Origin of the sequence: Corynebacterium suranareeae, from assembly GCF_002355155.1 — a bacterium.
GTDB lineage: Bacteria > Actinomycetota > Actinomycetes > Mycobacteriales > Mycobacteriaceae > Corynebacterium > Corynebacterium suranareeae.
In genome coordinates, this window is sequence record NZ_AP017369.1 from 979,152 (window position 1) to 1,036,822 (window position 57,671).

Here is a 57,671-nt window from a genome sequence, read left to right on the forward strand (position 1 = left end):
CTTCGGCGTGGATAAATTCGACGGCCTCAAGCATCGCTTTATTCAAGGCTTGGGGGCTAAAAATGGAATCGTTCATTATTTTTTCCTTTTGTGAACATACTTGTTGGCCTTTATAGGTGATTAAACCGTAGAGTAGGGGAGAAACGCAGAATCACGTAAAAAATAAGGATATTGTCTTGTCGACTGGTCTCACACCTCCGCCCCAACCGATCAAGCGACCTCCAAAGGCGGTGACGTGGACCTTCGCCATCGTGGCGTTGATCATTCTCATCGCCCCCATGAGCGTTGGCTTCTATACCGACTGGCTCTGGTTCGGTGAAGTAGATTTCCGGGGTGTTTTCACCAAGGTTATTATCACCCGCATCGTCCTATTCGTGGTCTTTGCTCTAGTCGCTGGATTTATCACCTGGCTTGCTGGCTACTTTGTCACAAAACTTCGCCCGGATGCGATGGCGGCTTTTGACGCGGAATCACCAGTATTCCAATACCGTCAGATGATTGAAAACAGCCTGCGCCGCATCATGGTGATCGTGCCGGTTTTCGTTGCTTTGCTCGCTGGACTCATCGGCCAGCGATCCTGGCGTACCGTCCAGTTGTGGATGAATGGACAAAGCTTCGGCGTTTCGGATCAACAATTCGGACATGATTATGGGTTCTATGCCTTCGATCTGCCGATGCTGCGTCTGATCGCTGATTCTTTGTCGATGCTGTTTATCGTCGCTTTCCTCATCGCACTTGTCGGCCACTACCTCATGGGTGGAATCCGCGCTGGAAACCAGATGACTGGACAGAAGTCTTATGTTTCCCGTGGTGCACGCGCTCAGCTCGCTGTCACGGCCGGTTTGTGGATGTTGGTTAAAGTCGCTGGTTACTGGCTTGATCGCTATGACCTGTTGACCAAGGAAAATTCCACCTTCACTGGTGCTAGCTACACTGATATCAATGCGCAGCTACCTGCAAAGATTATTCTTTTGGTGATCGCGCTATTTGTGGCAATTGCATTCTTTTCTTCCATTTTCTTGAAAGACCTTCGAATTCCAGGTCTAGCTGTCGTGCTGATGCTGTTGAGCTCGGTTATTATCGGCGCTGCTTGGCCACTGATGCTCGAGCGTTTCTCTGTACAGCCAAACCGTGCAGAAAAAGAAGCAGAGTATATTTCTCGAAACATCGATTCCACGAGGTATGCCTACGGCATTACCGATGATGATGTCACCTACGAGGAAAACTGGGGAGCAGGGGAGACCACCAACGAAGAGGTGGCCGCTGATTCCGCCACGATTTCTAACATTCGTTTGCTTGATCCTCAGATCCTGTCACCTACCTTCACCCAGCAACAGCAGCTGCGAAACTTCTATGGTTTCCCAGACCAGCTGGCGATGGACCGCTTTGAAGTAGACGGTGAGCTCCGCGACTTCGTTGTTGCCGCCCGCGAGCTTGATCCAAACGCTTTGCAGCAAAACCAGCAGGACTGGATCAACCGCCACACGGTATACACCCACGGCAACGGCTTTATTGCAGCCCAAGCGAACCAGGTCGATGAGGTTGCTCGCGACGTTGGATCCACCCGTGGTGGCTATCCTGTCTACACCGTTTCAGATCTGCAATCCAATGCACGTGCAGCAGAAAGCGAAGATGCTGAAGAGCTCGGTATCAAAGTTGACGAGCCTCGCGTGTACTACGGACCGTTGATCGCATCTGCAGCAGATGGTGCGGATTATGCAATTGTTGGTGACACCGGCGATGGCCCAGTTGAGTACGACACTGATACCTCCAGCTACACCTACCAAGGTGCCGGCGGTGTTGATATCGGAAATATATTCAACCGTGCAACCTTCGCACTGCGTTACCAAGAAATGAACATGCTGCTTTCGGATCGTGTTGGTTCCGAATCCAAGATTTTGTTCGAACGCGATCCACGTTCCCGTGTGGAAAAAGTCGCCCCTTGGCTAACCACCGACTCCAAGACGTACCCAACGGTTATCGATGGCCGCATCAAGTGGATCGTCGACGGCTACACCACCTTAGATAGCCTGCCGTATTCAACCAGGACATCTTTGACGGAAGCCACCCAGGATGCTGTGATGCCAGACGGCACCCCGCAGCCGTTGATCACCGATCGTGTTGGTTACATCCGCAATTCAGTCAAGGCAGTCGTTGATGCCTACGACGGATCCGTTGAACTCTATGAGTTCGACACCGAAGATCCAGTGCTGAAGGCATGGCGCGGAGTGTTCCCTGACACTGTTAAGCCAGAATCAGAAATCTCAGATGAGTTGCGTGCACACTTGCGCTACCCAGAAGACCTGTTCAAGGTCCAGCGCGACATGCTTGCTAAGTACCATGTCGATGATTCCGGCACCTTCTTCACCAACGATGCGTTCTGGTCTGTCCCAGGTGATCCAACCGCCGCAGAAGGACGCCAAGAGCTTAAGCAGCCTCCTTATTACGTCGTTGCAGCTGACCCAGAAACCGGTGAGGCAAGCTTCCAGCTGATTACACCATTCCGTGGTCTGCAGCGTGAGTACCTATCTGCCCACATGTCTGCATCGTCCGATCCGGATTCTTACGGCGAAATCACCGTTCGTGTGCTGCCTACCGATTCCGTGACTCAGGGTCCTAAGCAGGCACAGGATGCGATGATGTCTTCCGACCAAGTAGCGCAGGATCAAACGCTGTGGCGTGGATCTAACGATCTGCACAACGGTAACCTGCTGACACTTCCAGTCGGTGGCGGAGAGATCCTCTACGTCGAACCGATCTACTCGCAGCGTAAAGATCAGGCATCTGCCTTCCCTAAGCTTCTGCGTGTTCTGGTCTTCTACAAGGGTCAGGTTGGTTACGCACCAACGATCGCTGAAGCATTGGCACAGGTCGGCATTGATCCTAAGGAAGCTCAAGATATCGATGTTGTCGATGAGGGAGCTACCACTCCATCAACTGAGCAACCTGAAACTGATCAGCCAGCAGAAGAAACACCTTCGACGCCAGCTGCAGAGGCCGGAAGCCTTGATGCCATCAACCAGGCGTTGAGCAACCTTGAAGCTGCACGTGATGGTTCCTTCGAAGAGTACGGTCGTGCCCTCGATGCACTCGACCGCGCAATTTCTGACTACCAATCAGCGCAGTAGCGTTTAGCTAAAAAGCAGCCCGGGAAATCTCTCCTGGGCTGTTTTTTATTGAGTCACCGCATCGGTTATCTCAGCAAGTACCCACTTGAGGGTGTCTTCGTCGTGGGAGCCGAAGCCGAAGACGATGCCGTTGTCTGCTCCGGTGCCTCCCCAGTAGTCGGAGAGGGCCGTGACGTCGAGTCCTCGAGATTCCAGATCGGAGACAACTATGTTTTGGGGTTTTTCGCATAGTAAGACTGCGTGGAGTCCGCCGTTGATGGGGCGAAGCTGTGTTGTGGGGAGATCACCGAGGGTGTCTTGGACGATGGATCGGCGGTGTCGGTAGAGGCGTCGAAGGCGTTGGGTGCGGCGTCGTAAAGCACCTGAGGCGAGGTAGGAAGCGAGCGCATGCTGGGTGATTCCGCTGACTGGCTGGCCGAGTATCCCGCGAAGCGCAGCAAGCTTTCGCGCAACAGGTGCCGGCGCGATGAGGTATCCGCAGGCAATTTGTGGGGTGATAACGGAGGAAAATGTTCCAAGCAGAATCGTGCGATCGGGTGCGAGTGCGCGCAGCGGGGGAAGCGGCATGCCGACGTATCGCAGCTCGGAATCGTAATCGTCTTCTATAAGCAACGCATCGTTTGCCTCAGCCCATGCAACGATCGCGGTGCGTCGATCCGCAGGCAGTGATCCGCCGTAGGGATATTGGTGACTGGGGGTGACCAGCAGCGCATTAAGGTCGCGGGGCAGGGTATGCGGAACGAGACCGGATTCATCGGTGGGCACATCGACGGTTTCATGTCCAAGGACTTGGGGAATGCGCCGCAGGCTCGGGTAGCCGGGCGACTCGACGCCGATGCGTGCCGGAGTATCCATGGTGCGCAGCAGCAGACTCAAACCCTCGCGCGCCCCGGCGGTCACAATGATCTGCTCAGTATCCACCTTGAGGCCCCGCATCTGGCGGAGGTGGTCGGCGATCTCGATCCGGAGCCTCAACAGGCCCTGATCTGGGGAGTGCGTGGGCGGATTGGCGCAGGCCTCGCGCCAGGCAGCGCGCCAAGCGGAATCGGCGAGCGTGGCTGTATCAGGCACGCCGGGGCTTAGGTTGAGCAGCGGGGGAGGATTGCTTTTCGACGTCTCCTTCCACTCAATTTCCACCGGCTTCAACAAATGCAGATCTGGGTTGATCGTTGTCCCAGAACCACGAGTAGTGGTGAGGTAGCCTTCACCTGCCAATTGGTCATAAGCGGTCACGACACTTCCGCGTGATACCCCCAAACGGGTGGCTAAGCTTCGGGTGCTGGGAAGGGGGTCTCCTGGGGTGAGGATTCCTTGGGCTACGAGTTCGCGGATTTGTTCTGTGAGCTGCGTGGGAATGGAGGTGGGCTCTTGTGGATTGAGGGCGATGGGCAGGATGGCGTGCATGGTTTCATGGTCGCCAAAAAAGTGGTCTAATGCAAGTGGCTAAAAGTGGATCTAGTCCTAGTCCACTTGGTGGCGTTGGATGATCAGTCATGACCGAAACTCAAGAAACTTTTCAAGCAACCACCCGCGTAAAGCGCGGACTCGCCGACATGCTCAAGGGTGGTGTGATCATGGATGTGGTCACCCCTGAACAAGCACGCATCGCAGAAGACGCAGGCGCCAGCGCTGTCATGGCACTGGAGCGCGTTCCTGCCGATATCCGTTCTCAAGGCGGCGTTGCCCGCATGAGTGATCCGGATCTGATCGAGGGAATCGTCAATGCGGTTTCCATTCCGGTCATGGCGAAAGCACGCATCGGTCACTTCGTGGAGGCGCAGGTTCTGGAAGCTCTCGGCGTTGATTTCATCGATGAGTCCGAGGTGCTTAGCCCTGCTGATTACACTCACCACATCAACAAGTGGAAGTTCGATGTTCCTTTCGTGTGTGGCGCAACCAACCTTGGTGAAGCTCTGCGACGTATCACCGAAGGTGCTGCCATGATCCGCTCCAAGGGTGAGGCCGGCACCGGCGATGTCTCTGAGGCAGTCCGTCACCTGCGTACCATTCGCGGCGATATCAACCGCCTGCGTTCTCTCGATGAGGATGAACTTTTCGTTGCCGCCAAGGAATTCCAGGCGCCATATGATCTGGTCCGTGAAGTCGCTATCACTGGCAAGCTACCAGTGGTCACCTTCGTTGCCGGCGGCGTTGCCACTCCAGCCGATGCCGCACTCGTGCGCCAGATGGGTGCAGAAGGCGTATTCGTCGGCTCAGGCATCTTCAAATCGGGCAATCCAGCCGCGCGCGCCGCAGCGATCGTCAAGGCTGCAACGCTTTTCGACGACCCCTCCGTCATCGCCGATGTATCCCGCGGCCTGGGCGAAGCCATGGTGGGCATCAACGTATCTGACGTCCCAGCACCTCACCGACTTGCTGAGCGCGGCTGGTGATCGTTGGTGTCTTAGCTCTTCAAGGTGGAATCGAAGAGCATGTTAAAGCCCTGGAAGCACTTGGAGTGCAGACTCGAAAAGTGCGTGTTCCAAAAGATCTTGACGGGCTTGACGGCATAGTTATCCCTGGTGGCGAATCCACGGTGATGGATAAACTTGCTCGCACATTCTGCGTGGCAGAACCTTTGGCAGCGCTCATCCGTGAAGGGCTGCCGGTCTTTGCGACCTGCGCTGGTTTGATCTATCTGGCCCAAAAGTTAGAAAATCCGGCTCGAGGCCAGCAGACCTTAGGCGTGCTGGATGTGGTGGTGCGTCGAAACGCGTTCGGTACCCAACGCGAATCTTTCGACACCACCGTTGACGTTGCTTGGGACGGCGCATCGTTTGAGGGTGTGCAGGCCTCGTTTATCAGAGCACCCATCGTCACCGAGTGTGGTGCGGTGCAAGCGATCGGTGTTCTCAAGACCGGGGAAGTAGTTGGTGTGCGGCAAGGCAATATCGTGGCACTGTCTTTCCATCCCGAAGAAACCGGTGACTACCGCATCCACCAAGCCTGGCTTGACCTGATTGGAAAACAAGCTGAACTGGCGATTTGATGTTTGCTGAAGCGCTCTGTATAGTTTCTACACGTTGCACAGAGCGCGAAAGCAATCATTGCAATAGATTAGATGGTTTAACAATCATCGCGTCGCGGGGTGGAGCAGCTCGGTAGCTCGCTGGGCTCATAACCCAGAGGTCGTAGGTTCGAATCCTGCCCCCGCTACTAAGATAGAAAATTCCCCTCAACTTCGGTTGAGGGGTTTTTCGTATTGGATAGTGATCTTGAACCATTCTGCTGAAGTGGCGGATCTTTTATCTACACCGAGTGGTAAGACAAAGTTATGGCAACACACACGCGGTCTCGCTCACTTCGTCCAGAAAAGTCTCCTCTTGATCGACAGTTTCGGAAGCGGGATGTTTTTGCTGTACTAGCGATCCCGCTGATCCTTGTTGTTCCTCTGCTGTTTGTTCGACTAGATATTTCCGGAACGTCCATCGCGGTCATCGATGCCGTTTAGCGGTGATCATTGGTGGCATCCTCATCTATTTGTATGCACCGATGTTCCGACGCCATTGGCGAGCACTAAAGCAGGCCCGGTTGAAGGCAACCGTCTTAGTCGTCGCTGGTGCGATTGGCTTGCAGATAGTCATTCAAATTGTGCGCGCAGTAATGGATGCTCTTCAGGTGCCCAGCACAAACCTCTTCGATCTAACCACGACGGATAGTGTGTACTCCCCAGACCTGACGATGATAAGCAGTGTTGGTTTTGCACTCATGGCATTTGCGATGCTTTCTCCCAACATCACTGTTTTTATTGAAGAGATTGTATTCCGCTACACATTGCTGGAAAAGCTACCTATTTGGAGGAATGCTCTTACTATCGGGTTGACCGTTGTGGTCAATAGTGTGGTTTTCGGTTTGATTCACCTTGGTAATTTCGACGGCGACGTTTCAGCTATCGTTCCTTATATGTTTGCTGGTTTGTTGATGAACCTGGTGTATATCTGGACCCGCAACGCTTGGATACCGGCATTGATGCATTTGCTCAACAATGCAACGCTGACTTTCGGTGCACTCATTTTGATTGGTGTGTTGAGGCTATTCGGCGCAGTCTATACTGGGTGGCTGGAGTCACTGCACCTTACTTGTACCCCTAAACGGGGGAGCTGTTGGGGTATAAGATGTGCAGGTCACCAGAAGGAAAAGAATCCACATTCCCCCTGCTCGCGGACTACTATCTGCCGGAAATGACGTGGTTTTCACAGCGTTTTCCAACGTGGCTTATCTGCTTACCTCATGAAAAGCGGCCAATATTTCTGGACGGGGAATTGCTTAAGTCACAGTTCGATTTCGTGCGCGTCAAAGTTACCTTAATCATGGCATTATGTATTGCATTGCCCTTTTGCTGTTATGAAAGTGAACTAAAGATACCTATGCGCATATCGGTCTCACGCCGCGCCATTTTTGCAACGTCCATTTTGATGGCGGGGGTGAGCATCTTCGCACCTGCAGCCAATGCGGCGGAAACCCCAGCTTCGGAGTGGGTGAATACAACTGCAATCGTTGATCAAGCGAATGCTCAGTTGGCGCAGTTTGGCGTGAGCGTTGATCGAGGCGTCGCTGAAAATTTTGATCAGCAAGTAAACTCTCAGATTGATGCAGCATTGGCACCTTATGGAGATGAGGTAGCAACGTCAGGTGGCCAAGTTGTGGAGCAAACTCTGCAGCTAGTGGAGCAGGAAGCGCAAAAAGCATTACCTAATTATCAGGTGCGCACCGATATTCAATCGCAAATTATGGGTGCTACTCCGGGAGAAGTTTTACACCGAGTCCCAGGATCGTGGTTTGATGCGCCTGCCGTTCCGGAGGAATCCAAAATTGTAGAGGAACAGGGCAAATCACTGTACGGGCCCGGCACTCCGATTTACCTCAACGGCAACTCGATGTGCACACTCGCGGTGACTGGCACAGATGCGGATGGTCGAAAGATTGGTATCACCGCAGGGCACTGTGGAAAATCAGGAGATGCGGTTCGTTCTGCTGATTCTTATTGGGTCGGTGATTCTGGAACTGTGGTGTACAACGCCCCTAACTCCGATTACTCCGTTATTGAATTTGGTTCAAATGCTGAATTAAGCAATTCCTACAACGGCATTACTGCAAATGCTGTTGGTGGGGGAGTCGCAAATGGTCAGGAAGTGTGTAAAAACGGGGTTGCTACGGGTTACACCTGTGGTTTGGTGTGGACTGCCGATCAACGCATGACTATGTCTCAGGTGTGTGCAGGTCGTGGAGATTCGGGTGCTCCGTTGATCGCGGGTGGACGCGTCGTCGGTCTTGTTTCCGGTGGTGTTATTCCTGATTACAACCTGGCGTGTACTACTCCGCTGCAGGGACCATTTTTCATGCCGACATTATCGGTGAATATGGATAGCATCATCACCGATCTGGATTCTCAGAATCTTCCCGGCCGAGGTTTCCAACCAACAGCAGGGTAGTGTTAAAAAATTTCCGTCGTTCCAATGGGAGTGGCGGATTTTTTATTTAGCCCAAATGGATCCCATTTCCCGACTTGAGATTTCACTAGAGGATGATCATCTTGATTCTCTGACCAGTGCAGATTTTTGGGGGACAATTTCGGCACTAATGTGGCCCAACTCGGTGAACCCGACTAACGCGCTGTTGATTACGGCTCTAGAACAGTTGGCATGAAAATGAGCGATAGGCGTTTATCGCTTGTTTAAGGCCTCGAGTTTTCTTAGATGAGTTTTGGTATGCGCTTGACCTTGAAAACCCGTTAGAAGCGCTTCTGGGGAGGTATGACTTTTCGGGTGTGGCGCTAAAACGTGAGCCCGACCAAACCAGGAGACCCACAAACGTCGAAAACGTGATTTCTGGGTCTCCTGGTTTGGTCTTATGCAGGTCGTGTGCTGTCAAGGACACGAACACCTAAATACGCACCAATCTGTGGGGCCACTTTGCTTATTTCATCTGCGGACCAAGATCGTTTATTTGAGGCCAAGTTTTGGTCAGATATGCCATTACTCAGCCCTGAAAATTTAAACCGGCGACCAAAAATCCCCAGAGTGCCTATGGGTTTGGTCGGATATGCAGGTTTTGAGGCGTTGTTCCAACAGGAAACCCCGAATCCTGAGATGCAAAGACGAAACCAGACTGAAGCTATTTCAAACGAGCTAGCGTCTCATCGTGGAGGATTCCGTTGGTGGCAACTGCATCGCCGCCGTGAGGGCCATCGACGCCTGCCAGTGAGGTGAATTTTCCTCCTGCTTCGGTGACCAGGATAGACAGAGGCGCCAGATCCCAAAGACTTACCTCTGGTTCGGCTGCGATATCTACAGCACCTTCGGCGACGAGGCAATAGGAGAAGAAATCGCCGTAGCCGCGGAGTCGCCAGGTGGTATCGGTGAGGGAGACGAACTTGTCGCGCAAATCTCGTTCGGACCAGCCGGAGAGGGAGGAGAAGGAGAGGGAGGCGTCGTCAAGCTTTGACACCTGGGACACGGACAGCTTGCGTGGGGAGCTGCCGTTGAAGGTGCGCCATGCGCCGGCCCCTTCGGATGCCCACCAGCGCCTGGCTAGTGCGGGTGCGGAGATGACACCTGCGACGGGTTTGCCGTTGTCGAGCAGTGCGATGAGTGTTGCCCAGACCGGGACGCCGCGGACGTAGTTTTTGGTGCCGTCGATGGGGTCGATGATCCATTGGCGTCCGCTGAATTCTACGTCGCCGCCGAATTCTTCACCGAGGATGGAATCGGACGGGCGGGCGGTGGCGATTTTCTCGCGGAGTGCTTCTTCGGTCGCCAGATCGGCGTCACTGACCGGAGTCATATCTGGTTTGGAGGTGACTTCTAGGTCAGAGGACTCAAAGCGGTCGAGGGTGATGGAGTCGGCGAGTTCGGCGAGTTCGAGGGCTAGGGCTAAATCATCTGCATAGTTGCTCATGGCTTGTTAGTCTAGTGCGCTTAATGTTTCGGAGATCTCACTAACTGCTTCTGCGTTTCCTGCAACGGACCATTCCACGCCACCTGCGGTGACTTTAATGCAGGCACCGCCGACACCTTCGATGAGTGCGCGGCCGGGTAGCCAATCCCAGTCGGCGACGCTGTGCTGCACCCACGCACCAACGCTGCCATCGGCGATGCTGGCAAGATCGATGGATCCGGCACCAAGCATGCGCAGGGTTGCAGGTTTGGTGGCAACGCTTAGCCATGCTTGTTGAATCGACGGATCTGCGATACGTGTTGGGTGGATGTAGGTGGCGAGGGAAATGTGGGAGAGGGGGGCGTCGACAAGCAATTTTTGCTCCTGCCCGTCGCGCGTGGTGCGGATTCCCGGGCCACCGAACCACGTATATCCCATGGCCGGGCGGTGCACGGCGCCGAAAAGCAGACGCGTCGGCGCGGACGGATCGCCTTCCACCAGCGCGAGCGCTGAGCACCAATAATCAGAGCCTTGCGTGAAGTTGTAGGTACCGTCGACCGGGTCAATGACCCAGGTTTTTCCGCTTTTCGACGCCCGGGCCGCGCCTTCCTCACCAAGCACGCCGTCCTCAGGCCGCAGCGCTTCAAGAACGCCCGCGACGAAAGTCTCTGCGGCACGATCGGCATCGGTGACTACATCAGAAACAGACGTTTTGTAATCTGTATCCACTCCGTTTTCGCGCATTCTCCACGCCAAACGGCCGGCGTTGTATACCAACGCCTGGGCAAGATGCTCATCTGAATCTTGTTCATGCGCAATCACGAACGTTTTTGTGATGGTTTTGATCATGTCCTCAAGGCTTGCCGCAGGATGTGTCTGCTCTGATTTAGTCATGCTTTCTATTGTGCATTGGTTCCGCTTGGTATGCCGAATGAGGCTACGGGTAATATGTTCAAACATGCGTCCCGAATTTTCTGCAGAACTCTCCGAGCTAGACAGCACGCTGACGACCATTGAAAAAGTGCTGAATCCGCAAGAGATGTCTGACCGAGTCAGAGAACTTGAAGCTCAGGCAGCTGATCCTTCTCTGTGGGATGACCCCGATCATGCACAACAAGTCACCTCTGAGCTGTCCCATGTGCAGGCTGAGCTGCGCAAAGTCACTGAATTGCGCCAGCGTATTGAAGACCTTCCCATTATGGTGGAACTTGCCGAGGAAGAAGACGGCGATACCTCTATTGCTGAAGATGAGTTGGCGGAACTGCGCTCGTTGATTGATGCGTTGGAAGTAAAAACCATGCTCTCGGGTGAATATGATGCTCGTGAAGCTGTGATCAATATCCGATCCGGTGCTGGCGGTGTTGATGCTGCGGACTGGGCTGAAATGCTCATGCGCATGTACACCCGCTGGGCTGAGAAAAACGGACACAAAGTAGATATCTACGATATTTCCTACGCCGAAGAAGCCGGCATTAAATCAGCCACCTTCGTGGTTCACGGCGACTATATGTATGGTCAACTTTCTGTCGAGCAGGGAGCCCACCGCCTCGTGCGCATTAGTCCTTTTGACAACCAAGGCCGCCGCCAAACCTCCTTTGCTGAAGTTGAGGTGCTTCCGGTGGTAGAAAAAGTCGACTCCATTGACATCCCAGATGCCGATGTCCGCGTTGATGTTTACCGCTCTTCAGGACCTGGTGGACAGTCTGTGAACACCACCGACTCCGCAGTGCGTTTGACTCACATCCCAACCGGCATCGTGGTGACCTGCCAAAACGAGAAATCTCAAATCCAGAACAAGGCTTCTGCGATGCGTGTTCTCCAGGCAAAACTGCTTGAACGAAAGCGCCAAGAAGAACGCGCCGAAATGGATGCCCTAGGTGCAGGAGGCAATGCATCGTGGGGTAATCAGATGCGTTCTTATGTGTTGCATCCGTACCAAATGGTGAAAGATCTGCGCACCAACTTTGAAGTCAACGATCCGCAAAAAGTCCTCGACGGCGATATCGATGGATTGCTGGAGGCGGGTATTCGCTGGCGCATGGCTGAAACTCAAGGTTCCGAATAGTTTTTTGCTCAGCTCTGCTTGGGGATAGCTGATTAATGCGTGGCAATTCTTAAGGGATTGTGGAAGTTTGTGGAGTTTTGTCACTTCCGTTTCTTTAGTCACAGGAGTTTCGCTAAAGTGTGAGCCGTGATCACCTTCGAGAATGTCACCAAGAACTACAAGACTTCAACCCGCCCTGCATTAGACAATGTGTCCCTACACATTGAAAAGGGCGAGTTTGTCTTCCTCATCGGACCATCTGGCTCTGGAAAATCAACATTCCTCCGCCTAATGACCAGAGAGGAGAAAGTCAGTTCTGGATCGTTGACATTGGCTGATTTTCAGGTGAACAAACTCCGCGGAACGCAAGTAAATAAACTGCGCCAACGCATCGGCTACGTTTTCCAAGATTTCCGTTTGCTAAAAAACAAAAACGTTTATGACAACGTCGCATTCGCCCTCGAGGTAATCGGGAAGAAGAAAGACAAAATCGAAGAGCTTGTTCCCGAAACTTTAGAAATGGTTGGCCTTGCTGGAAAAGCCAACCGCATGCCCAATGAACTATCCGGTGGTGAACAACAACGAGTCGCCATTGCCCGAGCATTTGTCAACCGCCCGTTGGTGCTGCTTGCCGACGAACCCACAGGCAACCTCGACCCCGACACCTCCGATGAGATCATGGTTTTACTCAACCGAATCAACCGGCTTGGCACCACAGTGGTGATGTCTACCCACAATGCACGCACAGTTGACGATATGCGCAGGCGAGTCATCGAGCTGCATCTGGGCAAAATGGTCCGCGATGATGCGCATGGCGTCTATGGCGAAATGCGATAGGGGAGATCTTTAAACATGGCATTTGGATATGTATTGCGTGAAGCGGTTCGTGGCATGGGCCGCAACCTCACCATGACCATCGCGCTGATAATTACCACCTCCATTTCTTTGGCTCTGCTGGCTACTGGGTTCCTAGTCACAAACATGACCGAGCGGACTAAAGATATCTACCTGGATCGTGTGGAAGTAATGATCCAGTTGGATGAAGACACCTCTGCTAACGATCCAGACTGTGCGGCAGAAACCTGCACGCAAGTCCGTGACGAATTAGAGAAAATCGATGGCATCGACTCCATCACGTACCGATCCCGCGAAGCTTCCTACGAACGATTTGTAGAAGTATTCAAAGACACCGATCCTGTACTTGTTGCAGAAACCTCCCCGGATGCACTGCCCGCAGCATTCCACGTCCGACTCGGAGATCCACTAGCCGTAGAGATTCTCGATCCGATCCGCGAGCTTCCCCAAGTAAGCAACGTGATTGACCAAGTTGATGATTTGCGCGGAGCAACAGAAAACCTTGACTCCATCCGCAACGCCACCTTCTTGATCGCCGCAGTCCAAGTGCTAGCCTCAATCTTCCTCATTGCAAACATGGTTCAGATCGCTGCCTTCAACCGACGCGAAGAAACTGAGATCATGCGTATAGTCGGCGCATCGCGGTTCTACACCCAAGGCCCATTCGTTTTAGAAGCAATCCTTTCCACCTTGGTTGGTGCGGTCCTGGCAACCGTGGGATTGTTCCTAGGTAAAGAACTGGTTATCGACAAAGCACTTCGCGGACTCTATGAATCGCAACTGATCGCGCCAGTAACCACCACCGACATCTGGCTGGTTGCACCAATAATTTCCGGAATCGGCATCGTGGTCGCAGGCATTATTGCTCAGTTAACGCTACGTTTCTACGTGAGGAAATAAGACTATTGATCTTTGTGCCGTAGACTTGGAAAGACTATGGCCAAGAAGAAAAAGAAAGTCGACGACAACAACGCTGTTCTCGCGACCAATCGCAAGGCCCGCCATGACTACCACATTATTGATACGTGGGAGGCGGGCGTGGTGCTTTTAGGCACCGAAATTAAATCGCTACGCGAAGGCAAAGTCTCCCTCGTGGATTCTTTCGCCACCGTGGAAAATGGAGAAATTTGGCTCCAGCACCTCCACATCCCGCAATATTCCATGGGATCGTGGACGAACCATTCACCCAAGCGCACCCGAAAACTTTTGCTGCACCGCAAAGAGATCGACTCACTCATGGGTAAAGTCCGCGATGGCAACCGCACGCTCGTACCTCTGAAGCTGTATCTGAAAAACGGTCGCGTCAAGCTCGAACTTGGACTTGCGCAAGGTAAACAGGACTACGACAAGCGCCAAGACATCAAGCGTCGCACCGAGGAACGCGAAGTCACCCGCGAGCTCGGCCGTCGCATTAAGGGAATCAACGCGTAAATGAATATTCACATCGCAAAAGTCCACGACGTCCTCAAAGGTGAAAAAACCTACGGCACCACCATTTTGGTGGATCGGCTCTGGCCGCGCGGTGTGAAAAAAGACGACCTTGAGCCAGACCTCTGGCTCAAAGGTGTCGCGCCCACCCCTGACCTGCGCACATGGTTCGGCCACGACCCAGCTAAATTCTCCGAATTTAGCAAACGCTACATCGACGAGCTCAACGCCAGCAACGACAAAGACCTAGAAACGCTTGTCGACGCCACCTCCCGCCACCCCGTAACCCTCCTCTACGGTGCTGCCGGCCGCGACCACAACCACGCCATGGTTCTAGCCACGTGGCTACAGAAATAACTCCTTGCAAATAGTTGCAAACTTAAGTTATGATGAACCATCTTGTGGAACTCGCACGAGCCCACCATAAGAATCAATGGGGCTGACATGGTTTCGACTACGTTGATTTAGCCAGGGGAAGCGTGCCGGTGAAGGCTGGAGACCACCGTAAGCGTCGCAGCAAACCAATAAGCGCCGAGAAGTCTCAGCGCGACTACGCCCTCGCTGCATAATCCAGCGACCGCGTGTCTGTCAGCCTAGGGAAGTCCCTGACCTAGATCCTGGCATCGACTAAGGGACTTGCTGTTCAATCGCGTCAGCGGGGTTGAACGGGACTTTTACCGTTGACTGGGCTCATCATCCGGAAGTGTTCGTCCTAGCCGGAGGGCCAAGCAGAGATCTTTGCGCGAACTGCGCACGGAGAAGCCCTGGCGAGGTGACGTAGGACCCGGGTTCAATTCCCGGCAGCTCCACTGAAACGAAGTTCCTCACACCATCTGGTGTGGGGTTTCTTTGTTTTTCACTCTCATAAAAGGGGGAAATGTCTTCCTATGCGTACATTCGCCGGCAAGATTTGGTCAAAATCAGGATATCTTGTGGTCTAATGCACCATGGGGTAGAAGGAAAGGCGGGTAAGTTCGGATTGGCTCGAATTGTCGCATTGTGCGCCGACTGAAGCGCCCTGTCTATCCCTACCTGGTGCCGAAAAAATTGCTCGGTGAGCATCAAACGGCTAGGTGTCCGTCGTGGAGACAGGTTTTCTTAGCGATTATTTTGAAGAGAATGTGGCTACTATCCATGCTAGTTGTGTTGCGGAGCTGTGGGAATTGAACCCGGAACCTCGGTTTTCCACTGGGAATTCGCCAATAATTGGTAAAAAATAATAATGGGTGTACAGTGATCATCGAAGCAAACAGCGAAAGCATGTTGTTTCAACATAGGTAGCAATACATAGCGTCGCGGGGTGGAGCAGCTCGGTAGCTCGCTGGGCTCATAACCCAGAGGTCGTAGGTTCGAATCCTGCCCCCGCTACTAAGATTCCAAAACCCTCTTCAACTTTTGTTGAAGAGGGTTTTGGCGTTCTGGGGTCTGAATCTGAAAGCTAATCTACGGTTCGTCGGCCGTATTTCCAGTAGCCGAGGAAAGTGATTCGTGAGGAATCAACTCGGTAGCTGTTGATTAGTTCTTTGCGAATGAAGCGCACCATGCTAGTTTCACCGGCGATCCAGAAGTGTACTGAAGGATCTGCTGCATTGGCTGAAGCCCATTGGAAGACCTTTGCTTTGTAAGCGTCGATGTCTTCGAAAGTGAGCTTGGTAGAGCTATCGGCGATCAATACATCATCTTCTAGGCTGTCTAGGTGGAGGAAAACCGTAGTAGGTACTTTTGATTGATTGACGATATTTGCGATCGCGGGAGCTGATGCACAATCGCCGATGAGACAGAGGCGATCGATCGCAGAAGTCGGATGATAGGTGATTCCGTAGCCGGTTTCTCCTGCGCGTACGTCAGGGCCGGTGATGATTAGTTCATCGTCAACACTGCAGTTCTTTGCCCATCTGGATACTGGTCCCGAAGGGTTGTGAAGATAGATATCAATGTCTACTTCGCATAGTTCGGGTCGGACCGCAGATGGGGTGTAGGTGCGCAAGATCGGTCGTTGGTCCGCTGGAAAAGACTTAGCGCGAGGAATCCACGTTGTCGGTGGGGGAGTGGGCTCTTCGAGGATTCCGAAATCGGGGATGTTTCCAGCAGGGCTTGGGATGATCACTTTGATGCGTTGATCCAAGCCCCATTGGCCAAAGAACCGGAGCTTTTCACCCGTGACAGTGATCCGCATGAAGCCGGGACTGAGCCGTTGTTTTTGCGAGATCTGTACTGGGAAGGCACTGTATTCCCACTTGAGCTGGTGCGGGAGCGCGGTGGACATTACTGCTGTGCGTCGAGGAAGGCATCGATGTCTTCCAAGACTTTGCTGCCGCCAAGTGGACCAACGCCGGATACCCAGTAGCTGGTATCGACAAGGGTGAGCGATGGGAACTGTTCGCGGTTTTCTCGGATTACTTCGGGGAGCTCGTTTTCATCAGTGACATCGGTTGCGGTGACAAAGACGTAGTTGGCGGTGGCGAGCATAAAGTTCTCAGGAGCGATATCTGCCTGGAGGCCGTCCTTCCATTCTTGATCAGGAATGGTGAGTCCTGCGCACTCCAAGGAGCTGCCGGCAAATGAGGTTGGGCCGTACAAGCTCATGGTTTGCTCGTCGCGGGGACGAATCATGTTGACGGTCTTGCCTTCGACGTCGTGCTCGGACTTGATCTCTTCGCATTTGTCGTTGAAGCCTTGGATGAGATCCTCGGATTCCTGCTTCTTGCCCAGCGCATCACCGATGAAGACGACGTTGTCTTTCCAAGGATCGACATGGGTTGTCATGAAGACAGTGGGGGCGATGGATTCGAGGCGATCGTAGATTTCGGCGTGACGGGAATCAGTGCCCAGAATTAGGTCGGGTTCGAGAGCAGCGATCGCTTCGATGTTTGGCTCAGAAACGGTGCCGACTGGTTCGATTCCATCGACACCGAGATATGCAGGAATACCAGTGACGTTGTTGGCGACAGCTGCACCCACTGGGGTGATTCCGAGGGCGATTGCGGTGTCTAGTTCAAGTGGCTCGAGGACAACGACGCGCTGAGGGTTTTTGGGAACTTCGGTTGTTCCGTGAACGTCAGTGAACTCGCGGGTCGCAGAGCTGGTGGATGCTTCCTCTTCTGAGCTGGAGGAACAAGCGGAGAGAGGGAGTGCTGATGCGAGAAGCACGATCAGTGCGGAGGAGAGTTTCCTGCGAGATGACATGGGCTGTGAATATCCTGACTTTAAGAATGAAAAAGATTAGGCAAACCTTACAGCTTCGGTCAGGTGTGTGTAAATAGGCAAAACTTAACGTGGGGTGGGCGTCGACAAGCAAAAAAGACCGGCACAACCGCAAAGGTTGAGCCGGCCTGAAAACCCTAAATTCCTAGAACATGTAGCGGAATGACCACACGGCTGCGGCTGCGATGAGCAGCAGCCAGACGATCGCGATGACCCACTTGTATTTGTACAGTGCGTTGACGAACGCGCTGTCGGAGCCGCTGAAAGTTTTCACATTCCATGTAGTGACCAGCACGAACATGATGATCGATACGGTCCACACGCCCATGCAGTAAGGGCAGAGCGCGCGGATGACGGACATGGATTGGTAGGCGAGCCAGTGGCAGAACATTATGGCAAAAGTGAGTCCGACCTGGGCGCCGAACCAGAACCATCCGCGGAACCTGCCACCCGCGAGGATGCCGGCGCCGATGATGGCGACAGCGGCGAAACCGGCGATGCCGATGAGGGGATTCGGAATGCCAAACGCATTCGCTTGGCCGGAACGCATGACGTCTCCACAAGCTAGGACTGCATTGAAATCGCAGCTGGTGATGTGGCCGGGATCCTCGAGGATGGCTAGTTTTTCGGCCATGATGATCACCGACAGGATGAGGCCGATGATTCCGCCGATCATGAGCACCCAGCCAAGCCACGTTGGGGCCTTGGGTGGTGCGTTGTGGATTTCGGTTGACACGGGGAGACCTCCGGGTGGGAAAACGTTTGTTGACTGACGATTAATCTTAAGTCTTTTGGCTTGATTTCTTGTGCTGTGCGCCGAAGTTCACAGGCTAGCTATACAGAAAGTGCCAAATTAGACAGGTTTTCGCTACAGAAAGCGTAATGCCCGTCATAAATTTATGCAGGGGTGACGGGGTTAGCTAAGACCTGCGAGTATGCAACGAAAGTATGTGTCTTAAATCGCAAAGGTTTGGCTTGGTTAACTAGCTGTGTTAACTTTCATCTTTAGGTAACCTAACCTCACTAAAACTCTGGGAATACTCTGGCAGTTTTGGTGGATTATTTTTATAGACTTTCAAAGGACGACATGGTGAAAAACCGATTCAAGCTAGTTTCAATCGCAACTGTTGCTGCCCTGGCGCTCGTTGGCTGCTCTTCCACCGACAGCACTTCTTCTGATTCTTCTTCAACTGCTGAGTCCACCGCGGCTGCAAGCACCCTGACTATCGAAGACAACCACGGCACCGAAGAGATCTCCCTGCCAATCGAGGGCGTCGCCGCGACCGACAACCGCGCATTCGAACTGCTTGACCGCTGGGGCGTAGAGCTCGTTGCAGCTCCACTTCAGCTGGTTCCATTTACCGTTACGGGCTACACCGAAGAGGGCGGCGTCGCTAACCTTGGCTCCCACCGCGAGCCAGACCTGGAAGCACTTGCTGCTGCACAGCCTTCCCTGATCATCAATGGCCAGCGCTTCGCTCAGTACTACGATGACATCGTTGCCCTGAACCCTGACGCAACCGTCGTTGAGCTAGACCCACGCGATGGCGAGCCACTTGACCAGGAGCTTATCCGCCAGGCTGAAACCCTCGGTGAGATCTTCGGCGAAGAAGAAGATGCTGCAAAGATCGTTGCTGATTTCGAGTCCGCACTTGAGCGCGCGAAGACCGCATACGCAGCAATCTCCGACCAGACCGTCATGGCAGTTAACGTTTCCGGCGGAAACATTGGCTACATCGCTCCTTCCGTTGGACGCACCTACGGCCCAATCTTCGACCTGGTTGGCCTGACCCCAGCACTCGAGGTTGGCAACGCATCCTCCGACCACGAGGGCGACGACATTAACGTCGAAGCAATCGCAGCTGCAAACCCAGACCTGATCCTGGTCATGGACCGCGATGGTGGCACTAGCTCCCGCAACGAAGCTGACTATGTTCCAGCAGAGCAGATCGTTTCCGACAACGAGGCACTGGCAAACGTCAAGGCTGTTACAGACGGATTCGTTTACTACGCACCTGCAGACACCTACACCAACGAAAACATCATCACCTACACCGAGATCCTCAACGGCATGGCAGAAATGTTCGAGAAGGCGGCTCAGTAGGGGATTGATCCCACACTGACATCTAAGTAATGCGCAACGTTTTATGCGTAAAAATTTCTTAGGTTAGGCTCTAATATGAAAGGCTGTCTTGTAAAGAACAAGGCAGCCTTTTTACTTGTCTTAAATAAATATTCTGATTTGAGAACCAAAGCCTCGACTTGGCCGAAAGTTCTCGATAGCTAAAAACTGTAGGAAACCAGGTTCCGCACATGTCACACAATCGGTTTAACGGGGAAGGGGATCGGCACTGATGGCAACACCAGCATCGGCTCCCACTTCCGAACCACGTCTCAAACGCACCAGAGCAAAGCTTTTTGATTGGAAGCTTCTCATCGGCGTCATTTTCGTCGCCGGCCTCATCGTGCTTTCCCTCCTCACTGGCCAATACGACATTTTCGGTGGCGATGACGGCCAACTGATGTTCGAAGCAGTACGCATCCCGCGTACCGTTTCCCTCATTTTGTCCGGTGCGGCAATGGCGATGTGTGGCTTGGTCATGCAGCTGTTGACCCAGAACAAATTTGTGGAGCCCAGCACCACAGGAACAACCGAGTGGGCAGGTCTTGGCCTGCTCTTCGTGATTTACTTCGTGCCAGCCGCGACAGTTTTGGATCGCATGATCGGCGCCGTGGTGTTTTCCTTCATCGGAACCATGGTGTTCTTTCTCTTCCTGCGCCGAGTAACACTGCGTTCCTCATTGATCGTCCCGATTATCGGCATCATGCTTGGTGCCGTGGTGTCATCGATCTCTAGCTTCTTCGCCCTGCAATTCGACATGCTCCAGCAATTGGGAACATGGTTCGCGGGTTCCTTTAATACAGTGTTCCGTGGACAGTACGAAGTGCTGTGGATTGTTGTCATCGTTGTGATTGCAGTGTTCTTCTTCGCAGACCGGCTCACTGTAGCTGGCCTTGGCGAGGAAATCGCGACAAACGTGGGCCTCAACTACAACCGTATGGTTTTTATCGGAACTGGCCTCATCGCCATCGCAACAGGTGTGGTCACCGTCGTGGTTGGTAGCCTGCCATTCCTCGGACTCATCGTGCCCAACGTTGTGTCCATGTTCCGTGGCGATGACCTGCGCTCCAACCTGCCATGGGTATGCCTAACCGGCATCGCGATCGTAACCATCTGTGACTTGATCAGCCGAACCATCATCGCGCCTTTCGAAATTCCAGTATCAGTAATCCTGGGCATCATCGGCGCAGTGGTTTTCGTGATCATGATTGTGAGGCAACGTGGCCGTGGATAAAGATATTGCAAACCGCACCTCAGACCTTTCTCGATGGGAAACCATGGAGGAATCAGCAACGGTCGAGGGACACACCGACGTCGACCTAGCATCAGCGCCGAGCAAACGACGCACCTCAGGTGCATTCCAAACAGCGCGCGCCAAGCGCCGCTACTGGATCATCATGGCAGCGCTGCTGGTCACCGCACTTGCCTTCACCTGGGGCCTCATTTGGTACAAGAACCCGATGCCCGTTGGGCATCCGGCCTTCGCGCTGATTGCAGAACGACGCATGGAGTCGGTCTTTGTCATGCTGATTGTTGCGGTTTGCCAAGGCTTTGCGACGGTTGCGTTCCAGACCGTTACCAACAACCGCATTATCACGCCGTCGATCATGGGCTTTGAATCTCTCTACACACTGATTCATACCTCTACAGTGTTCTTCTTCGGCGCAACTGCACTGCTGGCCACCAGAAATCTCGAAATGTTTGTCGGCCAGCTGGTGATCATGGTTCTACTGACCTTGGTCCTCTATACCTGGCTGCTTTCCGGAAAACGTGGCGATATGCACGCCATGCTGCTTGTCGGCATCATCATTGGCGGCGGACTCGGATCCATCTCCACCTTTATGCAGCGCATTCTGACCCCATCAGAATTCGATATTCTTTCCGCCCGACTTTTCGGATCAGTAAACAACGCAGAAACCGAATACTTCCCAATTGCCGTTCCACTAGTAGTAGTGGCGTCCGTCTTGTTGCTGCTAAGCTCTCGACGCCTCAACGTTGTAGGCCTTGGCAAAGATGCCGCAACCAACCTTGGACTTAATCACCGACGATCCTCCATTTACACACTGGTTCTCGTCTCTGTATTAATGGCAGTATCCACCGCACTTGTCGGACCGATGACATTCCTCGGATTCTTGGTCGCGACCCTGGCATATCAATTCGCCGACACCTACGATCACCGATACATCCTTCCGATGTCCGCACTCATCGGATTCGTCGTACTCAGCGGCGCTTACTTTGTTATGAACCACGTGTTCCGCGCACAAGGCGTCGTGTCCATCATTATTGAGATGGTCGGCGGTACCGTCTTCCTCATCGTCATCCTCAGAAAGGGCAGACTGTGATTACGTTAACCAATGTCCGCAAGGAATACTCCAGCGACGTTGCCATCGGCCCCGTCAACCTTGAGATCCCAGCCGGTGGTATCACCGCGTTGGTCGGCCCAAACGGTGCAGGCAAGTCAACACTGCTCACCATGATCGGTCGACTCCTCGGCATCGATGAAGGCAACATCACCGTAGCCTCCTACGATGTCACCTCAACCGCATCCAAAGATCTGGCCAAGATCATCTCCATCCTGCGCCAGGAAAACCACTTTGTTACCAAGCTGACCGTGCGCCAACTCGTAGGATTCGGACGCTTCCCATATAGCAAGGGCCGGTTGACTAAAGAAGACGAGGGAATCATCTCCCGCTACATCGACTTCTTCAACCTCACCGAACTCGAAGACCGCTACCTCGACCAGCTTTCCGGCGGCCAGCGCCAGCGCGCCTATGTCGCCATGGTGCTGTGTCAAGAGACGAACTACGTGCTTCTCGACGAACCCCTCAACAATCTTGACATCGCACACTCGGTGGAAATGATGAAACACCTCGAGAATGCTGCAGCCCAATTTGGCCGCACCATCATCGTGGTTCTTCACGACATCAATTTCGCCGCCCGCTACGCCGATTACATCGTGGCCGTAAAGCACGGAATGATCGAAAAAGAGGGAACACCTGAACAGATCATGAAAAACGAGATCCTTTCAGAAATCTTCAATACAGAAATCGAAGTTATTGAAGGACCACACGGCAAGATTGCTTGCTACCACTAAATGAAGAGAAATAAGCCGACATTTGATGTCGGCTTATTCTATTTCTCGGGTTATTCGAGCTTGAATTTAGCAGAAAGCGCTTCGACCTGCGGATTTGTAGAAAATCTGGGAGTAACGTACATTTAAACGCACACCAGCAACGTGGCCAAGAGGTTACAAGCTGGTTAAGACATACAGAATGATTAAAAAGAAACTTTGACTTTTTTAAATCGACTCTGTAAGGTCAATCAAGCTGCTAGGGGAGCAAGAACAAACATTGTATCTTGTTTTCAGAGTGTGCGTGTGTTGTTTGAGAACTCAATAGTGTGCCATTTATTTTATTTTTGTCACTACCATTTCACATATTTTTGTGAGGTGGTGGGTCATGCCGGGTGGTGGATCGCCAAAATTATCCATCACTGTAAACAATAAAACTATTGTTGGCATGATTATCGTGTGGGTGGTCTTGTTCCCCGTCAAGGGAAGAAACCCACACACATCATTATTTATTTTGATAATGCCAGTAACACCCTCTTTTTTCTGGCCATGCTTTGGTGTGGTTGGTGGGGGTGTTGTTGTTTTTGTCAGGTGTTGGGCTTTTCACAAGCCTTAAGAGACATTTTTTCATGTTTTTTTGTGGAGAGTTTGATCCTGGCTCAGGACGAACGCTGGCGGCGTGCTTAACACATGCAAGTCGAACGCTGAAACTAGATGCTTGCATTTGGTGGATGAGTGGCGAACGGGTGAGTAACACGTGGGTGATCTGCCCTGCACTTTGGGATAAGCCTGGGAAACTGGGTCTAATACCGAATACTCACATCACTGTAGGGGTGGTGTGGAAAGCTTTTGCGGTGTGGGATGAGCCTGCGGCCTATCAGCTTGTTGGTGGGGTAATGGCCTACCAAGGCGTCGACGGGTAGCCGGCCTGAGAGGGTGTACGGCCACATTGGGACTGAGACACGGCCCAGACTCCTACGGGAGGCAGCAGTGGGGAATATTGCACAATGGGCGCAAGCCTGATGCAGCGACGCCGCGTGGGGGATGAAGGCCTTCGGGTTGTAAACTCCTTTCGCTTGGGACGAAGCCCACTTGTGGGTGACGGTACCTTGAGAAGAAGCACCGGCTAACTACGTGCCAGCAGCCGCGGTAATACGTAGGGTGCGAGCGTTGTCCGGAATTACTGGGCGTAAAGAGCTCGTAGGTGGTTTGTCGCGTCGTCTGTGAAATCCCGGGGCTTAACTTCGGGCGTGCAGGCGATACGGGCATAACTTGAGTGCTGTAGGGGAGACTGGAATTCCTGGTGTAGCGGTGAAATGCGCAGATATCAGGAGGAACACCGATGGCGAAGGCAGGTCTCTGGGCAGTAACTGACGCTGAGGAGCGAAAGCATGGGTAGCGAACAGGATTAGATACCCTGGTAGTCCATGCCGTAAACGGTGGGCGCTAGGTGTAGGGGTCTTCCACGACTTCTGTGCCGCAGCTAACGCATTAAGCGCCCCGCCTGGGGAGTACGGCCGCAAGGCTAAAACTCAAAGGAATTGACGGGGGCCCGCACAAGCGGCGGAGCATGTGGATTAATTCGATGCAACGCGAAGAACCTTACCTGGGCTTGACATGGACCGGATCGGCGTAGAGATACGTTTTCCCTTGTGGTCGGTTCACAGGTGGTGCATGGTTGTCGTCAGCTCGTGTCGTGAGATGTTGGGTTAAGTCCCGCAACGAGCGCAACCCTTGTCTTATGTTGCCAGCACATTTGGTGGGTACTCATGAGAGACTGCCGGGGTTAACTCGGAGGAAGGTGGGGATGACGTCAAATCATCATGCCCCTTATGTCCAGGGCTTCACACATGCTACAATGGTCGGTACAGCGAGTTGCCACACCGTGAGGTGGAGCTAATCTCTTAAAGCCGGCCTCAGTTCGGATTGGGGTCTGCAACTCGACCCCATGAAGTCGGAGTCGCTAGTAATCGCAGATCAGCAACGCTGCGGTGAATACGTTCCCGGGCCTTGTACACACCGCCCGTCACGTCATGAAAGTTGGTAACACCCGAAGCCAGTGGCCCAACCTTTTTTGGGGGGAGCTGTCGAAGGTGGGATCGGCGATTGGGACGAAGTCGTAACAAGGTAGCCGTACCGGAAGGTGCGGCTGGATCACCTCCTTTCTAAGGAGCTTTATATAAACCACCACTAGAGCAGTTGTTTGGGTGTGTGGTTGTTGGTGTTGGAACCCGGATGTGGTTGCCACCAACACTTATTTAATCGGGTGGAGATGACCCCCTGGGGTGACAAAAACCAGAAACAATACTTCTGGCTGAATTAGATGGCATGCTGTTGGGTGTCTGGAATGACATCGCAAGCGCCACACTGTGTGTGGTGTGTGTGGGTTGTTTCTAACATCGAGCATTCACAGCTTAATCAATTGCCTTTGTGGTGTTGGTTGTGGTGTGGGTGGTGTGTTGTGTGAGAACTGTATAGTGGACGCGAGCATCTTTATTTTTTTGTTTATTTTGTTGTGTGACCGAACGCGCCAAACGCCATGAGATGAGCACGTTGTTGTTTATTGTGGTGGTGGTTGGTTTTTTGTGTTTGTTGTTTTTTAGGGCACACGGTGGATGCCTTGGCATATCAAGCCGATGAAGGACGTGAGAGGCTGCGTTATGCCTCGGGGAGTTGCCAACTAAGCGTTGATCCGAGGATGTCCGAATGGGGAAACCCAGCTGCAGTAATGTGTGGTTACCCATCAGTGAATATATAGCTGGTGTGGGGGTTGACACGGGGAAGTGAAACATCTCAGTACCCGTAGGAGAAGAAAACAATTGTGATTCCGTTAGTAGTGGCGAGCGAACGTGGATGATGGCTAAAACTTATGTGTGTGATACCCGGCAGGGGTTGCATGTAGGTGGTTGTGGGGCAACAACATCCATATTCTGCCGGATGTGGGCATATATCGCGTGGTTAGTGGAAGTGGTGTGGGAACGCCTACCGTAGAAGGTGAGAGTCCTGTACATGAAGGCCATGGTGGTGTGTGTGGTTGTTGATACCCCGAGTAGCAGCGGGCTCGTGGAATCTGCTGTGAATTAGCCGGGACCACCCGGTAAGCCTGAATACTTGATATGACCGATAGCGGATTAGTACCGTGAGGGAATGGTGAAAAGTACCCCGGGAGGGGAGTGAAATAGTACCTGAAACCGTGTGCTGACAATCCGTCAGAGCGCACCTTTGGTGTGTGATGGCGTGCCTTTTGAAGAATGAGCCTGCGAGTCAGCGGCATGTCGCGAGGTTAACCCGTGTGGGGTAGCCGTAGGGAAACCGAATCCTAACGAGGGTGATTTTTTTAGTGGCATGTCTTGGACCCGAAGCGGAGTGATCTACCCATGGCCAGTGTGAAGCAGCTGTAAGAGGTTGTGGAGGCGCGAACCCACTTAGGTTGAAAACTGAGGGGATGAGTTGTGGGTAGGGGTGAAAGGCCAATCAAACTCCGTGATAGCTGGTTCTCCCCGAAATGCATTTAGGTGCAGCGTTGTGTGTTTCTTGCCGGAGGTAGAGCTACTGGATGGTTTAGCGGGACTATCATCTTAGCGACATCAGCCAAACTCCGAATGCCGGTAAGTGAGAGTGCAGCAGTGAGACTGCGGGGGATAAGCTTCGTAGTCGAGAGGGAAACAGCCCAGATCGCCGGCTAAGGCCCCTAAGGGTGTGCTAAGTGGAAAAGGAGGTGGGGTCGCGAAGACAGCCAGGAGGTTGGCTTAGAAGCAGCCATCCTTGAAAGAGTGCGTAATAGCTCACTGGTCGAGTGATTCCGCGCCGACAATGTAGTGGGGCTTAAGTACACCGCCGAAGCCGCGGCAATGATCTTTATAAGATTGTTGGGTAGGGGAGCGTCGTGCACTACGGTGAAGCTTGAGGGTGACCTTGGGTGGAGTGTGTGCGAGTGAGAATGCAGGCATGAGTAACGATTGATGCGTGAGAAACGTATCCGCCGGATGACTAAGGGTTCCTGGGTCAAGTTAATCTTCCCAGGGTGAGTCGGGGCCTAAGGCGAGGCCGACAGGCGTAGTCGATGGATAACGGGTTGATATTCCCGTACCCGAGTATCAGCGACCATGGTGAATCAGTGATACTAACCACCCATAAGCACCCATGAAAGGCTTTGCTTTTTGTGGTGTGTGGTTGCGTGGGACCTGATCTGGTAGTAGCTAAGTGATGGGGTGACGCAGGGAGGTAGCCTAGCCACTTATTGGATTGTGGTGTAAGCGTGTGGCACGCAGTGTAGGTCAAATCCGCACTGTTTTTGTGTGAGGCGTGATGCGGAGCCCTTTTGGGTGAAGTGGGTGATCCTGTGCTGTCGAGAAAAGCCTCTAGCGATGGTGGTATTCGGCCCGTACCCTAAACCGACACAGGTAGTCAGGTAGAGAATACTAAGGCGTTCGGGTGAACTGTGGTTAAGGAACTCGGCAAAATGCCCCCGTAACTTCGGGAGAAGGGGGGCCACTACTGGTGAACAACTTTTTCGTTGGGAGCTGGTGGTGGTCGCAGAGAATAGAGGGAAGCGACTGTTTACTAAAAACACAGGTCCGTGCGAAGACGTTGAAGTTGATGTATACGGACTGACGCCTGCCCGGTGCTGGAAGGTTAAGAGGACCGGTTAGTGAAGTTTACTTTGCGAAGCTGAGAATTTAAGCCCCAGTAAACGGCGGTGGTAACTATAACCATCCTAAGGTAGCGAAATTCCTTGTCGGGTAAGTTCCGACCTGCACGAATGGCGTAACGACTTCCCTGCTGTCTCAACCACAGGCCCGGTGAAATTGCAGTACGAGTAAAGATGCTCGTTACGCGCGGCAGGACGAAAAGACCCCGGGACCTTCACTATAGCTTGGTATTGGTGTTTGATTCGGTTTGTGTAGGATAGGTGGGAGACTGTGATCATGTGACGCTAGTTGTGTGTGAGTCGTTGGTGAAATACCACTCTGATCGGATTGGATGTCTAACCTTGGCCCATGATCTGGGTTGGGGACAGTGCCTGGTGGGTAGTTTAACTGGGGCGGTTGCCTCCCAAAATGTAACGGAGGCGCCCAAAGGTTTCCTCAGCTTGGTTGGTAATCAGGTGGTGAGTGTAAGTGCACAAGGGAGCTTGACTGTGACACTGACAGGTGGAGCAGGGACGAAAGTCGGGACTAGTGATCCGGCACCTACTTGTGGTTGTGGTGTCGCTCAACGGATAAAAGGTACCCCGGGGATAACAGGCTGATCTTCCCCAAGAGTCCATATCGACGGGATGGTTTGGCACCTCGATGTCGGCTCGTCGCATCCTGGGGCTGGAGTAGGTCCCAAGGGTTGGGCTGTTCGCCCATTAAAGCGGCACGCGAGCTGGGTTTAGAACGTCGTGAGACAGTTCGGTCTCTATCCGCCGCGCGCGTTGAAACTTGAAGGAAGGCTGTCCCTAGTACGAGAGGACCGGGACGGACGTACCTCTGGTGTGCCAGTTGTTCCGCCAGGAGCAGGGCTGGTTGGCTACGTACGGGAGGGATAACCGCTGAAAGCATCTAAGCGGGAAGCCTGTTTCGAGATGAGGTTTCGTTTGAGGTTCCCTGTAGATTATGGGGTTGATAGGCCAGATCTGGAAGCACTGTGAGGTGTGGAGGTGACTGGTACTAATGTACCGATAACAACAAACACCCCTTTTGGGGGTTGTTCTAACGCAACGTAACAAATGAGCATATAAAAATGTGTGTTCGCGTCCATTATGCAGTGTCTGACACAACACAACCAGCCTGTTGGTTGGTTTGGTGTGTGGTTGTGTCGGTGGTGATAGTAGCAGGGAAACGCCCGGTCCCTTTCCGAACCCGGAAGCTAAGCCTGGTTACGCTGATGGTACTGCACTCGGGAGGGTGTGGGAGAGTAGGTTACCGCCGACCAAAAACTTAACAAATAATATGTGAGAAGAAGCCTGACATGAACAGTTGTTTATGTCAGGCTTCTTCTCTTTTTGTGTTTTCTAGGGGGTTCGCACGCCGCGCCCTGGGGTGGGGCGTCGACAAGCACAAACTTTTTGCTTAATTGAATCCTTTGCGCACCAATTAATGGGGGATCAAATATAGTAGCTGCATGAGTAATGACTTCGTCGTTTCTAGGCTTAGACCCTTTGGTGAAACGATTTTTGCAACCATGACCCAGCGAGCTGTTGAGGCGGGTGCAATCAATCTTGGTCAGGGCTTTCCTGATGAGGATGGTCCTCGTCGGATGTTAGAGATCGCGTCGGAGCAGATTGTCGGGGGAAATAATCAGTATTCGGCGGGGCGTGGGGATGCTTCGTTGAGGGCGGCTGTGGCTCGTGATCATTTGGAGAGGTTTGATCTGGAGTACAACCCTGATTCGGAGGTGTTGATCACGGTGGGGGCCACTGAGGCGATTACGGCGACTGTGTTGGGTTTGGTGGAGCCTGGGGATGAGGTGATCGTTTTGGAGCCGTATTACGATGCGTATGCGGCGGCTGTTGCGTTGGCTGGGGCGACGCGGGTGGCGGTTCCTTTGCAGGAGGTGGAGAACTCGTGGGATGTGGACGTCGACAAGCTGCATCAAGCGGTTACTAAAAAGACGAGGATGATCATTGTTAACTCGCCTCATAACCCAACAGGAGCGGTGTTTTCTAAGAAGGCGTTGAATCAGGTCGCGGGTATTGCTCGTGCATATGACTTGTTGGTGTTGTCAGATGAGGTGTATGAGCATCTTGTTTTTGATGATCACAAGCATGTGAGTGTCGCGAAGCTGCCTGGTATGTGGGATCGCACGGTGACGGTGTCGTCGGCTGCGAAGTCTTTCAATGTGACTGGTTGGAAGACGGGGTGGGCGTTGGCACCGGAGCCGTTGCTGGAGGCGGTGTTGAAGGCGAAGCAGTTTATGTCTTATGTGGGGGCGACGCCGTTTCAGCCGGCAGTCGCGCATGCCGTTTCACATGAGGGGGAGTGGGTTGCGCAGATGCGGGCTGGTTTAGAAACCAAGCGTGATATTTTGCGGTCTGCGTTGGATAAGGCGGGGCTGCATACGCATGAAAGTCATGGGACTTATTTTATTGTCGCGGATATCGGGGATCGGGATGGCGCAGAATTTTGCTTTGAGCTGATAGATAAGGTGGGGGTTGCTGCGATTCCGGTGCAAGCTTTCGTTGACAATCCTGCAGAGTGGTCTTCGAAGGTTCGGTTTGCGTTTTGTAAAAAGGAAAAGACGCTGCTCGAAGCTGCACAGCGTCTTGAAGCAATAAAGACTCTATAGATTGAATAAGTTATTCGGGGTCTTTTTGACCTCGTCTAATTTGTTTCGGTTCTTTTCTAGTTTGGCCCATTGTTCGTGGGGGATGGTCTTCTCTGCGGCACGGATGATATCTTTGTCTGTTGTGCCCCAGGTGATTGGCATGGGGCTGATTTCATCCCAGTGGTCTTGGTCTTTGACGGTGCGTCGCCCGGTGATAGCTACAGAGGGGATGCGTTCGCCGAGGCGTCGTTCGTGAGCGCCAACTCGGACGATCGTTCGGGTTGCTAGTGCCCATTCTGGTTTGGCGTTGGGGTTGACGTTTCGGTTGACGAGGGCTAGGAGGACGACGTCGCGTGGGTTAACTTCTGCGATGATGGCTGGTGCTAGTTCGTAGTTGTCGTAGAGCGTTTGGGCGTTGCCCATTTGGCGGGGGATGACGGGGATCATGATGAAGCTAAGTAGTGCGAGGAACACCATGACGATGGCGATCATCCACATCCATATTGCACCGTCTGAGAAGTAGTAGACGGCAAAGGCTCCGCCAGCGAGGATAAGTCCTAGGCAGAGGGCGGAGATCTGTAGTCTCTTGGCATCGCGGAGGATTTCGTTGTTCTTCTTGGCGTAGGTTTCATCTACGTCGAAGGAGAAGTTGTGCACGTTATATCTCTTTCTTGGGTAGTGGGAAGAGGAGGTCATCTGCATCCATGATGCGGTATGCGTAGCCTTGTTCAGCGAGGAAGCGTTGGCGGTGTGCTGCGTATTCGGTATCGAGGGTGTCTCGGCTGACTACGGAGTAGAAGTGGGCTTCGCTGCCGTCGTGTTTTGGTCGCAATAGTCGGCCGAGGCGTTGGGCTTCTTCTTGTCGGCTGCCGAATGTTCCAGAGACCTGAATGGCTACTGATGCTTCGGGTAAGTCGATGGAAAAGTTTGCCACTTTGGAGACAACCAATACGGAAAGTTCACCGGCACGGAATTGGTCGAAGAGGGCTTCGCGTTTCTTGTTGGAGGTTTTGCCATCGATAACGGGTGCGTTGAATTCTTTTCCGAGTTCTTCTAGTTGATCGAGGTAGGCACCGATGATCAGCGTTGGTTTGCCTTCGTGTTGTTCTAGTATTTTGCGTACCACTGCCACTTTGGTGTGAGCAGAGGCCGCTAGACGGTAACGATCGCTTGCCTCAGCAGTGGCATACACCATCCGTTCCGCATCGGTCATGGTGGAGCGGATTTCCACGCAGTCAGCGGTGGCGATGAACCCTTGGGATTCAAGGTCTTTCCAGGGGGCGTCGTATCGCTTGGGGCCGATCAGACTGAAGACATCGCCTTCGCGTCCGTCTTCGCGCACAAGGGTTGCGGTTAGTCCGAGGCGTCGGCGTGATTGTAGATCTGAGGTCATGCGGAATACGGGTGCGGGAAGTAGGTGTACTTCGTCGTAGATGATTAAGCCCCAGTCTCTGGAGTCAAAAAGTTCTAGGGCTTTGTATTCGCCTTTGGTTCGTCTGGTGACCACTTGGTAGGTGGCGATGGTGACAGGTCGGATTTCTTTGCGTTCGCCGGAGTATTCCCCGATTTCTTCTTCGGTTAGGGTGGTGCGGCGCAGCAGTTCGTCTTTCCATTGGCGTCCTGCAACGGTGTTGGTGACAAGAATAAGAGTGGTTGCTTGGGCACGCGCCATTGATGCGGCACCTACCATGGTTTTTCCTGCACCGCAGGGCAGAACCACGACGCCGGATCCGCCTTCCCAGAAGGAATCAGCAGCCATTTGTTGGTAGTCACGCAAAGACCACTGCTCAACATCAGTTGAGAGTGCGATGGGGTGGGATTCACCATCAACATAGCCTGCTAGGTCTTCAGCAGGCCACCCAACTTTAAGTAGTTCTTGTTTCAGCCGTCCACGCTCTGAGGGGTGCACCACGATGGTTTCAGGATCAACTTGCGCACCCAGCATGGGTTTGATTTTCTTATGCCTAGAAATTTCCACCAAAATTGCTGGCTCAGAGGATTCTAGGATCAACCCATGGGCGGGATGCTTGTGCAGGCGCACGCGACCGTACCGAGACATCGTTTCTGCAATGTCAATAAGTAGTGCTTGGGGTACGGGGAAGCGGGAATAGCGTTCCAGCATGTCCACTACTTGCTCGGCGTCGTGTCCGGCGGCGCGTGCATTCCACAAAGCAAGTGGGGTGATGCGGTAGGTGTGAATATGCTCAGGTGCACGCTCGAGCTCTGCAAAAGGTGCTAGAGCTATGCGTGCTTCGCCTGCCAACGGGTGATCAATTTCTAGCAGGACTGTTTTATCGGATTGGACGATTAATGGTCCATCGCCAAAAGCCACGAAATACTTCTCCTAACGAGGTATAAACGTCCATTATGTCACCATTTTGCTAGTTATCCACTATTACTTCAGTGATTCTGTGCAACATGAAACGATGCACCGCACCTGTGGCTTCATCCACAGCGTCCACTTGCCCGGCGTTGACGGTCAAAGGTTTCACGATGCGGTGCACGGCCACGCCTTGCTTATCGACGAACCCCAGCGTCACCGTTTTCTGCCCCCTCACCGCTGCTTGCAGCACAGCAAGAGTGGGCTGGGTGGAGACAGTACCTTTCGAGGCTGAGTTTTCGCGTCGAATAGCTTTGACCGCCGCCGCAATGCGGCCTTCATCTAACGCTGGTACCGGTGGCCCAGGAATATAGACCGGCACGCGGGCAGGGGAGGGGGCGATGTTTAAGCTCGCGCCTTCGCCATCTTCTGCGACTGGCTGAAAACCGGCATTGCGCAACAGCGTGATTACTTTAAGAAGTGGTGCTTGCGCAATGGCCACGGTCGGAGCGATCTGCCGCAAGGCCACATCAGCACCCGCTTCCACAGCAGAGTGCAATAGCGCGGGATCGTCACTGCGGATATAACACAGTGCAGGACCACCGCGGAGAGTGCCATGTTTGCGGGCAATATCACTGAGTAAGTATCCGACCGATTGCGGCAGCTCAGTCATCGAGTGATCTTTGAGGAACTCAAGGATTTCAGGTGTTGTTAAGCCAACGTCTAAAGCATGACGGATGGATTTTTCACTCAGCCGGTACACCGACGCCAAACCGGGGGATTCCAAGGTAGCAATAGAATCCATCATTTTTTGCATTGTTGGGGTTAAAGGACCAGGAACCATGATGGTGAAATCGCCCTGCACATGGAAAGTCTCCACTGGAGTTGGAGCAGAAATCACATCTTCGGGCTGGGCACCCTCAACTAAAGCCCTGCCGGGAGCAGTCACGCCATCGGCATACGCGCCGATCCATTTGGCTTCCTCAATCAGATGCGTGATTGTTTCCGGTTTCATCCGACTTGCGGCGAGTGGATAATGAAACGCTAAATCTGCATGCAAATCTTCAGGAGTAACACGGGTTAGCGAGGCCATTATCTTTGCACGCGTGTCTTCTAACCCATCAATATTGTTCGAATAGCTAAGCAAGTGGATTGGTTTATCCTTTTCATCGGCTTCACCCACCAGCCACGCAGCCCACGTTTGTTCCCACCAACCGGTCATTAACGTTGCAAGCTGCTGATTAAGATCGGCGTCTAACCACTCATCGGCCAACTCAGTGGGCGCTAAATAGTCACCGCCGTTATCGTCAGCAGGCAAAGGATCAGGAACACCTATTCTTAGCAATCTGGCATCGGTGCCTAAACACACGAGGCGAAAGAGTTCAGTGTCATCAAACCCGAGTTCTTTTTTCAACCGAGACACAACGCGCACACCCACGCCACTGGACTTCAGGGTGGGGGCGGGAACGAGGCTGAGGGCGTCGATAAGCAATCTCATATGCCGCACAACCTCCAGCCCGGCTGCAAGGCCGGCGTCATCCGACCCCGGTACCGCAGACGGCGTGACTTCCTTGACCTGGGCAGGCAGCTGCTCCCGGCCCTCAATAATGTGGCGCACCATCGCAGGAAGCCGCACCGTCTGCTCATCGACGCGGGCCAGCAACCCAGCAGCAAGCAATTGCGGAACCGGCCGCGTCGGATCGGCATTCGGCCCCGCATCGCGCGTCAGACCGAAGCCACCCGACGCCGCCAGCGTGTCTAAAAGTTTCCGGTGCCTCTCAGAAAGCTTTTCGACGCTTTCCCTCACCTCCTTTTCACTTTGCCCACGATCACCCACCTCGGGAAGCAAACGCCAAAAAGCAGGTAACGCAGCCATCGTTTCCTGAGCAATCATCACCTGCTCATCACCGAAAAGTAGCGCGTAATTTTTCAACGTAATTATTGCTGCATCAATTTGGGCTTCTGAAGGTGCATCGTCTTTTAACGTCGCGCGCAAATACTCCACCACTTCGGGGGCAGAAACCGGGTGGAGCTCACCACCGATATTCGCAGCAGCCTCCAACACCGCAAGTTCTAGCGCATTGAGCTTCAATACGGCACGCACAGCCGACGCTCTTAACTGCAAACGCGCAGCCAGAGAGCCCAAATTAGGCGGAAGAGGAAGGACAGCATCAGGTCGATTTCTTAGGATTACGGATAACTGATCATCACTTTGAGTATCCAGCCAACCCTTAAGGGTGGGGACGGGGGAGTCTTTTTTCATGATGTTGTTAAGTTTAAGCCCTGTTGAGGTGACTTTTGTTCTAAGAGTTTGAAAGAATGTAAGACATGGCAAACGTAGAGAAGAAGCACTTCGTTGATCCGGCATGGCCGGAGCACGACCCAGCTGACGGACATGTAGTTACTGAACTTATCTCCAAGGTCGCAGGCGCATCCAGCCCATGGGGCGATGATATGGAATTCCCAGTCCCTGCAGAAGAGACCGGATACGTTCATCCTTACACCCGGATCAACCGCTAAGGAAGATCCTAAAAAAGAGGCAGCACCCTTTTGGGCACTGCCTCTTTTTGTCGCTGTTTTAAGGGGTCGAAGGCTCCAGAATGACTCTTTGTGCAAAGCGGAACTGTTTGGGCGCTTGAGGGCGATTTTAGAGGGGCTACGTTTTGAGGCCACAGCGGCAGATGTGATTCCTGAAAGCTTCCAGGGCAAGGATTCACCACAAACAGGCCGCGCGCTATGTAAATCGGTCAAAAACTTGCATTGAACCCTTTCTATTTGATGAATCCCCACCACAAATTGAAAAAATCCTTTAGTTTGTGGTGAATATTTGCATGCACCAAAAAAGGGGAGAGAACCTTTTAGGTTCTCTCCCCTTTAAAAAGGAAGCATTTAGCCAACGAAGGAGTTGTAGTAAGCCTCAACTTCTGCTGGAACAGTGATGCCGTACTGAGCAAGAGCTCCGGTTACGGTGCCATAGGTGGACTTGATGGTGTTGAGATCGGTGGAGCCAACTGCAACGTTGTTATCTGCAGGAGCCTTGTATTCGGCCACAGGAGCAGATGTGGACTCTGGGGTGGAGGTGGTGGCAGAAACGTTGCGCTGGGTTGGTGCTGAGTTCAGACCGAGGGATGCAGAGCAAGCAGGCCACGCGCCCCAACCCTGGCCAGCCAAGGTGCGCTCTGCAACAGCGATCTGCTGCTCACGGGTTGCCTGGTATGCGTATGGGGCGAATTCCTGTCCACCGTATGCAGCCCAAGTGCTAGCGGAGAACTGCAGTCCACCGTGGTAGCCGTTACCGGTGTTGATAGCCCAGTTGCCACCGGACTCACACTGCGCCAGACGGTCCCAGTCGGAATCAGGTGCAGCTGATGCGGTTGGAGCCATGATGGTTGCAGCAGCACCGAAAGCGATGGTGGATGCAGCAAGCTTGGTAAACGCAGAGCTAGTCTTAGCGGAGTGACGTCCCATGAAAAGTTTCCTCTCATCTGTCGCCGTCGAGGTTAGCTGTCGGGTTAGAGCGGAGGAGTTGCTCTGCCGGTGGATGTCCGGCTTCACCCCAAGGAGTTGGCCTCCGTGCCCTTCTTTGTGAAAAGATGGCGGGTGGTTTCCCCGTCCCTGTCTGCAATATGTCCCGCATAAATGCGGGAGTTTGTGGTTTAAAGTTCTAATGCACCTAGGTTTTAGTTCAGCCTCCGACCCCAGACAGGGTTTGGCGATGAGCCGGATTATGGATGAACCGTTGCGGTGCCTGGGGTACACGGTATCCGGAAGGTCACGATTGTGTCACGTTATTTACGGAATCTATATCAATTCCAGTAGGTGAATACCCTGAATCTGCAGGTCACACCAACCGAATTGGCGGGTGTGAAATATGTTACATTTCGGAATATTTCGGCATTTGATGTAACTCTTCGCGAAGTTTTGGACGCGATGCCTGCGGTGTATAATAGTTTCTTCTGGTTAAAAACCGCTGATCAATTTGAATCAGTAAATGAAATACGAACGAAAGTGGTGAGGACAAGTGCCTGTCGGAACAGTGAAGTGGTACGACGCGGAGCGTGGTTTCGGCTTTGTCTCCAATCCAGGTGGGGAAGATTGCTTCGTCGGTAAGCAAGTTCTACCCAAGGGAGTTACCGAATTGCATAAGGGACAGCGGATCGATTTTGATTTCGCTGCAGGCCGTAAGGGCCCTCAAGCACTTCGTGTAAAGATTCTTGAAACTCCACGCAGGCGTCCACAACACAAATACAAGCCAGAAGAGCTCAACGGAATGATCTCTGACCTCATCACGCTCCTTGAAAGCAGTGTGCAACCAGGCCTTGCCAATGGGCAATACCCGGAACACAAGGCTGGAGCACAGGTGGCAGAAATCCTTCGCGTTGTTGCTAAAGAGCTAGATTCTTAAAACATTTAAGGAGAGGATCCATATTCGGATCCTCTCCTTAAATGCTTATATGAAGTTACTGGCTGTCTGCTTCTGCCATTGTAGATAGCGACCAGGTGACCGTATAAGGGCTTTCCTCACCATTTTCATCCTGACCGATCATCACGGCAGAAACCTCGACCACAACAAGACGTGGGCGCTCGCCACCTTCCTCAGTTGGATCTACCGACCCAGGAACGGTGGCTTCTGTTGTTTCATAGCTGGTGTGATAAAATTCGTCGTTGGCTGCAGGATCATCGTAGATGGTGAGCAAGTACCAATCGTGGTCATGGATTGCTTCCGGAATAACAAGGTGTAGTTCTTCATCCGCACCGACCTCAAGCGTTGGTACTTCTTGTTCCTCACACTCCACGCCAGGCTCACACATGCTGAAGGGGAAAACTTCAATTTCACCAGCTGGTGAGGAAGCAGTAATGGAGATATCTTGCGGAAGCGGCTCCGGACGGTTATTCCACCATTGTTGGAACACCACAGACACAATCACCACCAAAATCACCGCAATGATGAGACTGAGAATCTGGATGAGGTTTTTACGCTTGGTCTTCCGGCTTGCCATGAGTCTTGATTCTAGCCAGCAGGAACGAATCTGACCTCATAGAGGTCAGGCCAACGCTTGCCAGTGATATAAAAACGATCTGTATCAGGGATGTGTGCAATGCCGTTGAGCACATTGTTTACATCGGGCGTGGCGTTATTTGGGATATTTGAGGCATCTATCACTGCGGTGACTTCGCCAGTGTCTGGGTCGATACGCATGATGTCAGTGCTTAGGAAAATATTGGCGTACACCTCACCGTTGACGCATTCCAATTCATTCAAATTCTCAACTGGCGAGCCGTCAAGGGTGACTTCAAGTGAATTGGTTTCTGCAAAAGAATCTGGGTCTCTAAAGGTAAGGAAGGAACCACCATCAGTGGTGATCAAGGAATTTTGCGTGGAGCATATTCCCCAACCCTCCCCGTCATAAGAAACCCGATCGATTTCTTCTAAGGTGTGCGCATCGCGTTTGAACGCCACACCTTCATTCCAAGTCAACTGCCACACCACATCACCTGATTTGGTGATGCCTTCACCGAAGAACTCAGGAGCTAGTTCTTGAGATACGGATTCCGTGCCATCAATGGAGCTGCGATAGATCCGAGAACCGCCGTATTGGCCAGTTCCTACGATCAGCTCCTCACCATCTAATTCCAGCCCTTGGGTAAAAGAGGTGGAGTCAAAAGAATAGGTGGAAATAATTTCGGGAACTAAGTATTCGACTTCCGTAGCTGAATCGTCCTTTGGGGCCGCACAGGATGTTAAAGGAAGACTAGATAAAACGGCGAGCGCTGCAAACTTTTTCACAGGTTCGACAATAACAGTCTTGGGTGTCTACACCTGCTGTGCTGTTTTCCACAGGTAGTCGTTGACTTCAGAAAAAGTAGGAACGAACGCAGCGACAGGGCGCACCTCAGGAACGAGGAATTTCGAACCGTACTCGATCCAGGCGTGTACCTGGCGGATACCGGCTAGAGAATCGACTAACCAGACCTCTGAAGACCGCAGATCGTTGATATTAAAACCTTGTTCGCGGGGCTTTGCATGACAACCTTGCGCCTGGAGGTATTGGATAATCAAAGGCTCTAGTACAGAAGGCAGCGATCGCGGGTGTGTGGAGTGAAATACGGTGTCACCTTTGATCGCCAAAAGGGAAGCGTTGATAGCCATGATCACCTGGCCGGACTCGTCGACAAGCAATCCCTCATCGGCGCCTTGGCGGCGACTGCTTGCGGTGGCCGTGTTTTGCCACGCCTTATCTAAGCCCTTAATTTCTGGATGCCGGCGCTCATCGCGGTGACCGTGGGCGTCAATGGTGACCAGAGAATTAAGATTTCGGGGCGGTCGCAATTCCACGTTGTAATGATTGCTCTCAACCGTGATTGAAGCCTGAACCTTACCGGGGGTTTCGCGCAGCTGTGAAACAATACGATCTAAAAACTGTGAGGTTGCAGGGGCTGCAGACATGAGGCGTTCGATGTGGCCTTGGAGGTTGCGGACATGGCCGTCCATCATGAGGAAACTTGTGGTCACCACAGTGTGTAGCTAGACCTTCCGAAATCAAAATAGCTTGAGTTTATGCATGTAATTCGAGGTTATCACTCCACTAATAAAACTGCGGATTCTATGTGTCCACCCCTTGCGTTAAAGTGTGGTCGTAGAAGAAATTAATTTAGGCCACTGAGGTGGAAAATTAATGGGTTCGTCACTTTTAAGCGGTGAACTTGCTCCATCTGGTAGGCAGGTGGAAAAATTCTGTTGCGCTAAAGGTTTCAGCTAAAAGCGTAACTCTTTGCTAGTGGAACCAGCTGAGTTTTCCACGAGTTTTTCAGCTTTCTCACAACTTGAATAGAAATTAAGGTATCCGGCTATGACGTCAGGGAATTCAACGAAAACTAGGGGAACCCTAGACCGATATTTCAAAATCTCGGAGCGAGGATCCACCATCGGAACTGAGGTCCGAGCAGGTGTGGTCACCTTCTTCGCGATGGCCTACATTATTATCCTCAACCCATTGATCCTCGGTACCACCCCTGACGTTGAGGGAAATACCCTAGGAATCCCACAGGTTGCGGCAGCAACCGCTCTTGCTGCAGGTGTTATGACCATTGCGTTTGGTCTCATTGCGCGCTATCCCTTCGGTATCGCCGCAGGCCTTGGCCTAAACACCATGGTTGCAGTCACATTGGTATCTGGTGAAGGTCTCACCTGGCCAGAAGCAATGGGACTGGTTGTTCTGGACGGTATCGTCATTGTCATTTTGGCTGTGTCGGGCTTCCGTGTTGCAGTGTTCCGCGCCATTCCTGCATCAATGAAAGCGGCAATCAGCGTTGGCATTGGTTTGTTCATCGCCATGATTGGCTTGGTGGATGCAGGCTTTGTGCGCAGAATTCCAGATGCCGCAGGCACCACCGTTCCTGTCACCTTAGGCATTGATGGATCGATTGCGTCATGGCCTACATTTGTGTTCGTAGTTGGTGTGCTGCTGTGCGGAGTTTTGGTTGTCCGCAGGGTTCGCGGTGGACTGTTCTTGGGCATTTTAGGCACCACCATTTTGGCGATCATCGCAGAAGCTCTCTTTGATTCCGGTGCTTCTTTTGAAGATGGTGAAGCAAATGCTGAAGGCTGGTCTCTGGCTGTTCCAGGCCTACCTGATTCCTTCGGTGGTGTTCCTGACCTGTCCATCGTCGGTGCGGTTGATTTGATTGGCGCGTTTAGCCGTATCGGTGTTGTTGCTGCCACCTTGCTAGTGTTCACCCTGGTGCTGGCTAACTTCTTCGATGCCATGGGCACAATGACTGCACTTGGCAAGCAGGGCAACCTGGTAGATGAAGAGGGCAATCTTCCAGACATAAAAAAGGCATTGGTCATTGAAGGCACCGGTGCCATTGTTGGTGGTGCTTTCTCGGCTTCCTCCAACACCGTATTCGCGGATTCTTCTGCAGGTGTGGCTGACGGTGCACGAACGGGTCTGGCAAACGTTGTTACTGGTTCACTTTTTATTGCCGCGATGTTCCTTACTCCGCTGTATGAAATCGTTCCGATCGAAGCAGCAGCACCAGTTCTCGTTGTCGTCGGCGCGATGATGATGGGACAGGTCACCGAAATTGATTTCTCCAAGTTCTACATCGCATTCCCTGCATTCCTCACCATCGTGATCATGCCATTTACCTATTCCATCGCAAATGGCATCGGCGTTGGATTTATCATGTATGCCATCATGGCTGCTGCAGCAGGAAAAGCTAAGCAGGTGCACTGGTTGATGTGGCTTGTGGCTACCCTCTTTGTTATCTTCTTCGCCATTGATCCCATCATGGGGGCGATTAGCTAGTGATCGCACGCACGCTGATTTCTGATCCCGCTGACCCACGCCTCGACGATGTCCGAGACCTCAACCATTCTGACTCCAGGCCAGACCTTCCAGGAGGTAAAGGCCTCGTTGTTGCAGAAGGACCTTTGGTTGTGGGGCGCCTTTTAGAATCACGATTCCCAGTGCGTGCAATCGTAGGATTCAAAAACAAACTTGATTCCTTCTTTGCAACCATCGATCCGGCGTTGGTAGAAGACATTGCGGTGTATGAAGTCACCCGGGACGTACTTGCAGAAGTAGCAGGCTTTGACATGCACCGTGGGCTTTTAGCTACCGCGGACCGCGTGGAAGAAACCCCAGTGAGCCAGGTGCTGGAAAACGCCCGCACAGTGGTTGTACTTGAAGGCGTGGGGGACCATGAAAATATTGGATCAATGTTCCGTAATGCTGCTGGGATGGGCGTAGACGCCATCCTTTTCGGCAACGGGTGCGCAGATCCTTTGTATAGGCGAGTGGTTCGTGTTTCTATGGGAAACGTGCTGCGTTTGCCCTTTGCCCACCTCGAAGGCACATATACCACCTGGCAGCGCAGCCTTGATCAGCTTAAAGAGGCCGGTTTTTACCTCGTGTCGCTCACTCCAGATCCAGGCGCAGAGCACCTCGAAGATGCCCTGGCAGGAAAAGAAAAAGTAGCGTTGCTCGTTGGTGCAGAAGGACCAGGTCTTACCGAGCATGCGATGCGAGCAACTGATGTTCGCGCTCGCATCCCCATGGCTCCTGGAACAGATAGCTTAAACCTAGCTACCTCCGCTGCCATTGCGTTTTATGAAAGGGATCGTTCCCAACGATAAAACTATCGTTCGCGGTCGGTGTGGCGGAGTTTTTCTGCCATCGTGTCCTTGAACTCGCGGCTAGCTTTCCACAAAGACTTACCTAGTTTCTGTGCAGAGCTGGCCGCTTTTTTAGCTTTCGAGGTCACGTTTTTTGAGACCACTCGATCCGGCGCCTCGTATTCTTCGTAGTCGTCATAAAAAGAAGACTCACGCAAACCAAGCTTTTCGACGGCCGCCCGCGTCACTTCCTCGGAGCTTAACTGGCGGGGCGCTGCGATGCGTGGCTCGGGGCGCCCATCGATGGCGTACGCCACCACGTTGATGTCTGGGGAGGTAGAGGCGTCGAATCCGAGCCAGGCGCGTTGTGCCTCGTTGACTAACTCGATGGGATTAAAAGGCAATGACAATGCGGTTTTTCGGGTACCTTTTTTACCTGCCCAAAATGGTGCTTCAAAGCCACCGGGGATACCGTCATCTTCAAAAATGCGTTCTTCAAAGGCAATAAAGGATCGTTTGACGTCGCCTTTGAAAATGTGGGCAAATCCGCCAAGCGTGGTTTCTTCATTGACTGCGAAGATGTAAATATCTGTGGCAGGCACGCTGCGCAGCAATCGGGGGCTCAATTTGGACAGGGATGTGACATCTTCCAGAACGGTTTGGATGACGGTGATGCCGGGAAAACCCGCGATATAAAACTCATTGGCGCTGGCTGGCACGGAGCGATTGAGGTCGAATTGCCCGATTGGTGTAATGGGCCAGGACGGGTTGAGTTGCGCCAGGAGTTTTCTGCCATAACCACGATCCGCTCGAGGCTCCGAGCGGATGATGGATTGGGGATCGGATGCATTAACAAACCAGAGGGTAACGATCGCTGCGTTTTCTCCCAATTGACTTGGCATCAGTATTTCCTATTTCTTCGGGCGCTTTGTATTGGCGCGAACTCCTAAAAGGACATCTTCCCAATGAGGCGTGACTGCTTTTCGACGCCTATTTCGTGGACCTTCAGCTTCATTATCCGGTGCGCTGTCATTGCTGAGCTCAGGGACTGCGTCTAGGTTAGAATCTTCAGCATTTTTAGGTTCCTCAACGCTGTCGAAAACATCAGTCTCATCGTCATAAGACTCTTGATTAGAGTTGACCGACGTTAAAGTGCGCACTGGCTGAATGAATTCAGGATCAATCAAATCAGCTGCAACCGGAGTACGAGGATCGGCCGTCGGGTTGCTGGTGTTGTGCATATTCAGCGTCCACTCGGCGTAGTTATCGCTCAAGCCCGCTTTCCAATCCACGCGGACAATCCACTGGTTGGTTGCATCTTTGTATGCATCCCACGTGGAGGCCGTGAGGTCATGGCCACGGGTGGCAAAAGCGGTGGCAAGAATTTCCCACAGTGTCAGCTTTGCAGGCCCGTTTTCCCGAATGGGGTGGGATTGCTTTGCTAGTTCTGCGATTCTGGCACGTTCAAGCAACACAGGGTGGGCATAAGGCTCAATGCGTGCTTCGGTTACACCGTTTTCTTCTGCGAGTTCTTCAATTGATGCGCCTGAACGTATCCGGATCTGAATCTCGCGGGGTGACATGGTTAAAGGAGCACTGATTCGAGAATCAAGTTCTTTTTCCTCGCGGGGCTCTTCTATTGCGGTGACGGTGGTTACTGGCTCGAGCGGAGCTGGAGCAGCTTCTACCGTGGTGTCAGGTTCTACATCGGCGTCTACTGGCCTATGACCTGCAAGAATGGCGTGGAGTTCATCAGTAACAGCAATGAAAAATTCCTCAGCGCCATCCTCTTCGGAGGTCTTGAAAACCAAGGATGATTCGGTGGAATCACCGCTGACCAGGAATATTTCCCGCATGTTGACTCCTTCTAACTGGGTAAGTGATCACCCAAGCTTAACCAAAAAACACTCCGTACTGGTGTAACTGTACGGAGTGTTTTTCAAAGTGGGGATATTACTTCTTAGCAAAACCACCATCAAGGATGTAATCGATAGCTCCGGTGAGCTTTTCAACATCGGTGGAGTCGATCGCTGGGAACATACCGATGCGCAGCTGGTTACGGCCAAGCTTGCGGTATGGCTCAGTGTCTAGGATGCCGTTTGCGCGCAGGATCTTAGCGATAACAGCAGCGTCGATGGAGTCATCGAAATCGATGGTTCCCACAACTAGGGAACGCTTAGCGGCGTCAGCAACATAAGGGGATGCCTCCTCGCGAGCCTCTGCCCAGTTGTACAGTGCAGTTGAGCTAGCAGTGGTGCGGGCAACCATTCCATCAAGGCCACCGTTGGAGTTCATCCACTTGACCTGGTTGTCCAGCATCAGCAAGGTTGCAACAGCTGGGGTGTTGTAGGTCTGGTTCTTCAGGGAGTTATCAACTGCAGTTTGCAGGTTCAAGAACTCTGGAATGAAGCGGTCAGATGCATTGATCTTTTCAATGCGCTCTAGAGCTGCTGGGCTCATTGCAGCAAGCCACAGGCCACCATCGGAAGCGAAGCACTTCTGAGGGGAGAAGTAGTAAACATCAGCGTTGTTGATATCTACTGGCAGTCCACCAGCGCCAGAAGTAGCGTCGATTGCAACCAGGGAACCTTCGGATCCCTCTGGGCGAAGCACTGGAACCATCGCACCAGTGGAGGTTTCGTTGTGAGCCCAGGCAATAACGTCAGCACCTTCAAATGCTTGTGGTGCTGGAGCGTCGCTGGTCTCGGCGGTAACGATCTCTGGCTCATCTAGCCAAGGGGCAAGCTTGGATGCCTTGGCGAACTTGGAGGAGAACTCACCGAAGGACAGGTGACCGGACTTCTTTTCAATAAGTCCAAAGGTTGCTGCGTCCCAGAATGCGGTTGCTCCACCCAGGGAGAGAATGATCTCGTAGCCTTCAGGGAGGGAGAAGAGATCGGAGAGGCCTTCGCGGATTGATCCCACGACGTTTTTTACTGCCGGCTGACGGTGTGAGGTGCCGATGACGGAAGTAGATCCGTCGACAATGGCCTGGATCTGCTCTGGGCGGACCTTGGAAGGTCCACAGCCAAAGCGGCCGTCGCCAGGAATGAATTCAGAGGGCAGGGTGGGGAAGTCGGTCATGTCTTCAGACAACTTTCTGCGCTTGGAAGGCTTGGAAGGCTTGGAAGTAAAAAGCGCCAGGGATCATTAATGGCCTGACCCAACAACTATAACCCCGAACCTTAAAGTTCCAATCACTACAAACCCTTTGTATTCGTCACCTCATAGATGCGCGAAGGGGGTGGGTGGAGATGAAAATAGTTGACCAATCACCAATATGGGGGTGGTTTAAAGTTTTGCAAAGTTTTCACTTTCACCGTTGTTAATATCGCCTGAGGTTGCATTATGTAGTGGGCATTTACCTGGGAAACACTACGGCAACCCCCTTGCTGTCGCCTGCATCACAAACTTTGCTAAACTGTGCACTGCTCCACTAAATGTGGAATTTTTAATGCCTTAAAGTCCAGCATTTTCACCCTCTGTTGGGGTTGATTACTGCACTTGAAGGTCGAGAACTAAATAGCAGCACATCGGCACAATCGAACGGAGTTCCCTCAGGCGTGACCGCATCTACTGATTACGGTAGCTGTGGGTGGTCGGGGAATGATGTAACCAACGTGATTGTGGGGGAAATGGCTCTCACTTCGGATATGGCTAAACTGCATTTATCGGTATAGCGTGTTAACCGGAACTGATTGGGAAAGAAATGTGTCGAGTAACAAAAACTGACATGCGCTAGGCGCATCCCAGTTGGTAAGAATAAAACGGGACTTCTTCCGTAATCCGGGAGAGTTTTTTTCCGAACAAATATTTTTGAAAGGGATATCGTGGCTACTGATAACAACAAGGCTGTCCTGCACTACCCCGGTGGCGAGTTCGAAATGGACATCATCGAGGCTTCTGAGGGTAGCAACGGTGTTGTCCTGGGTAAGATGCTGTCCGAAACCGGACTGATCACTTTTGACCCAGGCTATGTGAGCACCGGCTCTACCGAGTCGAAGATCACCTACATCGATGGAGATGCAGGAATCCTGCGTTACCGCGGCTATGACATCGCTGATTTGGCTGAGAAGGCCACCTTCAACGAGGTTTCTTACCTCCTTATTAACGGTGAGCTACCTACCCCAGACGAGCTTCACAAGTTTAATGATGAGATTCGCCACCACACCCTTTTGGACGAGGACTTCAAGTCTCAGTTCAACGTGTTCCCACGCGACGCTCACCCAATGGCAACCCTGGCATCCTCAGTGAACATCTTGTCCACCTACTACCAGGATCAGCTGAACCCACTTGATGAGGCACAGCTTGATAAGGCAACCGTTCGCCTCATGGCTAAGGTGCCAATGCTGGCTGCGTACGCACACCGCGCACGCAAGGGTGCTCCATACATGTACCCAGACAACTCCCTCAACGCGCGTGAGAACTTCCTGCGCATGATGTTCGGTTACCCAACCGAGCCATACGAGATTGACCCAATTATGGTCAAGGCTCTGGACAAGCTGCTTATCCTGCACGCTGACCACGAGCAGAACTGCTCCACCTCTACCGTTCGTATGATTGGTTCCGCACAGGCCAACATGTTTGTCTCCATCGCTGGTGGCATCAACGCACTGTCCGGCCCACTGCACGGTGGTGCAAACCAGGCTGTTCTTGAAATGCTTGAAGATATCAAGAACAACCACGACGGTGACGCAACCGAGTTCATGAACAAGGTCAAGAACAAGGAAGACGGCGTCCGCCTCATGGGCTTCGGACACCGCGTGTACAAGAACTACGACCCACGTGCAGCTATCGTCAAGGAAACCGCACACGAGATCCTTGAGCACCTCGGTGGCGACGATCTTCTGGATCTGGCAATCAAGCTGGAAGAGATCGCTTTGGCTGATGATTACTTCATCTCCCGTAAGCTCTACCCGAACGTCGACTTCTACACCGGCCTGATCTACCGCGCCATGGGCTTCCCAACCGACTTCTTCACCGTATTGTTCGCAATCGGTCGTCTCCCAGGCTGGATCGCTCACTACCGCGAGCAGCTTGGTGCTCCAGGTGCGAAGATCAACCGCCCACGCCAGGTCTACACCGGCAACGCATCCCGCAAGTTTGTTCCACGCGAGGAGCGCTAGTTTTTAACGCCTGATCGGTATTCAACTTCGGCTGAAGCCATTTCGTCTGCCATAATGACAGAGATGGTTTCAGCCGTTTTTGTGTGAAACCAAAAAATACGATTTTCAAGGAGCATGTACAGCACATGGAAAAGCCACAGATTGAGCTACAGGTCGGTCCAGCACCGGAAGATCTCGTCATCTCTGACATCATCGTTGGCGAAGGCGCAGAAGCTCGCCCAGGTGGAGAAGTTGAAGTTCACTACGTGGGCGTTGACTTTGAAACCGGAGAAGAGTTTGACTCGTCTTGGGATCGTGGACAGACCAGCCAATTCCCGCTGAACGGCCTCATCGCGGGCTGGCAAGAGGGAATCCCAGGAATGAAGGTTGGCGGTCGTCGTCAGCTGACCATTCCACCAGAGGCTGCTTATGGCCCTGAAGGATCCGGACACCCACTGTCTGGCCGTACCTTGGTGTTTATCATCGATTTGATCAGCGCTTAATCACTTTTCGCTGAAGCTAGACGCTCAAAGCGACTGTGTCGTCCCGCCCTTTCTGGATTGTTTTTCAATTCGGAAAGGGCGTTGCTGATTGTCCCCAGTACTTCTTCGATGAAGGTGTCGGTTTCGCAGATGATGCCGTCGATAAGCCCTTGTTTTAAAAGCGCATGCGCGCCTACGCCTTGGCGCTCAAGGATGTCCTCGACATGATCAGTGTTGCCATAAAGAATCGCCGATGCGCCTTCAGGTGGCAGCGCGCTAAGCCATGCGCTTTCTGTCGCATAGGTCAGGTCGGTGGGCAGCAGCGCCAGCGCACCGCCACCAACTCCTGGGCCAAGGATGACTGACACGGTGGGGGAGGGGGCGTCGATAAGCTTGGACATGGTGCGCGCAATGGAGCTTGCTATACCTCCCTCCTCAGCCGCCTGCGACAATTCCGCGCCGGCGGTATCAATGATGGTGACGATCGGCAGCTTAAGCTCGCGCGCAAGCGAGATGCCGCGCCGGGCAAAACGCAGGTCCGCTGGGCCAACAGCATAGCGCCGATCCTGGCCAATCAGCACCACGGCCCTGCCGCCAATGCGTGCCAGGGCAACGCGCACAGCCGGGCTTACGGCGCCTGCACGGGCACCAGAGAGCTTTACGACGTCTTCCCCCAACGTTTCTACAATCTCCCCGATTCCAGGCCTCTGAGGGTCGCGTGAACGCGCTATCGCATCCATAACCGGTACTTCCACCCCCGGCGCCGTGGGAGAAAAGCGATCCACTTCTTCAGCGGGCTGTAAAATTTTCAAGGCTTTAGACACCACTGTGCGAAGCTGTGTTGGAGCCACCACACCATCAATGACACCGTTATCCACCAGATTCTCAGCTTGTTGCACCTCACGCGGGAGTGATATTCCGGTAGTGAGTTCTACGACTTTGGGGCCAAGAAAACCAATCTGCGCGCCGGGCTCTGCGAATGTGAGATGACCAGCAGAGCCCACCGTGACCATGGCTCCGCCCATCGTGGGATTTCTTAAATACACCAAGAAGGGTAAATGGGCATTCTTATGGCGCTGGATGCTGGCGGTAATAGAAGCCATCATGACGAAAGTTCGGTTGTCTTCTTGCATTCTGGCGCCACCTGAAGCAGTAGAGACGAGCAAAGGCAACTTATTTTCAGTTGCGCGATGGATTGCTTTGATGATGCGTGTTGATGCCACAGCTCCCAAAGATCCACCCAGAAATGAAAAATCAGACACAATCACAGCCACCGGAATGCCATCTATGTGACCTTCTCCCGTGACTATTGCTTCATCACACTCTGATTGTGCACGAGCACGCTCAAGGGTGTGCACATAGCTTTGATCAATATCGTTATAGTGCGGTGGTTCATCCCAAGACATGAAGCTATCTGAGTCTAAGACAGATTCAATCAAAGTGTGTGCGAAAGTGTGTGCCATGACCCACACCATAGTCTGAAAAGGTGTGGGTGTTGTGCGGAATGGGGGAGGGGGAAGACTCATACTTTTGAGTGAATCTCTCATCATAATTTAGGCGATCGATTGCATAAAGGTGAGGTTGTGCAAACTGCATGCAAAGGAAGTGGTTGGTTAAAAACGAGCCAAAACGCCGGTCTGTGAAGCCCGTTAACTATTGCATTGCATCATTAGCAAACTTTGCAAATGGGGTAGGGGGGCTTAAAAAGGGGGTAGATCGGGAACTTTTATAAATGCAGGCCACAGTGTGTTTTTGGGTAATTTCCCAACATTTGGGGGGAGTGAGTTTTCTGAATCGCTATCGCATTGCAATGTGAGTTAGGTAACTTCACATTCACACGTTTAGCTGTGATCGGCAACATACTTCGCGGCCGTCGGCGAGATGTGAAGAGAAATTTTCAATTGCTTTATTAGAAGCCGGCATTGCTTTAAGTAATCGTCGATCACCGACTCCCCACTCGAGGGATATGAAAGCGAGATGAATTTTTAAATGAGCTCCAGTCCAGTCATGAAGGAGCGTCGACAGCCGACGCCCCAAGAATTCCGCGAAATGCAGAGCAGCCCGGAGTTTAAAGAACTCCGCAGCAAGTTCCGCTCTTTTGCATTCCCAATGAGTATCGCCTTCTTCGTGTGGTACATCGTCTACGTGCTCGTAGCTACCTTTGCCTCCGATTGGATGGGCACCCCACTAGTGGGCAATATCAACATCGGTGTGTTCTTCGGACTTGCACAGTTCGTGACCACCTTTGCAATTACGTACATCTATATCGTCTTTGCGAACAAAAACCTTGAGCCTCGTCAGGCTGCTATTCGCGAGAAGATGGAAGGATAATTCATGAATTCCACAATCGTGTTGGCCCAAGAAGACACTGGCAACCCAATTCTTAATATTTCCGTTTTCGTGGTGTTCATCGTTGTCACCATGACCGTGGTTATGCGTGCAGGTAAAACCACCAAGGAGGCATCCGACTTCTACACCGGTGGTGCCTCATTCTCCGGTACTCAAAATGGTCTCGCAATTGCAGGTGACTACCTCTCTGCAGCATCCTTCCTGGGTATTGTTGGCGCTATTGCGCTGAACGGTTACGACGGATTCCTTTACTCCATCGGATTCTTCGTTGCCTGGCTTGTAGCTCTGCTGCTTGTTGCAGAACCACTGCGTAACGTTGGTCGATTCACCATGGCGGACGTGTTGTCCTTCCGCCTGCGCCAGAAGCCAGTTCGCGTTGCGGCTGCTTTCGGCACCTTGTTCGTGTCCTTGTTCTACCTGATCGCTCAGATGGCTGGTGCAGGTTCACTTGTCTCCGTGCTTCTGGATATCCATGAGTTCCACTGGCAGGCAGTTGTCATTGGCGTCGTCGGTGTCGTCATGATTGCTTACGTCTTGCTCGGTGGCATGAAGGGCACTACCTACGTTCAGATGATTAAGGCCTGCCTCTTGGTTGGTGGTGTGTTGATCATGACCATCTGGACCTTCGTTGCAGTCAAGGGTGGCGTTGGCACCCTGCTAGAAGATGCCGTTGCTATGCACGCATCCTCCGAGCGTGCAGCAACCCTGGGCTATGAAGCAACCGCAATTCTTGAGCCAGGTCTGCAGTACGGTGCAACCGTAACCAAGCAGCTGGACTTCGTTTCCCTGGGTCTTGCACTTGTTCTTGGTACCGCTGGTCTGCCACACGTTCTCATGCGCTTCTACACCGTTCCTACCGCTACGGAAGCACGTAAGTCCGTTACTTGGGCAATTATCCTCATCGGTTCCTTCTACCTGATGACCCTGATCCTGGGCTACGGTGCTGCAGCACTTGTTGGACCAGACCGCATCGTCAATGCGCCTGGTGCAGCTAACGCAGCAGCTCCTCTGCTTGCACTTGAGCTTGGTGGCTCCATCTTCATGGCATTGATCTCTGCAGTTGCTTTCGCAACAGTGCTGGCTGTGGTTGCAGGTCTGGCAATTACCGCTTCTGCCGCAGTTGGTCACGATATCTACGACGCCGTTCTTCGTGATGGAAAGTCCTCTGAAGAAGAGCAGGTTCGAGTCTCACGTATCACTATCGTTGTGATCGGTGTGCTCTCCATCGTCTTGGGTATTCTCGCGATGTCCCAGAACGTTGCCTTCCTCGTGGCACTGGCATTCGCAATCGCAGCGTCTGCAAACCTGCCTTGTATCCTGTACTCCCTGTACTGGAAGAAGTTCAACACCACTGGTGCTGTAGCCGCAATCTACACCGGCCTTGTCTCCGCACTGGTACTGATCGTCTTCTCCCCAGCAGTCTCCGGTACCCCAACCTCGATGGTTCCTTCTGACGGTGGCGGATGGGATATCTTCCCACTGTCCAACCCAGGTATCATCTCCATCCCACTAGCCTTCATCGCTGGTTGGATCGGCACCATGGTTGGCAAGCCAGACAACTTGGATGATCTCCAGGCTGAAATGGAAGTTCGCTCCCTCACCGGTGTCGGTGTTGAAGGTGCTGTTGAGCACTAGAGTCAACCTCATTTAACTAACGAAACCGCCTATTCCTGTACTCGGGAATAGGCGGTTTCGTCATGCAGTACTATTGATCGACGTGTCAAGAACTTCTAAAGTGCACCCAGCATGGCGGGTGTCTACTATCTTGTTAACCGGGGTAGTAATCATTGGCGGAATTTTTGGTCTCACCCAAGGGGAAGACACGAAACCTTCCGAATCTCAGCCGCAGGTGAGCTCTGAGGCCAGCAGCGTTTCAACCTCTGCGGCTGCGCAAGCAATAGAAGACAGTCCGTTCGCCGAATTTATTGAAAACTCCACAGGCTCCCAAATCACGTTTGTGAGCCTGAAGGATGATTTTCGTACGGGAACCTCAACCGAGCGTTTTGCTCGTCCTGCATTGAGCTTAGGAAAGCTCTACATCGCGGAGTACGTGCTGGAACGCGGCACGGAAAATGAGAAGGCGTTGGCACTCGAGATGATTAGAAGTTCATCTGATGTGTCAGCGGAAATTTTGTACGACACGTATCCCGATTCCATTGAAGCGATCGCAGATGAATTTGGTTTGCTTTCCACCAGGGGTGATGAGCATTGGGGATACTCGGTGACATCTACTTATGATTTGGTGAAGTTTTTAAGCACGCTGATCATCGAGCAACCAGAATCGCCGATTCTAGAAGCGATGAGAAATGCCAATGAATTTGCAGTTGATGGTTATCCGCAGGACTGGGGGACTGCGGTGCTTCCCGGCGCGGAAGGATCTAAGTGGGGTTGGTCAGATGATCGGCTTCTGCATTCATCAATAACTTTTGGTGAAGATTACGTTGTTGCAGCAGCAGTAACAGGGACAAAAGAAGACCTCACGCAGTTGGTAGAAAACCAACTAAGTGAGGTCATAAGCCGGAATAATTAGCTAGACATTGTTCCCAGCGCTTTGATTATTTGATTGATTGTCTCTGCGTTAAGTCCAGTGTTGGAGTTGGAGGAGATGACTGCATCGACTTCATTTCCTGGAGTCCACTGGCCCCAGTCGTTGGCATAGACATTGTTCATATCAATGCCAACGCCGTCGAGTTTGTCTTTATCGATGCGGATTTGGTGAATGGTGGTGCGTGGGTGGATCTGTCCGTTGGAGCCCCAGTTGTGCATCCAGAAGAATTCACCAAGGCCGTCGGCAATCGCCCAATCGATGACGTTGTAGTTGCCATAGATGCCTAGTTGGTAGCCCGCAGTAGATAGTGCAACCTTGAATGCTTGCAGGTATGGGCGGATCTGGTTGGTGTATTCGGTGCGGGTGGGGTTGTCGTCGATTGCTACGTAGATGGGGCGGTTTTTTGGTCCACCGGCAGCCACGTGCAGTGCGATTGCTTGGGGAGCGTGCGTTGCTGCGCCTGCTGCACCATTTTTCCAGTCCGCTGTGTCGGCTTTTCCGTATTGATACACCGACGCTGTTTTTAGTCCGTTTTGGGCAAAGGCCCGTGTTTCTTGCAGCGTGACGGGTTTGCCGACCATCCAGGATTCGGTGCCTGGGCGACGTTGGGACACGTAGCGAACGGCGCCAAGATGTCCGGCATTTTTGATTGATGCTGCGCTGGGGACTCCTGCTGCGTAGTCGATTACGGTACCAAGGACTGGTCCAAGTGCATGTGCTTTAGGCATAAACATGCTGGCTGTGCCGATGGTGGCAAGTCCTGCAGCGGCTTTTAAAAAGCCTCGTCTATTAAGGTGCAAGTCCATTGTTCTCCCAAAATTATAGGTTTAAATCCCACCAGTAACAGTGGTTAACAATAACAACACTCTTCTTAAAGGGCTAGGGCGACATTTTTCGCCCGTGTTCACCGTTGCCATTTTGTGATGTTGCTCACGGGCGATGGTTTGTTTCCTGCAAAAACAAGAATTTGCCAGATAAACATGAGGGTTTAGTCATCTATTTCAGCTACGCTCACGTAACCTACGCATTCGTAAGTGGTCATGGGTCCAAGAAGCCCATTCCAAGACTTAGGAGCTTTATTTCGTGAGTATTTCTTCACTGACACCGCTGCATTCTTTTAAAGAACCAGCAATTCTGTACGCCGGTCAGGCTTCCGCCTGGCAGCAGGTGATCGCTGACTCCAGCGAAGACCACATCACCGCCTCGCACCTGCGTGAGCTGTTGTCTCGTTCACGTGCAAAAACTGCACCTTTCGCGCGCCAAATCACCTCCATCGTGCCAGGCTCCCTAGCCCGCCTGGAGGAACTAACCCGCGAAGACGCACAAATCGGTGCGGATATCGATGCGCAGCCAGCAGTCTCCATCCCAGGCATTTTGCTTGGTCAGATTGCAGCAACCCGCCAGTTGCGTGACCTTGGACTAGATGTCACCGCAGCTACTCGCCTTGGACATTCCCAGGGCATTTTGGGCGTTGAAGCAGTAGACAATGAAGAAGATGTCTTGGCTTTTGCCGTTCTCTTGGGTGCAGCTGCATCTCAGTTCGCAGGCAAGGGCGCACACATGCTCTCTGTCCGTGGACTAACCCGTGAGATCATTCAAGACACCATCGCCGGCGTTGATGGGGTAGAGGTATCTCTGCGCAACGCTCGCGTACACTTCGTTGTATCCGGCAAGCCAGAGGCACTGAAGAAGGCTGCTGCCGCACTGCAGCGCGCAGCGGATGCTTACAACGAAGACATCAATGAAAAGCGCAAGGGTGGATCCCTGGCAGAACCTAAGTTTGATTACTTGGATGTTGCTATTCCATTCCACCACTCCTCAATGCAGGATGCAGCCGACTTGGCTGTTGAGTGGGCAACCACCTGTGGCCTCAACGTTGATGCTCGCGCGTTGGCAGAGGCAATCCTGGTTAACCCAGCTGACTGGGTGGAGCAGATCGCTAACCTCAAGGCTGATTACGTCCTTTCCCTGGATGCAGGCGTTAGCCGTTTCACCGCGCCGCTGCTCGATGGTCGCGGAATCTCGTTGGTTCCAGCGTTTTCTGCTGCAGAGCGCGACAACTTGGCTCGCCCAGGCTTCCAGGTTCCAACTGCAGAAGACTGGTCAGAGTTCGCTCCAAAGCTGGTTAAGCTGCCAAACGGTGAGCACAAGGTTCTCACCGGATTCTCTCGCCTGACGGGTTACTCCCCAATTATTTTGGCCGGTATGACCCCAACCACCGTTGATCCTGAGATCGTTGCAGCAGCAGCGAACGCAGGACACTGGGCTGAAATGGCCGGTGGCGGACAGTACTCCGAAGAAGTATTCACCAAGAACAAGGAAAAGCTTGTTTCCCTGCTCAAGGTTGGACGTTCCGCACAGTTCAACTCCATGTTCTTCGACCGTTACATGTGGAACCTTCAGTTCGGTGCACAGCGCATCGTTTCCAAGGCACGTGCCACCGGTACCTCCATCAACGGTGTTGTTGTCTCCGCTGGTATCCCAGAGGTTGAAGAAGCAACTGAGCTGATTAATGATCTCAACGCAGATGGCTTCCCATACGTTGCATTCAAGCCAGGCACCGTGGACCAGATCCGCGCAACCCTGAAAATTGCTGATGCAAACCCAGACACCAAGATCATCATCCAGATTGAAGATGGACACGCTGGTGGACACCACTCCTGGGTGAACTTGGATGACCTGCTTCTGACCACCTATGCAGAGCTGCGTTCTCGCAAGAACGTTGTTGTCATGATTGGTGGCGGAATTGGTACCCCTGCAAAGGCTGCGTACTACCTCACCGGTGAATGGTCGACCGACTTGGGCTTCCCAGCAATGCCTGTTGACGGCATCCTCGTTGGTACCGCTGCCATGGCAACCAAGGAAGCAACCACCTCTCCTCAGGTTAAGCAGGCACTGGTTGACACCCCAGGTGTTGATCCTCAAGATGCTGGCGGCTGGGTCGGTCGTGGCGAGGCTCGCGGTGGCGTGACCTCTGGTCTGTCCCACCTACACGCTGATATGTACGAGCTGGACAATGACTCCGCTGCGGCATCCCGCCTGATTTCCTCCATCGATTCTGACGATTACGCAGATCACCGCGATGAGCTGATCGAGGCGATCAACAAGACTGCAAAGCCATTCTTCGGCGAGGTTGAAGAAATGACCTACGCAGAGTGGATCGAGCGTTGGGTTGAGCTTGCTTACCCAACCCAGGACCCAACATGGGATGATCGTTTCTTCGATTTGGTCCACCGCATTGAAGCTCGCCTCAACGAGGCAGAGCACGGTGCTATCACCACGCTGTTCCCAGACCTGAAGTCTGTGGAAAATGAAGAGGAAGCCGTCGACAAGCTTCTTGCTGCTTACCCGCAGGCCCGCGAGATCAAGGTCTCTGCGCGCGACGCTGCGTGGTTTATTGGTCTGTGCCGCAAGCACCACAAGCCTATGCCGTGGGTACCTGCAATTGATGCTGACCTGGCTCGCTGGTGGGGTCTGGACACCCTGTGGCAGTCCCAGAACGAGCGCTACGGTGCAAACGCCGTGCGCGTTATCCCAGGACCTGTTTCCGTTGCCGGCATCGACCGCGTCGACGAGCCAGTTGCAGAACTGCTCGGCCGTTTCGAAGCTGCCTGCGTGGAGGCACTTGACGGTGAGGCAGAAGAAATCTTCGCTCGCCTGAATGAATCCAAGAGTGAGCGCGAATTCCTGCTTGCTACCCCGCACATCGTGTGGCACGGCAACCTGATCGACAACCCAGCTCACGTCCTTAACGAGGGTGCTTTCGAGCTCATTGAGGAAGACGGCTACTGGGTTATCCGCATCCTGGCTGACTCCTACTTTGATGATCTGCCAGTTGAGCAGCGCCCATACCTGGTTCAGCACGTTGACATCCCAGTTGAACTCGGCGATGCTGTGTCCACCGGTGGCTCCCCAGTGGTTTCCCGTGAGAAGCTACCTGAGTCCGTCTTCGCACTTCTTGCTGGCGTTGCCGGTGTTGGATCCGTCTCTGCTGCTGGTGATGAGATCAAGGCACTGCCAGAAGCTGTTGAAGATGGCACCCCATTCGGTACCGTCCGCGATTCCTTTACCCTGCCTGCATCCCTTCTGACCGCGCACACCGCCGTTACCGGCGCAGCGCTAGAAGAGCACAACGTGGGCACCCCAGACGTCCTCATGGGCGCATGCTGGCCAGCAATCTACGCCGCACTGGGCACCGGTAAGCTTTCCGACGGCTACCCAGTGATTGAAGGTCTACTCAACGCAGTTCACCTCGATCACCTCCTTGACCTGCGCATCCCACTCGAGGAGCTGGCAAACGGCCGAACCATCGATGTTGAGGCACGCACCGATTCCATCGAAGAATCCGCATCCGGCCGCATCGTTACCGTGCGCATCGTTTTAACCACCGAAGGCGAAGTAGCAGCCAAGCTGGTTACCCGCTTTGCTATCCGTGGCCGCATCACCACCAACGAAATGGCTGCACCTGCAGACGCTTACGGTGCACGCGATGAAGTTGTCGAGCCAACTCCTCGCTCCTTCATCCGCCAGGCAACCGTGTCTGCACCTGCAGACATGACCCCATTCGCCATGGTCTCTGGTGACTACAACCCAATCCACACCTCCGACAATGCTGCAAAGCTTGTTGGACTGGATGCAGCGTTGGTCCACGGCATGTGGCTGTCTGCTACCGCACAGCACCTTGCAGGACTTGGCTCTGAGGTTATTGGTTGGACCTACTCCATGTACGGCATGGTTCAGCTCAACGACGTTGTAGATATCACCGTTGAGCGTGTTGGCCGCGCAGGACTCAAGCCTGCATACGAGGTCACCTGCCGCATCGATGGCAACGTGGTTTCCCGTGGACAGGCACTGCTCAAGGCACCTTCTACCGCTTATGTTTACCCAGGCCAGGGCATCCAGGCCAAGGGCATGGGCCAAGGAGACCGCACTGCAAGCGCAGAGGCTCGCGCTGTGTGGGATCGTGCAGACGCACACACCCGCGCAAACCTGGGCTTCTCCATCCAGCAGGTCATTGATGAAAACCCAGTAGAGCTCAAAGTCGGGGACACCACCTTCGTACACCCAGCTGGCGTGTTGAACCTCACCCAGTTCACACAGGTCGCGCTCGCCGTGGTTGCCTACGCTCAGACCGAGCGCCTCAAGGCCGCAGATGCAATCGTCGACGGCTCCCTCTACGCAGGCCACTCCCTAGGCGAGTACACCGCACTGGCATCCTTGGGCAACATCTTCGAACTCGAAGGTGTCATCGATGTTGTGTTCTCCCGCGGTTCCGCAATGCACTCCCTGGTTCCACGTGATGAAAAGGGTCGTTCCAACTACGGCCTGGCAGCATTCCGTCCAAACATGATCAACGTTGCAGCCACCGAGGTGGAAAACTGGGTTGATCGTGTTGCTGAAGAATCTGGCGAATTCCTGCAGATCGTTAACTACAACGTTGATGGCCAGCAGTACGCAGTTGCAGGCACCTTGGCTGGACTGAAGGCACTGAAGGAATCTGCTTCTGCAAACCCACGTGCTTACGTGAACATCCCTGGCATTGACGTGCCATTCCACTCCAGCGTGCTGCGCCCAGGTGTTCCTGCCTTCGCAGAGAAGCTGGATGAGTTGCTGCCAGAAACCATCGACATCGATGCACTTCGCGGCCGCTACATCCCGAACTTGGTTGCTCGCCCATTCGAGCTCACCCAAGACTTCGTGGATGCCATCCTCGCTGTTGTTCCATCTGAGCGTCTCAAGGACGTCAAGGTTGAAGACACTGATGAAAA

At 52.9% G+C, this 57,671-nt stretch carries 45 protein-coding genes, 2 tRNA genes, 3 rRNA genes, 1 other RNA gene and 1 riboswitch (2 of these 52 cut by a window edge); of the genes, 32 read left to right on the forward strand and 19 right to left on the reverse strand.

What is annotated here, in order from left to right; translation table 11 throughout:
* Positions 1-76 carry the 5' end (the start) of a PPA1309 family protein gene (locus tag N24_RS04665; RefSeq protein ID WP_096454771.1) on the reverse strand. It extends 449 nt beyond the left edge of the window, so 76 of the gene's 525 nt are visible here — the first part of the coding sequence; the start codon lies at positions 74-76; the stop codon falls past the left edge of the window.
* A gap of 100 nt (positions 77-176) precedes the next feature.
* On the opposite strand from N24_RS04665, the gene N24_RS04670 reads away from it, so the two are divergent.
* Positions 177-3,128 (forward strand): UPF0182 family protein, encoded by a 2,952-nt coding sequence (locus N24_RS04670; protein WP_096454773.1) that lies wholly within the window; start codon positions 177-179, stop codon positions 3,126-3,128.
* A gap of 45 nt (positions 3,129-3,173) precedes the next feature.
* On the opposite strand, the gene pdxR is transcribed toward N24_RS04670, so the two are convergent.
* The gene (gene pdxR / locus N24_RS04675; RefSeq protein WP_096454775.1) at positions 3,174-4,532 is read right to left on the reverse strand and encodes a MocR-like pyridoxine biosynthesis transcription factor PdxR; all 1,359 of its coding nucleotides are present in this window, start codon (positions 4,530-4,532) and stop codon (positions 3,174-3,176) included.
* A gap of 89 nt (positions 4,533-4,621) precedes the next feature.
* Here pdxR and pdxS point away from each other — a divergent pair, with 89 nt between their 5' ends.
* The 6 genes from pdxS to N24_RS04700 all read left to right on the forward strand — a co-directional run bounded on the left by pdxS (position 4,622) and on the right by N24_RS04700 (position 8,560).
* Positions 4,622-5,521 (forward strand): pyridoxal 5'-phosphate synthase lyase subunit PdxS, encoded by a 900-nt coding sequence (gene pdxS / locus N24_RS04680; RefSeq protein ID WP_096454777.1) that lies wholly within the window; start codon positions 4,622-4,624, stop codon positions 5,519-5,521.
* Positions 5,518-6,117 carry a pyridoxal 5'-phosphate synthase glutaminase subunit PdxT gene (pdxT, locus tag N24_RS04685; protein WP_096454779.1) on the forward strand — a complete coding sequence of 200 codons (600 nt, stop codon included), beginning with the start codon at positions 5,518-5,520 and terminating at the stop codon, positions 6,115-6,117. The genes pdxS and pdxT overlap by 4 nt, the downstream gene beginning before the upstream one ends.
* A 93-nt stretch (positions 6,118-6,210) precedes the next feature.
* A tRNA-Met gene (locus N24_RS04690) sits at positions 6,211-6,284 on the forward strand.
* A gap of 118 nt (positions 6,285-6,402) precedes the next feature.
* Positions 6,403-6,579: a hypothetical protein gene (locus tag N24_RS16220; RefSeq protein ID WP_157736396.1), complete on the forward strand. Its 177-nt coding sequence runs from the start codon at positions 6,403-6,405 to the stop codon at positions 6,577-6,579.
* Positions 6,580-6,581: 2 nt separating this feature from the next.
* The gene (locus N24_RS04695; protein WP_096454781.1) at positions 6,582-7,313 is read left to right on the forward strand and encodes a CPBP family intramembrane glutamic endopeptidase; all 732 of its coding nucleotides are present in this window, start codon (positions 6,582-6,584) and stop codon (positions 7,311-7,313) included.
* 182 nt (positions 7,314-7,495) lie between these two features.
* Positions 7,496-8,560: a S1 family peptidase gene (locus N24_RS04700; RefSeq protein ID WP_096454783.1), complete on the forward strand. Its 1,065-nt coding sequence runs from the start codon at positions 7,496-7,498 to the stop codon at positions 8,558-8,560.
* A 682-nt stretch (positions 8,561-9,242) separates the two neighbouring features.
* Here the strand turns inward: N24_RS04700 and hisN are convergent.
* Positions 9,243-10,025, reverse strand: a complete 783-nt coding sequence (gene hisN, locus N24_RS04705) for a histidinol-phosphatase (protein WP_096454785.1) — start codon at positions 10,023-10,025, stop codon at positions 9,243-9,245.
* Between the two features lie 6 nt (positions 10,026-10,031).
* Positions 10,032-10,907 (reverse strand): inositol monophosphatase family protein, encoded by an 876-nt coding sequence (locus N24_RS04710; RefSeq protein WP_096459738.1) that lies wholly within the window; start codon positions 10,905-10,907, stop codon positions 10,032-10,034.
* A 55-nt stretch (positions 10,908-10,962) separates the two neighbouring features.
* Between N24_RS04710 and prfB the strand changes: the two genes are divergently transcribed.
* The 7 genes from prfB (at position 10,963) to N24_RS04745 (ending at position 15,699) form a co-directional block, all read left to right on the forward strand.
* Positions 10,963-12,069: a peptide chain release factor 2 gene (gene prfB, locus N24_RS04715; RefSeq protein ID WP_096454788.1), complete on the forward strand. Its 1,107-nt coding sequence runs from the start codon at positions 10,963-10,965 to the stop codon at positions 12,067-12,069.
* 126 nt (positions 12,070-12,195) lie between these two features.
* On the forward strand, positions 12,196-12,885 hold the full coding sequence (gene ftsE / locus N24_RS04720) for a cell division ATP-binding protein FtsE (protein ID WP_096454790.1): 690 nt from the start codon (positions 12,196-12,198) through the stop codon (positions 12,883-12,885).
* Positions 12,886-12,900: 15 nt separating this feature from the next.
* Positions 12,901-13,803 (forward strand): permease-like cell division protein FtsX, encoded by a 903-nt coding sequence (gene ftsX, locus N24_RS04725; RefSeq protein WP_096454792.1) that lies wholly within the window; start codon positions 12,901-12,903, stop codon positions 13,801-13,803.
* 36 nt (positions 13,804-13,839) lie between these two features.
* Positions 13,840-14,334 carry an SsrA-binding protein SmpB gene (smpB, locus tag N24_RS04730; protein WP_096454794.1) on the forward strand — a complete coding sequence of 165 codons (495 nt, stop codon included), beginning with the start codon at positions 13,840-13,842 and terminating at the stop codon, positions 14,332-14,334.
* Positions 14,335-14,688, forward strand: a complete 354-nt coding sequence (locus N24_RS04735; RefSeq protein ID WP_096454797.1) for a DUF488 domain-containing protein — start codon at positions 14,335-14,337, stop codon at positions 14,686-14,688. It abuts the gene before it with no gap.
* 78 nt (positions 14,689-14,766) lie between these two features.
* Positions 14,767-15,143, forward strand: a transfer-messenger RNA (tmRNA) gene (gene ssrA / locus N24_RS04740).
* Between the two features lie 482 nt (positions 15,144-15,625).
* Positions 15,626-15,699: transfer RNA gene (locus N24_RS04745), tRNA-Met, on the forward strand.
* A gap of 70 nt (positions 15,700-15,769) precedes the next feature.
* On the opposite strand, the gene N24_RS04750 is transcribed toward N24_RS04745, so the two are convergent.
* The 3 genes from N24_RS04750 to N24_RS04760 all read right to left on the reverse strand — a co-directional run bounded on the left by N24_RS04750 (position 15,770) and on the right by N24_RS04760 (position 18,271).
* Entirely contained in the window at positions 15,770-16,597 is an 828-nt protein-coding gene (locus N24_RS04750; RefSeq protein ID WP_096454799.1) for a siderophore-interacting protein, read from the reverse strand.
* The gene (locus N24_RS04755) at positions 16,597-17,517 is read right to left on the reverse strand and encodes an iron-siderophore ABC transporter substrate-binding protein (RefSeq protein ID WP_096454801.1); all 921 of its coding nucleotides are present in this window, start codon (positions 17,515-17,517) and stop codon (positions 16,597-16,599) included. The genes N24_RS04750 and N24_RS04755 overlap by 1 nt, the downstream gene beginning before the upstream one ends.
* Before the next feature lie 163 nt (positions 17,518-17,680).
* The gene (locus tag N24_RS04760; protein WP_096454804.1) at positions 17,681-18,271 is read right to left on the reverse strand and encodes a vitamin K epoxide reductase family protein; all 591 of its coding nucleotides are present in this window, start codon (positions 18,269-18,271) and stop codon (positions 17,681-17,683) included.
* A 351-nt stretch (positions 18,272-18,622) separates the two neighbouring features.
* Here N24_RS04760 and N24_RS04765 point away from each other — a divergent pair, with 351 nt between their 5' ends.
* From N24_RS04765 to N24_RS04805, 8 genes are all read left to right on the forward strand, one after another.
* Positions 18,623-19,639 carry a siderophore ABC transporter substrate-binding protein gene (locus N24_RS04765; RefSeq protein ID WP_096454806.1) on the forward strand — a complete coding sequence of 339 codons (1,017 nt, stop codon included), beginning with the start codon at positions 18,623-18,625 and terminating at the stop codon, positions 19,637-19,639.
* A gap of 250 nt (positions 19,640-19,889) precedes the next feature.
* Complete coding sequence (locus N24_RS04770) at positions 19,890-20,891, forward strand: ABC transporter permease (RefSeq protein ID WP_096454808.1); 1,002 nt, start codon at positions 19,890-19,892, stop codon at positions 20,889-20,891.
* Positions 20,884-21,999, forward strand: a complete 1,116-nt coding sequence (locus N24_RS04775; RefSeq protein ID WP_096454810.1) for an iron chelate uptake ABC transporter family permease subunit — start codon at positions 20,884-20,886, stop codon at positions 21,997-21,999. The genes N24_RS04770 and N24_RS04775 overlap by 8 nt, the downstream gene beginning before the upstream one ends.
* Complete coding sequence (locus N24_RS04780; protein ID WP_096454812.1) at positions 21,996-22,751, forward strand: iron ABC transporter ATP-binding protein; 756 nt, start codon at positions 21,996-21,998, stop codon at positions 22,749-22,751. The genes N24_RS04775 and N24_RS04780 overlap by 4 nt, the downstream gene beginning before the upstream one ends.
* Before the next feature lie 612 nt (positions 22,752-23,363).
* Positions 23,364-24,892: ribosomal RNA gene (locus N24_RS04790) — 16S ribosomal RNA — on the forward strand.
* Between the two features lie 423 nt (positions 24,893-25,315).
* A 23S ribosomal RNA gene (locus N24_RS04795) occupies positions 25,316-28,405 on the forward strand.
* A 123-nt stretch (positions 28,406-28,528) separates the two neighbouring features.
* Positions 28,529-28,645 (forward strand): 5S ribosomal RNA (rrf, locus tag N24_RS04800).
* The 16S, 23S and 5S rRNA genes sit together here, the layout of an rRNA operon.
* 190 nt (positions 28,646-28,835) lie before the next feature.
* A complete protein-coding gene (locus N24_RS04805; protein ID WP_096454814.1) occupies positions 28,836-29,999 on the forward strand; it encodes a pyridoxal phosphate-dependent aminotransferase in 1,164 nt (387 codons plus the stop codon).
* Here the strand turns inward: N24_RS04805 and N24_RS04810 are convergent.
* The 3 genes from N24_RS04810 to N24_RS04820 are packed head-to-tail and all read right to left on the reverse strand — an operon-like array spanning position 29,994 to position 34,561.
* Entirely contained in the window at positions 29,994-30,635 is a 642-nt protein-coding gene (locus tag N24_RS04810; RefSeq protein WP_096454816.1) for a DUF3239 domain-containing protein, read from the reverse strand. The genes N24_RS04805 and N24_RS04810 overlap by 6 nt on opposite strands.
* A gap of 1 nt (position 30,636) precedes the next feature.
* Positions 30,637-32,310, reverse strand: a complete 1,674-nt coding sequence (locus tag N24_RS04815; RefSeq protein WP_096454818.1) for a DNA repair helicase XPB — start codon at positions 32,308-32,310, stop codon at positions 30,637-30,639.
* Positions 32,311-32,359: 49 nt separating this feature from the next.
* Positions 32,360-34,561, reverse strand: coding sequence for a helicase-associated domain-containing protein (locus N24_RS04820; protein ID WP_096454820.1), 2,202 nt, complete (start codon positions 34,559-34,561; stop codon positions 32,360-32,362).
* 65 nt (positions 34,562-34,626) lie between these two features.
* Between N24_RS04820 and N24_RS04825 the strand changes: the two genes are divergently transcribed.
* On the forward strand, positions 34,627-34,818 hold the full coding sequence (locus N24_RS04825; RefSeq protein ID WP_096454822.1) for a hypothetical protein: 192 nt from the start codon (positions 34,627-34,629) through the stop codon (positions 34,816-34,818).
* Between the two features lie 369 nt (positions 34,819-35,187).
* On the opposite strand, the gene rpf1 is transcribed toward N24_RS04825, so the two are convergent.
* On the reverse strand, positions 35,188-35,766 hold the full coding sequence (rpf1, locus tag N24_RS04830; protein ID WP_096454824.1) for a resuscitation-promoting factor Rpf1: 579 nt from the start codon (positions 35,764-35,766) through the stop codon (positions 35,188-35,190).
* A 5-nt stretch (positions 35,767-35,771) separates the two neighbouring features.
* Positions 35,772-35,907: riboswitch (cyclic di-AMP (ydaO/yuaA leader) on the reverse strand.
* Between the two features lie 412 nt (positions 35,908-36,319).
* Here rpf1 and N24_RS04835 point away from each other — a divergent pair.
* The gene (locus tag N24_RS04835; protein ID WP_096454826.1) at positions 36,320-36,703 is read left to right on the forward strand and encodes a cold-shock protein; all 384 of its coding nucleotides are present in this window, start codon (positions 36,320-36,322) and stop codon (positions 36,701-36,703) included.
* A 55-nt stretch (positions 36,704-36,758) separates the two neighbouring features.
* On the opposite strand, the gene N24_RS04840 is transcribed toward N24_RS04835, so the two are convergent.
* The 3 genes from N24_RS04840 to N24_RS04850 are packed head-to-tail and all read right to left on the reverse strand — an operon-like array spanning position 36,759 to position 38,815.
* Positions 36,759-37,298: a DUF2771 domain-containing protein gene (locus N24_RS04840; protein WP_096454828.1), complete on the reverse strand. Its 540-nt coding sequence runs from the start codon at positions 37,296-37,298 to the stop codon at positions 36,759-36,761.
* Between the two features lie 11 nt (positions 37,299-37,309).
* A complete protein-coding gene (locus tag N24_RS04845; RefSeq protein WP_096454831.1) occupies positions 37,310-38,086 on the reverse strand; it encodes a glutaminyl-peptide cyclotransferase in 777 nt (258 codons plus the stop codon).
* 27 nt (positions 38,087-38,113) lie between these two features.
* Complete coding sequence (locus N24_RS04850) at positions 38,114-38,815, reverse strand: aminotransferase class IV (protein WP_167382031.1); 702 nt, start codon at positions 38,813-38,815, stop codon at positions 38,114-38,116.
* 334 nt (positions 38,816-39,149) lie between these two features.
* On the opposite strand from N24_RS04850, the gene N24_RS04855 reads away from it, so the two are divergent.
* Both N24_RS04855 and N24_RS04860 read left to right on the forward strand, forming a co-directional pair.
* Positions 39,150-40,610, forward strand: coding sequence for an NCS2 family permease (locus N24_RS04855; RefSeq protein ID WP_167382032.1), 1,461 nt, complete (start codon positions 39,150-39,152; stop codon positions 40,608-40,610).
* The gene (locus N24_RS04860) at positions 40,610-41,440 is read left to right on the forward strand and encodes a TrmH family RNA methyltransferase (RefSeq protein WP_096454833.1); all 831 of its coding nucleotides are present in this window, start codon (positions 40,610-40,612) and stop codon (positions 41,438-41,440) included. Before N24_RS04855 ends, N24_RS04860 begins: the two co-directional genes overlap by 1 nt.
* Before the next feature lie 2 nt (positions 41,441-41,442).
* Here the strand turns inward: N24_RS04860 and N24_RS04865 are convergent, their stop codons facing one another.
* From N24_RS04865 to serC, 3 genes are all read right to left on the reverse strand, one after another.
* On the reverse strand, positions 41,443-42,321 hold the full coding sequence (locus N24_RS04865) for a DUF6928 family protein (protein ID WP_096454835.1): 879 nt from the start codon (positions 42,319-42,321) through the stop codon (positions 41,443-41,445).
* A 9-nt stretch (positions 42,322-42,330) separates the two neighbouring features.
* Positions 42,331-43,275 carry a septation protein SepH gene (gene sepH, locus N24_RS04870; protein ID WP_096454837.1) on the reverse strand — a complete coding sequence of 315 codons (945 nt, stop codon included), beginning with the start codon at positions 43,273-43,275 and terminating at the stop codon, positions 42,331-42,333.
* Positions 43,276-43,372: 97 nt separating this feature from the next.
* Positions 43,373-44,503, reverse strand: a complete 1,131-nt coding sequence (gene serC, locus N24_RS04875; protein ID WP_096454839.1) for a phosphoserine transaminase — start codon at positions 44,501-44,503, stop codon at positions 43,373-43,375.
* A 728-nt stretch (positions 44,504-45,231) separates the two neighbouring features.
* Here serC and N24_RS04880 point away from each other — a divergent pair.
* Together N24_RS04880 and fkpA are read left to right on the forward strand one after the other, a co-directional pair.
* The gene (locus tag N24_RS04880) at positions 45,232-46,545 is read left to right on the forward strand and encodes a citrate synthase (protein WP_096454841.1); all 1,314 of its coding nucleotides are present in this window, start codon (positions 45,232-45,234) and stop codon (positions 46,543-46,545) included.
* 125 nt (positions 46,546-46,670) lie between these two features.
* Positions 46,671-47,027, forward strand: coding sequence for an FKBP-type peptidyl-prolyl cis-trans isomerase FkpA (gene fkpA, locus N24_RS04885; protein ID WP_074508305.1), 357 nt, complete (start codon positions 46,671-46,673; stop codon positions 47,025-47,027).
* Here the strand turns inward: fkpA and N24_RS04890 are convergent.
* A complete protein-coding gene (locus N24_RS04890; RefSeq protein ID WP_167382033.1) occupies positions 47,024-48,469 on the reverse strand; it encodes a carboxyl transferase domain-containing protein in 1,446 nt (481 codons plus the stop codon). The genes fkpA and N24_RS04890 overlap by 4 nt on opposite strands.
* A 526-nt stretch (positions 48,470-48,995) precedes the next feature.
* Between N24_RS04890 and N24_RS04895 the strand changes: the two genes are divergently transcribed.
* The 3 genes from N24_RS04895 (at position 48,996) to N24_RS04905 (ending at position 51,885) form a co-directional block, all read left to right on the forward strand.
* Entirely contained in the window at positions 48,996-49,337 is a 342-nt protein-coding gene (locus N24_RS04895; RefSeq protein ID WP_167382034.1) for a DUF485 domain-containing protein, read from the forward strand.
* A 3-nt stretch (positions 49,338-49,340) separates the two neighbouring features.
* Positions 49,341-50,990 (forward strand): solute symporter family protein, encoded by a 1,650-nt coding sequence (locus N24_RS04900; RefSeq protein WP_096454847.1) that lies wholly within the window; start codon positions 49,341-49,343, stop codon positions 50,988-50,990.
* Positions 50,991-51,108: 118 nt separating this feature from the next.
* On the forward strand, positions 51,109-51,885 hold the full coding sequence (locus N24_RS04905) for a hypothetical protein (protein WP_096459747.1): 777 nt from the start codon (positions 51,109-51,111) through the stop codon (positions 51,883-51,885).
* Here the strand turns inward: N24_RS04905 and N24_RS04910 are convergent.
* A complete protein-coding gene (locus N24_RS04910; protein ID WP_167382035.1) occupies positions 51,882-52,709 on the reverse strand; it encodes a DUF1906 domain-containing protein in 828 nt (275 codons plus the stop codon). The two genes, N24_RS04905 and N24_RS04910, sit on opposite strands and share 4 nt — an antisense overlap.
* 277 nt (positions 52,710-52,986) lie before the next feature.
* Here N24_RS04910 and N24_RS04915 point away from each other — a divergent pair, with 277 nt between their 5' ends.
* Positions 52,987-57,671 carry the 5' portion of a type I polyketide synthase gene (locus N24_RS04915; RefSeq protein ID WP_096454849.1) on the forward strand. 4,225 nt of this gene lie beyond the right edge of the window, so the window shows 4,685 of its 8,910 coding nt (coding positions 1-4,685); its start codon is at positions 52,987-52,989; its stop codon lies beyond the right edge, outside the window.

Bases quoted from the DNA above. Each gene is read 5' to 3' on its own strand.
- pdxR (WP_096454775.1), bottom strand. From the start codon at position 4,532: ATGCACGCCATCCTGCCCATCGCCCTCAATCCACAAGAGCCCACCTCC.
- pdxS (WP_096454777.1), top strand. From the start codon at position 4,622: ATGACCGAAACTCAAGAAACTTTTCAAGCAACCACCCGCGTAAAGCGC.
- N24_RS16220 (WP_157736396.1), top strand. From the start codon at position 6,403: ATGGCAACACACACGCGGTCTCGCTCACTTCGTCCAGAAAAGTCTCCT.
- N24_RS04700 (WP_096454783.1), top strand. From the start codon at position 7,496: ATGCGCATATCGGTCTCACGCCGCGCCATTTTTGCAACGTCCATTTTG.
- hisN (WP_096454785.1), bottom strand. From the start codon at position 10,025: ATGAGCAACTATGCAGATGATTTAGCCCTAGCCCTCGAACTCGCCGAA.
- prfB (WP_096454788.1), top strand. From the start codon at position 10,963: ATGCGTCCCGAATTTTCTGCAGAACTCTCCGAGCTAGACAGCACGCTG.
- ftsX (WP_096454792.1), top strand. From the start codon at position 12,901: ATGGCATTTGGATATGTATTGCGTGAAGCGGTTCGTGGCATGGGCCGC.
- smpB (WP_096454794.1), top strand. From the start codon at position 13,840: ATGGCCAAGAAGAAAAAGAAAGTCGACGACAACAACGCTGTTCTCGCG.
- N24_RS04735 (WP_096454797.1), top strand. From the start codon at position 14,335: ATGAATATTCACATCGCAAAAGTCCACGACGTCCTCAAAGGTGAAAAA.
- N24_RS04750 (WP_096454799.1), bottom strand. From the start codon at position 16,597: ATGTCCACCGCGCTCCCGCACCAGCTCAAGTGGGAATACAGTGCCTTC.
- N24_RS04755 (WP_096454801.1), bottom strand. From the start codon at position 17,517: ATGTCATCTCGCAGGAAACTCTCCTCCGCACTGATCGTGCTTCTCGCA.
- N24_RS04765 (WP_096454806.1), top strand. From the start codon at position 18,623: ATGGTGAAAAACCGATTCAAGCTAGTTTCAATCGCAACTGTTGCTGCC.
- N24_RS04770 (WP_096454808.1), top strand. From the start codon at position 19,890: ATGGCAACACCAGCATCGGCTCCCACTTCCGAACCACGTCTCAAACGC.
- N24_RS04805 (WP_096454814.1), top strand. From the start codon at position 28,836: ATGAGTAATGACTTCGTCGTTTCTAGGCTTAGACCCTTTGGTGAAACG.
- N24_RS04820 (WP_096454820.1), bottom strand. From the start codon at position 34,561: ATGAAAAAAGACTCCCCCGTCCCCACCCTTAAGGGTTGGCTGGATACT.
- N24_RS04825 (WP_096454822.1), top strand. From the start codon at position 34,627: ATGGCAAACGTAGAGAAGAAGCACTTCGTTGATCCGGCATGGCCGGAG.
- rpf1 (WP_096454824.1), bottom strand. From the start codon at position 35,766: ATGGGACGTCACTCCGCTAAGACTAGCTCTGCGTTTACCAAGCTTGCT.
- N24_RS04840 (WP_096454828.1), bottom strand. From the start codon at position 37,298: ATGGCAAGCCGGAAGACCAAGCGTAAAAACCTCATCCAGATTCTCAGT.
- N24_RS04855 (WP_167382032.1), top strand. From the start codon at position 39,150: ATGACGTCAGGGAATTCAACGAAAACTAGGGGAACCCTAGACCGATAT.
- N24_RS04865 (WP_096454835.1), bottom strand. From the start codon at position 42,321: ATGCCAAGTCAATTGGGAGAAAACGCAGCGATCGTTACCCTCTGGTTT.
- sepH (WP_096454837.1), bottom strand. From the start codon at position 43,275: ATGCGGGAAATATTCCTGGTCAGCGGTGATTCCACCGAATCATCCTTG.
- serC (WP_096454839.1), bottom strand. From the start codon at position 44,503: ATGACCGACTTCCCCACCCTGCCCTCTGAATTCATTCCTGGCGACGGC.
- fkpA (WP_074508305.1), top strand. From the start codon at position 46,671: ATGGAAAAGCCACAGATTGAGCTACAGGTCGGTCCAGCACCGGAAGAT.
- N24_RS04890 (WP_167382033.1), bottom strand. From the start codon at position 48,469: ATGGCACACACTTTCGCACACACTTTGATTGAATCTGTCTTAGACTCA.
- N24_RS04895 (WP_167382034.1), top strand. From the start codon at position 48,996: ATGAGCTCCAGTCCAGTCATGAAGGAGCGTCGACAGCCGACGCCCCAA.
- N24_RS04900 (WP_096454847.1), top strand. From the start codon at position 49,341: ATGAATTCCACAATCGTGTTGGCCCAAGAAGACACTGGCAACCCAATT.
- N24_RS04910 (WP_167382035.1), bottom strand. From the start codon at position 52,709: ATGGACTTGCACCTTAATAGACGAGGCTTTTTAAAAGCCGCTGCAGGA.